This is a genomic window from Streptomyces sp. NPDC014891, assembly GCF_043081085.1.
Taxonomy (GTDB): domain Bacteria; phylum Actinomycetota; class Actinomycetes; order Streptomycetales; family Streptomycetaceae; genus Streptomyces.
Map to the genome: position 1 here is coordinate 342,613 of NZ_JBIBWF010000006.1, position 55,149 is coordinate 397,761.

Here is a 55,149-nt window from a genome sequence, read left to right on the forward strand (position 1 = left end):
TCACCTCGGGGGCGCTGGCCCGCGCCCGCGGGGAGCGGAGCCGCTCCCTCGCGTCGGCGGCGTGAGTCCGGGGCGGGACGACGTGCCGCCGGTGCTCCAGGTCTGCCTCAACGGGACGCGGGGGCCCGGGGACTGTGCCGGGGTGCCGATGTCGCCCGAGTCTCTCGCGGAGTCCGCGGCGCGGGCGGTGGAGGCGGGCGCGGGCGAGGTGCGGGTGCACCCCCGGACGCCGTGCGGGAGTACGTCGCTCTCGCCCCGGGTGCTCGGACCGGTCCTGGAGGCGGTGCGGGCGGCGGTGGGCGGCGGCGTGCGGATCACGACCGCGGTGACCGCCGAGCCCGACACTGGGCGCCGGGTGGAGCGGATCCGGTCCTGGACGGTGCTGCCCGACCTGGTGTCGGTCGACTGGCACGAGCCGGGGGCCGAGGACGCGGCGGAGGCGCTCATGGCGCGCGGGATCGGGGTCGAGGCCGGGCTGTGGGCCGGTACGGACGGAGCGGAGCGCTTCGCCGGCTCGGCGCTCGTGCCCGGGGTGCGGCGGATCCTGGTGAAGGTGCCGCACCCGTCGGCCGGCGGCGACGCCGAACGGGCCGCGCGCTCATTGCTGTCGGAACTGGGCCCGCCGGCCGGGACCCCCGTGCTGCTGCACGGCGAGGGGCCCGGCGCGTGGCCGGTGCTGCGGCTCGCCGGTCGCCTCGGCCTCGGCGCCCGGATCGGCCTGGAGGACACCGTGCTGCTGCCGGACGGCACGGCGGCGCGCTCCAACGCGGAACTCGTCGCCGCGGCGCGGGTCGCGACCGGCTCGCGGCCGCCCCAGCGGCAGGCCTAGGCCTCCTCCTCGGCGGCGGGGCGGCGGACGGGGAGGAGCCGGGAGCCCGCCATGCGCGCGCCGAAGGCGTCGTCGGGGTTGGACAGGACGCAGGTCTCCAGGGAGAGGCAGCCGCAGCCGATGCAGTCCGTCAGGTGGTCGCGGAGCCGGCCGAGCTGCTTGATGCGCTCGTCCAGCTCGGTGCGCCAGGCCGCGGAGAGCCGGGCCCAGTCCTCGTTGGTCGGCGTGCGCTCCTCGGGGAGCTGGGCGAGGGCCTCGCGGATGGTCGCCAGGGGGATCCCGACCCGCTGCGCGGCGCGGACGAACGCGACCCGGCGCAGGGCGTCCCGGCCATAGCGGCGCTGGTTGCCGGTGGTGCGGCGGCTGCTGATGAGCCCCTTCGCCTCGTAGAAGTGGAGGGCGGAGACGGCCGCCCCGCTGCGGGCGGAGAGCTGGCCGACGGTGAGCTCGTGGATCTTCTCTGGAATCTGCGGCACCCCGCGACCCTACTGGTCCGGTCCGTTGACAGCGGACCGCTCACCCCACATGCTGAGCAAGCGCTTAGATACCGACCGTTGGGTATGCCGTACCGGGTGTGGGGCATGCCGGACCAGAAGGGACCAGGAACATGGCCGAGCCGAGGATCTTCACCTCCGCCGAGGAGCTGCGCGCGGGAGTCGGCGAGCAGCTGGGGCACAGCGACTGGGTGGAGATCGACCAGAAGCGGATCGACCTCTTCGCGGACGCGACCGGGGACCACCAGTGGATCCACGTGGACCCGGAGCGCGCGGCCACCGGCCCGTTCGGCACCACCATCGCGCACGGCTATCTGACCCTGTCGCTGCTGCCGCTGTTCGTTCCGCAGGTGCTGCGGGTCGAGGGCATGAAGATGGGCCTCAACTACGGCACGGAGAAGGTGCGCTTCCCCGCGCCCGTGCCGGTCGGTTCGCGGCTGCGCGCCACGGCCGTCCTGACGAAGGTCGAGGAGGCGGGCGGCGGGGTCCAGGTGACGGCGGCCGTGACCGTCGAGCGCGAGGGCTCCGAGAAGCCGGTCTGCGTCGCCGAGTCCGTCTCCCGCTACTACTTCTGAGCGCCGACCATCCTGAGTACGAGGTCGGCGTAGAGCGCGCCGACCTCGTCGGGCGAGCGGCGGCCCTGGACGTTGAACCAGCGCGAGACGTCGATGCAGAGCGACAGGACGGCGACGGTGGTGCCGGCGGCGTCCGGCACGTCGAACTCGCCCGCGGCCACGCCCTCGTCGATGATCCCGCGGACCGCCGCGTCGGAGTGGCGGCGCAGTTCCACGATCTCGGCCCGGTGCTCGGGGCCGAGGGCGTCGAGCTCGTACTGGACGACCCGCGCGGTGGTGTGGCGCTCGGCGTGCCAGCGGACGAAGGAGCGCACGGCGTCGGCGAGACGCTCGGCCGCCGTGCCCTCGCCGGCGGCCGCGGCCCGGAGGATCTCCAGGGCCTTGTCGTGGCCGATGCGGCTGATCCGGTGGAGCAGCTCTTCCTTGGTCTTGTAGTGGATGTAGAGCGCGGCCGGGCTCATGCCGGCGCGGCCCGCGATGTCCCGGGTGGTGGTGGCGTGGTAGCCGCGCTCGGCGAACGCCTCGACGGCGGCCACCAGCAGTCGCCGGGCCGCCTCGGGCGTGACCTCGCCCCAGGGCATGTCCTCGCCCCCGGGCGTCTCCTCCGCCGCGCTCATCCCACACTCCCTCTCGGACCCGTCAGGACGCCCACCATACCAACGAGGGTGAGCAAGCGCTTAGAGACGGAGAACGGCAGCTCAGGACCCGCGGAGCGGTCAGAGCTTCTGGAAGGGGTCGTGCTCGGCGAGCAGCTTCTCCAGCCGGGCCTGGTCGACGCGACTGACGATCTGCCCGGCCTCCTGGCGGTCGCGGACGACCTTGGCGAGGGTGAAGGACGAGGTGGTGAGGTAGAGGACGGCGACGGCGAGGAAGGCGCGGACCCAGGCGCTGGCCTCCAGCTGGTAGATGCCGATGGCCACCGCCGCGAGGGCGAGCGAGAAGGAGGCGACGGCCTGGGCGTAGTAGGCGGCGGTGTTCTGCTGCTTGACCGGTGTGTCACTCATGGGCACAGCATCGGCCGGATGTGGCCGGCACCACATCCGTCCGCGTACTCAGCCGGATACTCAGAAGGGTCCGGGGTCAGAAGGCGGACAACCCCGTCAGCGCCCGGCCGATGATGAGCTTCTGGATCTGGCTGGTGCCCTCGTACAGGGTCATCACGCGGGCGTCCCTGAGGAGCTTCCCGACCGGGTACTCGTCGATGTAGCCGTAACCGCCGAAGACCTGGAGCGCGTTGTTCGCGGCGCGGACGGCGGCCTCGGAGGCGTACAGCTTCGCCTTGGAGGCCGCGGTCGCGAAGTCCCGGCCGCGGTCGATCAGGTCGGCGACCCGCCAGGTGAGCAGCCGGGCGGCGTCCACGTCGACGGCGATGTCGCTGATCAGCTCCTGCACGAGCTGGTACGAGGCGATGGGCTTGCCGAACTGCTCGCGCTCCCCCGCGTACCGGACGGCCGCGTCGAGGGCGGCCTGGGCGATGCCGACGCAGCCGGCGGCGACCGACATGCGGCCCTTGGCCAGGGCGGACATGGCGACGGCGAAGCCCTTGCCCTCGGGGCCGAGCATCGCGGTCGCCGGGACGCGGACGTCCTCCAGGACGAGTTCGGCGGTGGCCTGGCCGCGCAGTCCGAGCTTCCCGTGGACGGCCCGCCGGGTGAGGCCGGGACTGTCGGCCGGGACGAGGAAGGCGGACACCCCGCGGTGGCCCGGGGCGCCTCCGGTGCGCGCGAAGAGCAGCACGACGTCGGCCCAGGTGCCGTTGGTGATGAACATCTTGGTGCCGCTGAGGAGGTAGTCGTCGCCGTCGCGCACGGCCCGGGTGGCGAGGTTCCCGGCGTCGGAGCCGGTGCCGGGCTCGGTGAGGCCGAAGCAGCCGAGCGCGTCGCCGGAGGCGAGCCGGGGCAGCCACTCCCGCTTCTGGTCCTCGTCGCCCCAGGCGGCGACGGTCTTGGCGACCAGGCCGAGGGAGACGGAGACGATGCCGCGCACCGAGGAGTCGCCGCGGCCCAGTTCCTCGGTCACGAGGCAGTACGCGAGGTGGTCGCCGCCCGAACCGCCGTACTCCTCCGGGATCGTGAGCCCGAGGAAGCCGACGGCCCCGAGCTTCTTCACGATCGCCCGGTCCACCTCCTCGGCGCGGTCCCAGGCGGTGGCGTGCGGAGCGACCTCGCGCGCGACGAAGTCCTCGGCGAGCCGCCGTGCGGCCTCCTGCTCCTCGCTCGGTTCCAGATTCACGTGGCGCCCACCTCACCCGACCATTTAATTACCACTGCTAGTTTTCAGCGTGCAGGCCTACTATGTGCGCCATGGCCCGACCGCGCAAGCCCCTGCTCAGCCGAGACCGCATCGTCGAGACGGCGGGCGCGCTCGTGGACGCGGAGGGCCTCGGCGCGCTCTCCACCCGGCGGCTCGCGGCCGAACTCGGAGTGAGCGGACCCTCCCTCTACAACCACTTCCGGACCAAGGACGAGATCCTGGACGCGGTCGCCGACGCGGTGAGCGCCAAGATCGACCTGTCGATGTTCGCGGAGGACGACGGCCGCGACTGGCAGACGGCGCTGCACGACTGGGCCGTCTCCTACCGCGCCGCCCTCGCCGACCACCCGCACATCGTCCCGGTCCTCGCCCAGGGCCCCGGCCGCAGGCCCGCCGGACTGCGCGTCGCGGACGCCGTCTTCGGCGCGATGGTCCGGGCGGGCTGGACACCGGCCCAGGCCACCTCGATCGGCGCGCTGATGCGGTACTTCGTGACCGGCTCCGCCCTCGGCTCCTTCGCGCGGGGCTTCGTCGACGACGAGACGGCCTACGACCCGGCCGACTACCCCCACCTCGGCCAGGCGCACCGGCTCGCCGAGCACCGCCAGAAGGTCGACGAGGGCGCCTTCACCACGGGACTGCGGGCGCTGCTCGACGGGCTGCGCCTGCAGTACGAGGCCCTGGCGCCCGGCGCCGCCGCCCGGCCCGCCGCCGGCTCCCCGGGACGACGGGACGGTTCGGCCGCCGCCGAAGCGTGAGTGCGGGACGCTGGGTGCATGGCAGCCAGTGACCTCGCCGCCCTCGCGGCGCTCTTCGCGGACGAGACCCGCGCCGCCTTCCTCCTTGCCCTGCTGGACGGACGGGCCTGGACCTCCGGGGAACTCGCCCGGCACGCGGGCGTGGCGCCGTCCACCGCCAGCGAGCACCTCGGGAAGCTCGTCGCCGGAGGGATGCTCGCCGAGGAACGGCAGGGGCGCCACCGGTACGTGCGCCTCGCCGACCCCGGCGTCGCGCACCTCGTCGAGGACCTGGCCGCCCGCTCCGAACCGGCGGTCGCACCGCCGCCCCGCTCCCTGGGCGCCGCGAGCGCCGGGCGGGCGATGGCCCGCGGCCGGACCTGCTACGACCATCTCGCCGGACGGCTCGGCATCGCGATCACCGAGGCGATGACGGTCCGCGGACTGCTGCGCCAGGACACCGGGTTCGCGCTCACGGACCGGGGTCTGGCCTGGTTCGACGAGCTGGGCGTGCCCCTCGTGCGCCGCGGACGGCGGCCCCTCGCGCGCGGCTGCCTCGACTGGACCGAGCGCAGGCCCCACCTCGCGGGGCTCTCCGGCGCCGCGCTGTGCCGGCACGCGCTGGAGGCGGGGTGGTGCGAACGGATCGGCTCGGAGCGGGCCGTCAGGGTGACCGCGCGGGGCGAGCGCGAGCTCCACGCGCACCTGGGCATCGCGCCGGAGGAACTCCGGTGAGTCCGCGCCCGGCCCCAGGCGGCCCGGGCGGCTCCGGCGGCCGGCGGCTCCGGCTGCCCCAGCCGCTCCGGCGCACCGGGCTCTCCGGCGGCCCGGGCGATGACGTGGGGAGGCCGCACCAGCTCGCGCCCCGGCGACGGCGACGGCGACGGCGCGGGGAGGCCGTTCCGGCCCGGCGGCCCCGGGATATTGCGGTGAGCGCCGAAGGATCCGCGCCCTACGGTCGAGCCATGCAGAAGCAATCCTCGCGGCTCGCCCTCGCCGCCGCCGGTGTCACGGTCGTCCTGTGGGCCTCCGCCTTCGTCTCCATCCGCAGCGCGGGAGAGGCCTACTCCCCCGGCGCGCTGGCGCTCGGCCGGCTGCTCGCCGGCGGCCTCGTGCTGGGAGCCGTGCTCCTGGTGCGCCGGGAGGGGCTGCCGCCCCGGGCGGCCTGGCCGGGGATCCTGGTCTCCGGACTGCTCTGGTTCGGGGTGTACATGGTGGTGCTCAACTGGGGTGAGCAGGAGGTCGACGCGGGCACCGCGGCGATGGTGGTGAACATCGGACCGGTCCTGATCGCGCTGCTCGGCGCCCGCTTCCTCGAGGAGTCCCTCCCACCCCGGCTGCTGGCCGGCATGGCGGTGTCCTTCGCCGGGGCCGTGGTCGTGGGCCTCTCGATGTCCCGGGACTCCTCCGGCGCGCACGCCTCGCTGCTCGGGGTGCTCCTCTGCCTCCTCGCGGCGATGGCGTACGCCGGCGGGGTCGTGGCGCAGAAGCCGGCGCTCGCCCACGGCAGCGCGCTCCAGGTGACCACGTTCGGATGCCTGGTGGGCGCGGCGGCCTGCCTGCCGTTCGCCGGGCAGCTGGTCGACGAGGCGGCCCGGGCGCCGCTGCCGGCCACCCTGAACATGGTCTACCTGGGGGTGTTCCCGACCGCGCTCGCCTTCACGACGTGGGCCTACGCGCTGGCCCGGACGACCGCGGGACGGATGGGCGCGACGACGTACGCCGTACCGGCCCTCGTGGTGCTGATGGCCTGGCTGCTGCTCGGCGAACTGCCGGGGCTCCTCACCCTCGCGGGCGGCGCGCTGTGCCTCGCCGGGGTGGCCGTATCCCGCTCACGGGCGCGTACCTCCGCCGGCGCCGGAACGGCCGAATCCACCTGACAGGGCATGGCTTCGGTTCCGGACACTTCACCGGCCGCCGGCGCCGGGTGTGCGCCCGCGACCTGGACGGGAGGAGCGCGTCAAGCCCCAGTTTCGGCCCCCGCGGCGAGAGCGTACGTTTCGTGGCCCCTCGGCCGGATAGTTTCGAGTCGGTCACAGGCGCGGGCCGGAACACAACGCTCCGGCACCTTCTCGGAAGCCGACGGGGGAGCTCATGGCGATTCAGCAGAGGGCGGAACGCACAAGACAGGAAATCCTGTCCGCGGCCGCGAAAGTGTTCGACGGGCAGGGGTACGAGCGGGCGTCGCTCGCCAGGATCGCAGGCGAGGCCCGGGTCACCACCGGCGCGCTCGTCTTCCACTTCGCCACCAAGGCGGAGCTGGCGACGGCCGTCCACGGGCGGGCCCGGGCGGTCACCGGAATCACGGTGGAGTCGGCCTGCCTGTCCACGGAGGGAGTCGGCGGGACATCGATCGACAAGCTGGTCATCGCCACGCACGCGCTGATCCGGCTCTTCGAGACCGACCCGACGGCGCGGGCGGGTGAACGTCTGGCGCGGGAGCTCCACTTAGCCGGCCCGGGGTTATCCCGGGACTGCCCCTGGCGGCGCGAGGTGGCGCGCCTGGCTCGTTACGCGGAGGCCGAGAAGGCTCTGCGCCCGGGTGTGGACGCGACCGCGGTCGCGGCGCTGATCGGTTACGTGATCACCGGCGTCGAGCTGGAGATGCGCTGTCCGAACGGCCCGTCGGACGAGTGCTGGCCCACCGAGGACCCGAGAGGCGCGGACAGCGCCGCCCTGCACGGTCCCGCCGAGCAACGGCTGGACCGTATCTGGAAGTTGATCCTCCCCGGCCTGGTCCACCCGGCCGGGCGACGGCCCGGGGCCTAGCGAAGCCTTGCCGATCGGGCCGGCCCGGGGAGCGGCACCGGGCCGCACGAGCCCGGCGTGATCGGCGGGGCGCCGACCCGGGGGTGTCCCGCCGGACCCGCCGCGCCGGCCGGCGGGACGCCCTTGCCGCCCGCGGGACGCCCCTTTCCGCCCGCGGGACGCCCCTCCCCGGGGTGTGCCCGGAGACGAACGCCGCCCGCCTCACTCCCCCGAACGCAGCAGCTGCCGGGCGAAGTCCGCGAGGGAGCGGCCGACGCGTTCGGCCGACAGGCCGAGTTCGTGCCGCTGGAACTGGAAGAGCTCGGGTGACAGCGGGCTGAGCGCGATGTCGATCAGCGGGTCCGGGTCCTGGATCCCGTGGTCGACGAGCAGCGTGCGGACGTGCACGCGCCAGAAGCCGTAGGCACCCGTGCGGAAGCGCGCGGGCCCGGTCTCCGCGCCGAGGGCCAGCGGCAGGTGCCGCTCCAGGAGGTCGAGCATCGCGAGGTAGAACGCCGCGAGCCGCTCCCCCGCCGGAGCGCCCGGGCCGAGCGGCGGCGGCCCGTAGATGAGCTGGCCCTGGAGCCTGCGCTCGTGCTCGTCGAGCAGCGCGACGGCGACCGACGAGGGGTCGGGGAAGCTCCGGTAGAGCGTGGCCCGGCCCACTCCGGCGGCCTTGGCGATCCGATCCATGGTGACCGTCCGCGGATCCTGCTGGGCGAAGAGCTGCTCGGCCGCGGCCAGGATCTGGGCGCGGTTGCGTTCGGCGTCCGCGCGTCTGCGCGGGGCGACCGGCTGTTCGTCCGCGGCCTGGAGATCACCGAGGAGCCCGCCGACCCGGTGGACGGAGGCTGCTCCACGACCCCGCTGCTCGTCGTCGCTCATGGGTCAGACCTTACTTCCCCCGCAGCTAAGTGGACACCTTGTCCGTTTGACGTGTCGCGTGGCATGCTAAACGGACTCAGTGTCCACTTACCCGCTCGCCATCCCCGCCCCAGGGAGATCCAGATGCACACCGCGCTCCTCGCCGCGGCCCTGCTGGTCGGCTGCCTCCTGGCCGTCCAGGCCTCGGTGAACCTCCAGCTCAACTCGGCCGTCGGCACCCCGTACGGCGCCTCGACCATCCAGCTCGGCGTCGCGACCGGTCTGCTGACCGTGCTCGCGGTGGCGGCCGGAGCGCTCGGCGCGCTCGGCAAGCTGCCCGACGTCGAGCCCTGGCAGCTGCTCGGCGGACTCGCCAGTCCGCTCTACATCACCAGCGGCATCCTGCTCTTCCCCCGGCTCGGCGCCCTCGCGGCCGTCGGACTCTTCGTCACCGGGCAGATGTTCGCCTCGCTCGCCCTCGACCTCTTCGGTCTGCTCGGCCTCCAGCAGCAGGACCTGAGTGCCGGGATCGTCATCGGCGCCGTGGCCGTGCTCGCCGGCATCGTCGTGATCATCCGGGGCATGAAGGCCGCGGCGCCTCCCGGCGCCCCCAAGATGTCGAGCGCCGGACGGGTCGGCTGGCTCGCCCTCGGCATCGTCGCCGGAGCCGTGCTGCCCGTGCAGGGCGCGGTCAACGCCCAGCTGCGCGCCCAGCTCCAGCAGCCCGTCACCGTCGCCGTGATCAGCTTCGCCGTGGCGACCTTCACCATCGCCGTCGTCCTGCTCGTGCTGTACGCGACCCGGAAGACCCCGGCGCCCAAGATCGCCCCGCTGAAGAAGATGCCCTGGTGGGGCTGGCTCGGTGGCGCCTGCGCCGCCGCCTACGTCACCGGCACCTTCCTGCTCATCCCCGAGATCGGCGCGGCCGTCACCATCGCCCTCACCGTCACCGGGCAGCAGCTCACCTCGGCCCTGATCGACCACAAGGGCCTCTTCAAGCTCCCCCAGCGCTCCCTCACGAAGCCGCGCGCCGTGGGCCTCGCCCTGCTGATCGCCGGCTCCCTGACCATCCAGCTCGTCTGACCGGGGCCGCGCTCCCCCGGACCCCTTCCCGGGGGAGCGCGGCCCGCCCGGTCGTCATGAAAGGTGTGCCATGAAAGCGTCCTACACCGCCGGGCCGGACCTCCACGTCCTCCCCTCGGCACTGCCCATCCCGGGCCTCGGCGACCAGCCGGTCAACGCCTTCCTCCTCCGCTCCGGCGAGCCGATCCTCGTGGACACCGGCATGCCCGTGGACCGGGAGGGCTTCCTGGACTCCCTCTGGTCGCTGATCGAGCCGGCCGACCTGCGCTGGGTCGTCGTCACCCACGACGACCGCGACCACACCGGCGCCCTCGCCCGCATCCTGGAGGCGGCGCCGAACGCGAAGGTGCTCGCCAACGCGATATCGGTGACGCGAATATCGGAAGAGTTCACCATTCCGCAGGAACGTGTCGTGACCGCGAACCCGGGAAGTCGCGTGAAAGTCGGCGACCGCGAGCTGAGTTTTCACCGGCCGCCCACTTTCGATTCACCCGGCACGCTCGCCGTGTTCGACCATTCCGATGGAACGCTCTACAGCTCCGACAGTTTCGGTACCGTAGTCGAGGAAATCAGCCAGGAGTTCACCGACCTCTCGGAGGCGGAATTCTTCCACGGCTTCGAGGTCCTCAACCGGGCGATAGCCCCGTGGACCGCGCTGGTCGACGAGACGAAGTTCCTGGCGCCGGTGCACGAGCTGGCCGCCCTGCGCCCGGCGAAGCTGCTGAGCGCCCACGGGCCGACCGTCCGCGAGGCCGCCGTGCCGCGGCTCTTCGAGGCGATGGCCCGCATCCCCTCCCTGCCGGCCTGGCTGCCCGGCGCCGACCTCGACCTGGAGGCGGCGCTCGACGCCGTCGAACCGCCGCCCGCCGCCTGAGATCCCCGCACGAACCGAGGAGAACCATGTTCGACCCGACCACCGCCGACCTGACGCCGCCGCGCGGAGTCGTCACCGTCTTCTCCGACATCTGGTGTTCCTTCGCGCACATCGCGATCCACCGTCTGCACGCCACCCGGGCCCGCCTCGGCCTGGAGGAGCAGGTCTCCTTCGACCTGCGCGCCTTCCCCCTCGAACTGCTCAACGACGCCCCCAGCCCGCGCCCCGGCACGGACAGCGAGGTCGCCCGGATGGCCAGCCTGGAGCCGGCCGCCGGCTGGCAGCTGTGGCAGGCCAAGGACTGGCTCTACCCGTCGACGACCCTGCCCGCCCTGGAGGCCGTGCTCGCCGCCAAGGAGCAGGGCCTGCGCGCCTCCGAGCTGCTCGACCTGGGGCTGCGCCGCGCCTTCTGGGCCGAGTCGCGCTGCATCAGCCACCGCAAGGTGATCCTGGACGTGGCCGCCGAGACCGGCGCCGTCGACGTCGGGGCGCTCGCCGAGGCCCTGGACGACGGGCGGGCCCGCCGGACCCTCGCGGACCAGTCGGCGCTCGCCCAGAGCGACCGGGTGAACTGCAGCCCCCACCTGTTCCTGCCCGACGGCTCCGACCACGCCAACCCCGGCATCGAGGTCGACTGGGAGGGCGCCTACGGCATCGGCTGGCCGGTCATCGGCTCGGACGACCCGAAGGTATTCGAGGACATCCTCCTGAAGGCCGCCACTGAATAGTTGAAACACCGCCGAACAGGCGGCGCAGCACCGGAACGACGGGCAGGCATTCCTTTTCGAGGAATGCCTGCCCGTCGTTCCTTTTTTCGGCCCGCAGAACATCGCGGTGATTATTAATTGCGTGACCCGGCCGTTATTCGCAAGGCCGCTCGAAGCTCCTACAGTCATTCACGCCGCCGGAATTCCGGACGGAGATTCGTTTCGACAGCGGGAGTTCTTCATGTCGTTGACCGACAAGGCAGACGTCAGCACGTTCGTCGACCTCACCCAGCACGAGATCGAAGCCCTGAAGACCCGGTTCAACCTTGCCGACGCGCACACCCACCAGCGGCAGTCCACCTCCCAGGAGCGGATCGTCTCGCGGCTCCCCGAGCTCTGGCACGAGTCCGAGTCGAAGCAGCAGGCGCACTTCGAGCGGCAGTTCCTGGACGCCTTCTTCCGGCTGCACCAGCAGCCCACCGCCCGTGCGATGGGCCGCACCCTCCTGTCGTACTCGGCGAGCGTCTCGACGATGGTCGCCGGCATGTTCCTCAAGCAGCGCGACATGTCGGTGCAGCTCGTCGAGCCCTGCTTCGACAACCTGGTCGACCTGCTGCGCAACATGCAGGTGCCGATCGCCCCGTTCGCCGAGTCGGCGCTGCACGACAAGGACTCCATCTACCAGCGGCTCGTCGACGAGATCACCGCGGACGCGATCTACCTCGTCGACCCGAACAACCCGACCGGGTTCACCCTGCTCGCCGAGAAGCTGGAGGGCTTCCGCGAGGTCGTCCGCTTCTGCGTGGACCACGACAAGGTCCTGGTGATGGACTTCTGCTTCGCCTCCTTCGCGCTCTGCGACGAGGGCATCGGCCGGGTGGACATCTACCGGCTCCTGGAGGAGTCCGGCGTGACGTACATGGTCATGGAGGACACCGGCAAGACCTGGCCGATCCAGGACGCCAAGTGCGCCATGATCACGGCCAGTCAGGACATCCAGGAGGAGGTCTACAACCTCCACACCAGCGTCCTCCTGAACGTCTCGCCGTTCGTCCTCAACATGGTCACGCAGTACGTCGAGGACTCCATCACCGACGGCTTCGCCTCCGTCCGCGACATCATCCGCACCAACGGCGAGGCCGCCCGCCAGGCCCTCAGCGGCACGATCCTCGAGTTCCAGGAGCCGGTCGTCGGCACCAGCGTCGCCTGGTTCCGGATCAAGCCCGAGCACCTGACCGCCACCCAGCTGCAGGCCGTCCTCTTCGACGAGGAGGTGTACGTCCTGCCGGGCACCTTCTTCTACTGGAACACCAAGGAGAAGGGCGAGCGCTTCGTGCGCCTGGCCCTGGCCCGCGAGCCGGAGCTGTTCGCCGGCGCGATGGAGCGGATGCGGAAGGTCCTCGAGCGCTATGCCGTCTGACCTCGGACCCGTGTTCATCGACGCCACGACGTTCATGGGCATGCACAGCAAGGACGACGCGGTCCGCACGGCCGCCAAGGCCTTCTTCGCCGGCCGGCTGGCCGCGGGCGAGGCGGGCGGGGTCGTCATGAGCTGGGAGCAGGTCGGCCGCTGCGACGACCTCGTGTGGGGATACGAGCGGGGACTGCAGGACGAGTACTACCCGTTCATGGACGTCCTCCACACGGACCTGGCCGTCGACCGGATCCCCTACACCGAGGACGACGTCCGCCGGGCCTTCGACGAGCCCGCCCTCGACGGACTGCCCGCCCACGAACGCCTGCTGCTCTCCCAGGTCATCGGCCGCGGGGGCGTGCTCCACACGGCGAGCCCCCGGCTCGTCCGCACGGCGGCCGCGCTGCCCGTCGTCCCCCTGGTCCCGCTCGACCCGGCCGACGCTCCCGCCCCCGGCGAGGAGCCCTCGTTCCCGGCGTACCTGGAAGACCTCTACCAGCGGTCGCTGGTCCTGAAGGTCGTCTCCGAAACCCTCTGAACTCGTTCCGAAGGGCACTCCACTCATGCCTGGCACCTACTCCGGGACCGTCGTCCCGCTGATCACCCCCCTCGACGAGCACGGCGTCGTCGACGAGGCGAGCGTCGTCCGCCTCCTGGACCACATCCGCAACGAGGTCAGCGGCTTCATGCCGGCCCTGACCTCCGGCGAGGGCTGGAAGCTCGACCCTCGGCAGTGGCAGGACGTCGTCACGTACACCGTCCGGCACGCGGGCGGCCTGCCCGTCCTGGCCGGCATCCAGCTCCCCGACACCGACGCCGTGATCGAGCGGGCCCGGGCGGCGGCCGCGATCGGCGCCGACGCCGTCGTCGTCACCACGCCGTTCGGCACCGACGTGACGCAGGACGCGATCGTCGAGCACTACAAGGCGATCCGCGCCGCCCTCGACATCCCGATCTTCCTCTACAACGAGGAGGCGCTCTCGGGCAACCGCATCGAGTTCGACACCCTGATCCGGATCTGCAAGGAGATACCGGGGATCGTCGGCATCAAGGAGTCCAGCGGCGACGCCGCCTTCACCCGGAACATGGCCGAGGCCGGCACCGGCATCCCGGTCTTCGAGGGCTGGGAGAACCTCCTCGTCGACGCCCGCGGCATCGACGGGTTCATCGGCCCGCTGGCCAACCTCGAACCCTCCCTCTGCAACGCGATGCTGGTCGACCCGACCCCCGACCGGCAGGCGGAGATCAACGCCGTCTGCGAGCGGTACGGCGTCTTCAAGGACGACTGGTACCGCTGGGTCAAGAAGGAACTCCACCAGCGCGGCGTGATCGCCTCCCCCACCGTGCACGAGGAGGCGAAGGCGGCATGAGCACCACCCCCGCCGCTCCCTCCCCGGCCGACGTCCCGGTGGCCGCCCACTCGATCACGGCCCCGGCCGCGACCGCGCAGCGCGAGCTGCACGGTCTCTACCGCCGGGTCCCCAACCTCGGCGACTACGGCTCGATGACCGCGATCGAGGAACGCTGGATCCTGCCCAAGGCGCGGGCGTACGAGGCCTCCGCGCCCCGCTTCTCCTCGCCCGGCGAACTCCTCCAGGCGCTCAAGGAGTTCCTCGCCGAGGAGGAGGCCGCGCTCCCGGAGAGCGCCACCTTCCTGGCCGAGCACGCGACGCTCGACCAGTTCAAGACCGTGGTCCGGCAGTTCGCGCTCGACGGCCTCACCGAGTCGGAGTCGCTGCTCCCGGTCGTGCCCCGGCTGCCGTACCGCTCGGCGATGGCGGTCTTCCGCGTCCTCATCGACGAACTCGGCTGCGGCAACGAGGAGAAGGCCCACTCCCAGCTCTACCGGGACCTGCTCACCGAGCTCGGACTGAGCCTCCGGCTCGACGACTACCTCGACGAGACGGTTCCGGAGTGCTTCGCCTACGTCAACATGTTCCACTGGCTGGCGAGCCGGGCCCCCTCGCCCCAGTACTTCCTGGGCGCGTACGCCTACTTCGAGACCAGCGTGCTGTACGCCTTCCAGAGCTTCGCCCGGGCGGCCCGGCGGCTGGGCATCACCCACGACGCCTACTACACCGAGCACCTGTACATCGACTCGTACCACAGCAACCACATGCGGACGGCGATCCGCTCGCTCGACGAGCCGGACCTGGCGAAGATCTGGGCCGGCGTGCGCCTGGCCTCCGACATCGTCGGCACGGCCACGGAGGCGGCGGTGGCGCGAGCCCGGGAGACGGCCGCATGACGGCCGTGCCCGCGGGGCGCCGGCGGGACTCCGACGAGCCCGCCGTCCGCCAGGTGACCGAGGACCTGGTCCTCGTCGAGGTCGGCGGCCGCAAGGTCCTCGCGGCCGCCCTCTGCCCCCACCGCGGGGGCCGGCTCAAGTACGGCAGGGTCGACGGGGACAGGCTGCGCATCACCTGCCCCCTGCACCACACCACCTTCGACCTGAGCAGCGGGGAGCGCCTGTCGGGAGCGGCGTGCGCCTCCCTCCGCGTCGTGGACGTGCTGCCGGGCGACCTGTCGGTCCCCGAGCAGCGCGACCCCGCGCACGACACGGCCCGGGCCGCCTCCGCCGAGGCGGCCGCGGCTCCCGGCGCGGCACCGTCCGGGGGCGCCTCATGACCACCACACCGACGGGGACGGCGTCCACCGCGACGCCGCCCCGCGCGGCGGCCGACCACGACGGCATCGCGCCGGTCCCCGAAGCCGAACGGACGTCGACCCCGGGCGACTTCGGCTGGATCTGGCCCTCCGCGCAGTTCTCCTTCGGCACGGTCGTCCTCGGCGCGCTGCCCGTCGTGTTCGGCCTCGGCTGGTGGGCCTCGGCGAGCGCCATCGCCGTCGGCGCCGCCGTCGGCACGGCGCTGCTGGCGCCGCTCGCCCGCTTCGGCGTCCGCACCGGCACCAACGACCCCGTGTCGAGCGGCGCCCACTTCGGTGTCCGGGGCCGGGTCGTCGGCAACGTCCTCACGGTGGTGACGGCGCTCGGCTTCTTCGCCATCGCCGTCTGGACGGGCGGCACCGCCGTCATGGTCGCGGGCCACCGCCTGCTCTCCACCCCCACCGGCCCCGGCGCGCTGACCGTCGCGATGTTCGTGACGGCGGCGGCGGTCGCCCTGGTCGCCGTGCGCGGCCACGGGACCCTCGTCCGCACGTACAAGATCACCGCGGTCACCGGCGGCGCGGTCCTCCTCGGCACCGCCCTGGTCCTCGCCCCGGACTTCGACCCGGGCTACGCCGGCGGGACACTGGCGCTCGACAGCACCCTGCACACCTGGCTGCTCGCGGCGACCGCCTCCGCGACCGTGCCCCTGTCCTACGCCACCTTCCAGGGCGACTACACCCGCTACATGCCCGCCTCCACGCCCACCGGCCGGGTCGTGCGGGCCAGCGGGACCTCCATGTTCCTCAGCAGTCTGGCCGCGCTGCTCACCGGCGCGTACGTGACGACGCTCTTCCCCGTCCCCGACGAGCCCTGGCTCCAGGGCCTGACGGACGCGGTGCCCGGCTGGTTCGCGGTCGCCGTCGTGGTGTTCGGCTTCGCCGGCACCCTGCCGCAGGCCGGACTCTGCCTGTACGCGGCCGGACTCTCCGCGAACTCCGTGTTCTGGCGCTCCTCGCGGGCCGCCGTGACCACGGTGGTCGCGGTCCTGGCGGCGGCCGTCCTGTACCTGGGGGCGGTGGTGTACGACGCCATGGACGCGATGTCGGCGTTCGTGACGCTGCTGCTCACCGTCGTCGCCCCCTGGGCGGCGGTGCTCTCCGTCGGCTACGTGCTCCACCGCGGCCGGTACGACGCGGAGGCGCTGCGCACCTTCACCACGGGCGGGGGCGGCCGGTACTGGTACACCCGCGGGGTGAACCCGAGGGCCGCCGCGGCCTTCGTGCTGGGTTCGGCCGTCGGCGTGCTCTGGGTCAACAACCCGCTGTACACCGGCCCGCTGACCGATCTCACGGGTGGCGTCGACCTGAGCCTGCCGGCCTCCTTCGCGGTCGCCGCCGTGGTCTACGGGGTGCTGTGCCGGGTGTGGCCCGAGCCGCTGCTGCCGCCGACACGAGTCCCGAGGTGACGATGTCCGCCACAGTCCCGACCACCGCCCGGCTCACGGTCCGGTCGGTCGTCCCCGAGGCCGAGGGCGTGCTGGGCCTGGTCCTCGCCGACCCCTCGGGGGCAGATCTGGCCCCCTGGGAGCCGGGCGCCCACCTGGAGGTGACGCTGCCGTCCGGGGCCGTCCGGCACTACTCGCTCTGCGGGGACCCGGCGGACCGGAGCACGTACCGGCTCGGGGTGCTGCGGGAGGCCGGCGGGCGCGGCGGGTCGGAGGAGGTCCACACGGCCGTCGGCGCGGGCACGGTCCTCGGGGTGCGGGGCCCGTTCAACCGCTTCCCGCTGGTCCCGGCGGAGCGGTACCTGTTCGTCGCGGGCGGCATCGGGATCACCCCGCTGCTGCCGATGGTGCGCTCGCTCCCGGCGGGGTCGTGGTCCCTGCTGTACGGCGGACGGAACCTGGCGTCCATGGCGTACCGCGAGGAGCTGGCCGCGCTTCCCGGGGTCACGCTCGTCCCGCAGGACACGGCGGGACTGCCCGACCTGGAAGGGGTCCTCGCGGGGCTGCCCGCGGGGACGGCCGTGTACTGCTGCGGGCCGGAAGGGCTGCTGCGGGCCGTGCGGGACCGCTGGCCCGGCCCCCTGCACACGGAGCGCTTCACGGCGGCCCCGGCCGCCGGCCTCGCGGCGGACCCCGGCACCGGCGACGGCTTCGAGGTGGAGCTGCGGCGGAGCGGTCGGACCGTGCGCGTCCCGCCCGGGCGCACCCTGCTCGACGCCGTCCGCGACGTCGTCCCCGGGGTCGCGTACTCCTGCGAGGAGGGGTTCTGCGGGACCTGCGAGACCAAGGTGATCGCCGGGACGCCCGAGCACCACGACTCCGTCCTCGGTGAGGACGAGAAGGCCTCGGGCACGACGATGATGATCTGCGTGGGCCGCTCGCGCGGCGCCCGCCTCGTGCTCGACCTGTGACCCGTCGCGCGCGGACACCCCCCGTACCGCGCCGACGCGCGGAGGCCCGTACCGGCCGTCGGGCCGGTACGGGCCTCCGCGCGTGCCGGTCGTGTCAGGGGAAGACCACCAGGGCCCGGCCGCCCTTGCCCGCGAGCATGTTCTCGAAGGCGCCCGGGATGCCGTCCAGGGTGATCCGCTCGGTGACGAGCGCGCCCAGGTCGAACCGGCCGGCGCGGATGTGCCCGGCGAGGACGGGCAGGTCGGCGGCCGGGTTCGAGTTGCCGTAGACGCAGCCCGCGAGGGTGCGGCCCCAGTGGAAGATCTCCAGGGCGTTGAAGGCGACCTGCTGGTCCTTGCCGCCGATGCCCACGACCGTGGTGCGGCCGCCGCGCCGGGTGGAGTCCCAGGCGGTGCGGATGGTGACGGCCCGACCGACGCACTCGACGGCCACGTCGACGCCCCGGCCCCCCGTCAGCCCGCGGATGTCCTTCGCCGTGGTCGCGGAGGCGACGACGTACTCGGTCGCGCCGGCCGCCCGGGCGAGTGCCTCCTTCTCCGGCGAGACGTCCACGGCCACGATCGTCGAGGCGCCCGCGATCCGGGCGGCCTGGAGGGTGGCGAGGCCGACCCCGCCGACGCCGAACACCGCGACGGTCTCCCCCGCGCGGACCCGGGCCGAGTGGTGGACCGCGCCCCAGCCGGTGAGGACGGCGCAGCCCAGGAGGGCGGCGTCGGTCAGCGGCACGCCCTCGGGCGCGGGGAGGACGCAGTTCCCCGCGACGACGGTCTCCTCGGCGAACGCGGCGACGTTCAGACCCGGGTGGAGCTCCCGCCCGTCCTCCGTGCGGGCGTGGAGGTTCCCGGTGCCGGTGAGCGCCTCGGCGCAGAGCCACACCTCGCCGAGGGAGCAGGGGTGGCAGCTGCCGCAGGAGGGCGCCCAGTTGAGGACGACGTCGTCGCCGGGGGCGACATGGGCGACGCCCTCGCCGACGGACACGACGGTCCCCGCGCCCTCGTGGCCGAGGACGGCCGGCACCGGAACCCGCATGGTGCCGTTGGAGAGCGACAGGTCCGAGTGGCAGACCCCGGCGGCCGCGAGCCGGACCCGGACCTGGCCGGGGCCCGGCTCGGGGAGTTCGATGCCGGTGATCTCCAGCGGGGAGCCCACGGCGGGCAGGACGGCGGCGCGGATCAGGCTCACGTGCGGTGCTCCTCGGGAGTGGCGTGGACGGGTCGGGGCGTCGGGCGGGCGGGTCCGGGGCCGATCGGGGCGTGGGGCGGGGCCGAGCCCCGGGCCGGGGCGGGCGTCGGGCGCGGCCGTCTGCCGGGCGGGGGCGTCGGGGCCGGCCGTGTGTCGGGCCGGGGCGTCGGGGCCGGCCGCCCCCTCAGAACTGGAGGGACTTGGTCTGGAGGTACTCGGTGAGACCGTGCGTGCCGAGTTCCCGGCCCACGCCGGACTGCTTGTACCCGCCGAACGGGGCCAGCGGGTTGAACCGGCCGCCGTTGATGTCGACCTGGCCGGCCTCCATGCGGCGGGCGAAGGCGACGGCCTGCCCGGGCTCGCCCCAGACCGCACCGGCGAGGCCGTACACGGTGCCGTTGGCGATGGCGAGGGCCTCCTCCTCGTCCTCGTAGCGCAGGAGCGAGACGACCGGCCCGAAGATCTCCTCCTGCGCGATGGTCATCTCCGGGGTGACGTCGGCGAAGACGGTCGGGGCGACGTAGTAGCCGGTCTCCAGCGGGGCCTCGGCCCCGCCGGCGACGAGCCGGGCGCCCTCCTCGACGCCCTTCTCGATGTAGCCGCGGACGCGCTCCAGCTGCTTGGCGTTGACCAGCGGGCCGAGGCGCTCGCCCGGGACGTACTTGGCGACTGCCTCGGCGGCCAGCGCCACCGCCTCCTCGTACCGGTCCGCGGGGATGAGAATGCGGGTCCAGGCGCTGCACTTCTGACCGGAGTTGGACATCACGTTGGCGACGCCGACGGAGACCGCCTTGGCGAGGTCGGCGCTGGGCAGGACGACGTTGGCGGACTTGCCGCCGAGTTCGAGGGCGACCCGCTTGACGGCGCCGCCCGCGAGGGCGCCGATGCGGCGGCCGACGGCGGTGGAGCCGGTGAACGAGACGAGGTCGACGTCCGGGTGCTCCGCGAGGGCCTGCCCCGCGACCGGCCCGAGGCCGGTGACCAGGTTGAACACTCCGGCCGGGAGGCCCGCCTCGTGCACGGCCTCGGCGAAGAGCTGGGCGGTCAGCGGGGTGTCCTCGGCGGGCTTGAGGACGGTCGTGCAGCCGGCGGCGAGGGCCGGGGCGACCTTGGCCACGACCTGGTGCAGCGGGAAGTTCCAGGGGGTGATCGCGGCGACGACGCCGACGGGCTCGGCGTAGACGGTGGAGTTGCCCACCTTCTCCTCGAAGGGGTGGGTGGCGGCGAGTTCCGCGTACGTCCCCGCCACGGCGATCGGCAGGCCGGCGTGCACGGCCGCGGCCAGTTGCGCCGGGGCGCCGAGCTCGGCGGTGACGGTGGCGGCGATCTCCTCGGCGCGGGCGGCCAGCGCGTCGCGCAGGGCGGCGATCCGGGCTCCGCGCTCGGCGGGCGGGGTGGCGGCCCAGCCGGGCAGCGCGGCACGGGCGGCGCGCACCGCCGCGTCGACGTCCTCGGCGGTGCCGGCCGGGACGTGGGCGATGACCTGCTCGTCCGCCGGGTTGAGGACGGCGATCGTGTCGGGGCCGGCGGCGGGGCGCCACTCCCCGTCGATGTACATCGCGTCGTGCGCCTTCATCCGATGTCTCCTCACACTGCCGACCGGTTCGACACCCAAACTAGCGCTGATAGTTTTTGGGCGCCAGGGTCTCCGCACGTGCCCCCGGTCTCACCCGGGACACCGCACGGCGGTCGCCGGACCGCGACCCCCTCCCCACCGATCGTGCCGCCCCCGGCCCGGCCCTGTCCACGGACGGCGCGGCGCGGTGGCGTGGACACGACCCCGCCCCGGTGGGCGCGCGCCGGGTCGGCGCGGCCCGCCGGGGCGGGGTCGGCCGCGGACGCCGTGGCACGGACGGCGGCTCCGCGGGACGGAACGACGGACGCGGCTGGGGCCCGTCGTTCAGATCTTCTGGGCGATGTCGGTGAGGTGGGCGAAGACGACGATGTTCGCGTCGTAGCCCTTCCCCCGCTCGAAGGCCCCGCCGCAGGTGAGCAGCCGCAGTTCGGGCCGCCCGGTGGAGCCGTACACCTCCTTGTCGGGGAAGTCGGCCTTGGAGTACGTGGCGACCCGGTCGATCGTGAAGACGGCGACCTTGCCGTCGGCGCGGGCGACCCGGACGGTGTTGCCGGGGCTGAGCGAGTCGAGGCTGACGAAGATGGCGGGGCCGGTCCGGGTGTCCCGGTGGCCGACGACGACGGCGGTCCCCCGCTCGCCCGGGCTGACTCCCTTCGCGTACCAGCCGACGATGTCGGGGTTGTCGACGGGCGGCGTGGCGAGCCGCCCCCCGGCGTCGAGACCGAGGTCCATCACGGGGGCCTCGATGGTGATCGCCGGAACGGCGACGGTGGTCGGGCGCGAACGCGCCAGCGGTGCGGGCGGGCGGGGCGCGGGAGCCGCCTTCGGCCGTGCGCCGTGGGCGGCCCGGGGCTTCGCCCCCGCCTTCCCCGCGGCACCCGCCCCGGACGTCGTCCCCTGCCCGGCGGCCGCCTTCGACTCGGACTTCCGCTCGGGCTTCTCGGGGTGCTGCTCGGGTTTCTCGGGGTGCTGCTCGGGTTTCGCCTTGTGGTCGAGGGCCGCCGGATCGCCGTCCGCTCCGCCCGCTCCGTGCGCCCGGCCGGCCACGGCGGGGGCGGCGGCGAGCACCGGGTCGACGGGCTCCTCGTCACCCGTCCACCAGTAGCCTCCGGCGACCAGGACCCCGGCGACCGTCACGGTCCTGGCGAGCCGGAACAGTCGCCGCCGGCGGCGCGTGAGGCGCGAGGACCTGCGGTGGGGCGGAGCCGTCATGGTGGAGGTCCTCGGATCGCAAGAGAACAGAACGAACAGATGATTCGATAATCCGACTATCTGTCACGATCGGGACCCAGCCGGTGAAGACGCGACCCGCCTCCGCCGCCTCCACCCGTACGGCCCACTCCCCCGGGCCGCAGGACGGCGACGGACTCCCGTTCGCGTTCGCGTTCGCGTTCGCGTTCGCGCTCAGATGATCCCGAAGAGGATCCCCGCCCCGAGCACCACCAGGGAGGTCAGGGCGGCCCACTTCACGGTGAACCTCGTGTGGTCGCCGAACTCCACCTTCGCCATGCCGACGAGGACGTACACGGCGGGGACCAGCGGGCTCGACATGTGCAGCGCCTGACCCACCAGGGAGGCCCGTGCGATCTCCACGGGCGACACCCCGTGCGCGGCGCCCGCCTCCGCGAGGACCGGGACGACGCCGAAGTAGAAGCCGTCGTTCGACATGAAGTAGGTGAGCGGGATGCTCAGCACACCGGTGACCAGCCCCATGTGCGGTCCCATGCCCTCGGGGATGGCGCCCACCAGCCAGTCGGCCATGTGCTTGACCATGCCCGTACCGGTGAGGACACCGGTGAAGACCGCTGCGGCGAAGACCATGCCGGAGACGTTGAGGACGTTGTCGGCGTGGGCCGCGATACGGGCCTTCTGCTCGGCCGGCCGCGGGTAGTTCACGGTGAGCGCGAGCGCGGCGCCGAGCAGGAACAGCACCGGGATCGGCATCAGTTCGAGGATCATCGCGGCGAGCAGCGCGACGGTCAGGCCGGCGTTGAACCAGTACAGCCGGGGGCGCAGGGTCGCGCGGTTCGGGTCGAGCCCCTGAAACCCCTCGTCCCCGCCGGGGGCCTCGCCCGGGCCCCGCGCATCCTCCGGTCCGGCGCCCGGCGCGTCGCCGGAGCCGCCCGCGGGCCTCTTGGTCAGGTCCACGGTCCCGCCGCCCCCGCCGCCCGTCGTGACGAGCACCGGGTCGGCCCCGGAGACGAGGACATCGTCCAGCGTGAGGTAGCCGATGCGCTTCCGCTCCCGGCGCCCGAGGACGTACGCGAGGACGAACACGAAGAGCAGGCCCGCGCCGAGCGCCGGGATCATCGGGACGAACACGTCGCTCGCGTCCAGCTTCAGCGCGGTCGCGGCGCGGGCCGTGGGGCCGCCCCAGGGCAGGGTGTTCATGACGCCGTTCGCGGTGGCGGCGACGCCCGTCATGACCACCAGGCTCATGCCGAGCCGCTTGTACAGCGGATACATCGCCGAGACGGTGATCATGAAGGTGGTCGAGCCGTCGCCGTCCAGCGACACGATCGCGGCGAGCACCGCCGTGCCCACGACGATCCGTACGGGGTCGGCCTTGCAGAAGCGCAGGATGCCCCGGACGATCGGGTCGAAGAGACCGACGTCGATCATCACCCCGAAGTAGACGATGGCGAACATCAGCATCGCCGCCGTCGGCGCCAGCGTGCCGACGCCTTCGATGACGTAGTCGCCGAGCCGGGCACCCTGCCCGACCACCACGCAGAACAGCGCGGGGATCAGGACGAGTGCCGCGATCGGCGACATCTTCTTCATCATGATCAGGACCAGGAAGGTCGCGATCATGGCGAAGCCGAGGACGGTCAGCATGGAGGACACCTCACGTTCACCCTTGAACTCCCGCCGAGCGGCGGCGGCCCGGACGACGCTAAGTGCCCCCTTCCGCCGTCAGCAAGGTGTTGACGCGTGAGCAATACGAGCAAAACCCCAGGTCAAAACGGGGTCACGGTAGGGGCGACACCTCGACGGGGAAGCCGTTCAGCACCGCCGTGCCCGACAGCGGGTCGAGCCGGGAGCCGTCCAGGAGCTGGTTGACGTTGACTCCGGGGCGCGCGGACGCGACGGCCAGCCGGGTGCCCGACCGGTCGTGCCCCCAGCCGTGCGGCAGGCTGACGACCCCGGGACGCACCCCGTCGGTCACCTCGACCGGGACCTCCAGCTCACCGCCCTCGCCCTTGATGCGGGCGAGGCCGCCGTCGGCGAGCCGCAGCCGGGCCGCGTCGTCCGGGTGCACCTGGAGGGTGCACCGGTTCGTGCCGCCGTTCAGCACGGGGGTGTTGTGCAGCCAGCTGTTGTTCGAGCGGAGGTGGCGGCGGCCGACGAGCCGTACGGTGCCGGCGTCCGGCACCTCGTCGAGCGCGGCGCGCAGCCGGGGCAGGTCGGCGGCGAGCGGCGCGGCGAACAGCTCGATCCGCCCGCTGCGGGTCTTGAGGACCTGCGGGAGACGCGGCTTGAGCGGGCCGAGGTCGATGCCGTGCGGGTGGGCCCGCAGTGCGTCGAGGGTGAGCCCGTACGGACCGAGGCGCAGCATCAGGTCGAGCCGGCGCTCGGGCCCGGTCTCCCCGCTGAGCCCCGCCGCGAACTCCGCCGGGTCCGCGCCGTGGGCCGGCGAGTGCTCCTGGGTCACCGCCTTGGCGAGGGTGGTGTCGATGGCGAGCTGGTCGACCGCGGACGGCGGTGCCCCGTGCATCCCGGAGACGGCGAGGATGAGCCGGGCGTGGATCTCGCACTCGTCCATCCGGTCCGCCTCCAGGGGGACGGCGGGCGGGGTGTAGCGGACCTGGTCGCGGACGGCGAGGGCGTTGAAGGCGAAGTCGAAGTGGGCGCTGCGCGAGGGCGGCGGCGGGGGCAGGAGGACGTCGGCATGGCGGGTGGTCTCGTTGAGGTACGGGTCGACGGCGACCATCAGGTCGAGGGAGCCGAGCGCCGCGTCGAGGCGGTCCCCGTCGGGCGCGGACAGGACGGGGTTGGAGGCGACGGTGAGGAGCGCCCGGATGCGCCCCTCCCCCGGGGTCTCGATCTCCTCGGCGAGCGCGACCATCGGCAACTCCCCCTTGACCTCGGGGTGGTGCGAGACCCGGCTGTGCCGGCGGCCGAGGTCGAAGCCCCTGCCGGGTCCCGCGGGGCGCGGGGCGGGCGCGGTGGCGGAGAGCGGGAAGAGGGCGCCGCCGACCCGGTCGAGGTTGCCGGTGAGGATGTTGAGGACGTCGACGAGCCAGTTGCCGAGGGTGCCGTACGCGACGGTGGAGCTGCCCATCCGACCGTAGACGGCGGCGGTGGGCGCGGCGGCGAGTTCCCGGGCGAGGGCGCGGAGGGTGTCCGCGTCCACGTCGCAGGCCTCGGCGACCGCCTCGGGGCGGAAGTCCCGCACGGCCTCCCGTACCTCCTCGACCCCCTCCACCCGGGCGGCGAGCGGGCCGAGGTCGGTGAGGTCCTCCTCGAAGAGGGTGTGGACGAGGGCCGCGAGGAGGAGCGCGTCGGTGCCGGGGCGGATCGCGACGTGCCGGTCGGCGAGGCGCGCGGTGCGGGTGCGCCGGGGGTCGACGACGGTGAGGGTGCCGCCGCGTCGGCGCAGTGCCTTGAGCCTGCCGGGGAAGTCGGGGGCGGTGCAGAGGCTTCCGTTGGAGTCCAGGGGGTTGGCTCCGAGGATCAGCAGGTGGTCGGTGCGGTCCAGGTCGGGGACGGGGATCGCGAAGGGGTCTCCGAACAGGAGGCCGCTGGAGACGTGCTTGGGCATCTGGTCGATCGTCGACGCCGTGAAGAGGTTCCGCGTGCGCAGGGCGCCGATCAGCAGGGGCGGGTAGAGGGCGCCGGCCATCGTGTGCACGTTGGGGTTGCCCAGGACGATACCCACGGCATCCGGCCCGTACTCCTCGATCAGCGGACGGATTCTCGCCGCGATCGTGTCGAACGCCTCCTCCCAGGTCGCCTCCTGGAGTCGGCCGTCCTTCCGGACCAGCGGCGTGCGGAGCCGGTCGGGGTCGGCGTCGACCTCGGGCAGCGCGGCCCCCTTGGGGCAGATGAAGCCCTGGCTGAAGACGTCCTCGCGGTCGCCGCGCGCCCCGGTGACCCGGGAGCCCTCGACGGTCAGGGTCAGTCCGCAGGTCGCTTCGCAGAGCGGGCAGATGCGCAGGGCGGTGGGCATGGCGTCTCCCTGGGGCGGCGGTCGGGGCCGGGGCGTCGGCCCGCCGCGAGCATACCGACCGGTAGGCACGCCGGGGAGGGTTACGACAGGGAGGGCGCGAGATAGGCGTGAAGGAGCTGCCGGGTCTCGTCGATGACGGCGGGGTCGCCCTCGGGGGCGGCGCGGAAGGCCAGCCGGACGAGGGTGTCGGCGGTCTCGACGCCCACCCGGACCTTCCGCCGCAGGGCCTCGTCGGCCGGGCGGCCGAGGTGGTCGGCGAGCAGGTCGCAGATCCGCTCGGCGACCAGGGCGTTGGGGTCCTCGCCGGCCTCCTCGGCGGCGGGCACGCCGAAGTCGACGAGGGCGAAGCCGGGGACGGTCCGCTTCATGGCGATGAACTCGTCGAGGACGCCGTCGATGGCCGCGTGCGGGTCGGGGTCGGCGGCGGCGTCGAGGTGGGCGGCGATCCGCTCGGCGTACCGGTCGAGGTTCCGGTGGGCGAGTGCGGAGACCATCGCCCGCTTGTTGTCGAAGAAGCGGTAGACGGAGCCGATGGGGACGCCGGCGCGGGCGGCCACCGCCCGGGTGCTCAGCTGCTCGTAGCCGGTCTCGTCGAGGAGTTCGGCACAGGTGTCGAGGATTCGGGCGAGCCGCTCGGCGCTCCGCTGCTGCACGGGTGTGCGGCGGAGCGTGGACGGGGCGGGGGCGTGGGACTGGGGCACGGGTCCATGATGCCGGTCCCGGCCGGGAGGCGGGCGGGTCAGGCGATCAGCAGGCCGATGCCGCCGAGGGTGTACGCGATCATCAGCGCGAACAGCGGGAGTTGCCCGGCGACCGCGCGGTCGGCCGGGAAGAGGCGCACGGACCGGTCATGGGCGGCGACCACGCCGAGGACGTGACCGGTGACGATCGCGGCGACCTGGAGCGTCGCGAGGCCGCCGGGAGCCAGGAACGGGGCGGGTGCGGGGGCGTTGTCAGTGCCCCCTGCCATCATGACGGTGCGTGGTACTTCGGTGACGAAGAGCGAGAAGTAGTGGGCGACGAGATAGCCGAGGGCGATGGGCAGGAGCGAGTGGGCGAAGGAGGTGAGCGGCGTGGTGAGGGTGCGGTTCATCAGGCGGAGGGCGCCGGCGCAGAATCCGTAGCAGGCGGCGACGAGGGCGACGGAGGCGAGCAGGCCGAGGGTGGCCGTGGGGACGGGGCCGAGGGGTGAGGTCTGGAGGGCGGTGATCCAGCGGGGGTTGTCGGAGAGGCCGTCGTAGGCGGTGGAGCCGAGGAGGACGCAGACGGCGGCGACGAGGCCGGGTGTCTGCGGGGTGGCGTCGAGGCCGTGGAAGGGGGAGCGGAGGACGAGTCGGCCGTCGGCGCGGCGGCCCAGGGGGGACAGCCGGGCGAGGAGGGAGGAGTACACCTCGAAGGGGTCGGCGTGGGCGAACCACCGGTCGCCGTGGCGGGCGGCGCCCAGGAGCAGGACACCCGTGTGGACGGCGAGGGCGGCCAGGAGGGTGGCGGAGGAGGTGTTGTCGGGGGCGACGAGTTCGAGCCAGGTGAAGAGGAGGAGACCGAGGGCGGCCGGGCGGATGCCGAGGCCGGCGGGCAGGGGGCGGGGGTTCCGCGGCGGACGGAGTGAGTGGAGCGCGCGCAGGGGGTTGAGGAGGCGCCAGACGGGGCCGAGGAGGAGGGAGGCGGGGACGAGTCCGACCCAGAGCAGGACGTAGACGGCGCCGGGCGCGGGGTTCCGGTCGGGGTCGTCGGGGCCGAGGAGGAGGTGGAGGAGGACGAGGAGGGCGGCGGCCGCGCCGAGGAGCCGGAGCGCCGCGCGGGTGGCGGGGGCGTCCGCGACCCGCTGGAGGGCGGCGGGGAGCGGACGTCCCGACAGGTCGCCGCGGAAGCGGGAGGAGGACCAGAGCAGCCCGAGGGCGAGGAAGGAGACGAGCAGCGCGGCGAAGGCGCCCGCGTAGGCGTAGAAGGGCGAGAGGGGGAGGTCGTGTTGCGCGCCCACGCCGTGGGCGAGCGGAAGTCCCGGGCCGGGGCCGGTCGGGAGGGCGTGGACGGGGGCGAGCGCGGTGGTCGGCGGGGTGAGGGTCGGGGAGAGGAGGCCGGTCATCGGACGACGAGTTGGGTCAGGAGCAGCCCGGAGCCGTGGGTCTCGACCTCGAAGAGGCCGGTGCGGTCGACGGTGAGGGTGAGGGTGGCCGGGGTGCCGGGTGCGAGGGGGAGTTCGCGGTCGTAGCCGTGCACGTGGAGGGTGTCGGCGCGGTCGGAGGTGACCCGGAGGGTGAGGCGCTCGCCCTTCTTCAGCTCGATGCGGGAGGGGGGTGGTGCGACGGTCGATCCGGAGACGGCGATGTCGACGGTGCGTCCGGTGGGGGTCGGTGCGGGCTGAGGAGCCGGAGGCGTGGTCGGGGGCGACGCGCCGTCCAGGCGCACGGTGGCCTGGACGGGGACGCCGGCGACGGCCCAGGCGGTGTGGTCGTCGGCGTGGAGGCGGACGGTGACGGTGCGGGTGCCGGCCGGCACGTATCCCCACGGGCCGTAGAGGCGGCCGGCCTCCCGGCCGTCGACGAGGAGGCGTGCGTGGCCGCGGCCCGGGAGGGCCGCGCCGCCGGTGCTGTCGGGGGTGAAGCGGAACCTCTCCACGGTGAGGTGGATGTTCCACCCGCCCTCGGTGTCGGGGCGGGTCTCGACCCGGACGGCGGGCGCCTGCGACGTGGGGAGTTCACGCAGCCGGTGTCCGCCCTCGTCCCGAGCGGAGAGCAGGGTGCCGGCGCCGCCGGTGGCCTCCTCGTGACGAGTGCCGGGCTTGTGGTGGGTGGTGGCCCGGCCGCCGCATCCGGCGAGCAGCAGGACGGCGACGAGGACCGCGACCAGGGCATGCGGCCGGCGGGACGCGCCGGTCAGGGGCCGCCTCACGCCGAGGCCTCGCCGTGCGGCCGGGTCTCCCCTGTGCGCCCGGGCGGTCGGGCCTCCCCGGTGCGCCCGGGCGGTCGGGTCTCCCCCGGTGCGCCCGCGCCGCCGGGGGCGCCCGCGCCCGCGCCGGCCGCGGGGCCACTCGGAGTGTCCGCCCCGAGGCCGCCCGGGGTGTCCGCGTCGGGGTTCCGCAGGGTGTCCTGCTCGGGGTTCCGCGGGGTGTCCGCGTCGGGGTTCCGCGGGGTATCGGGCTGCGGTGGGGCGGCCGGGGTCGGGGACGGGCCGCGGGCTCCCGCTGCCACGACCGCCCACAGCACCCAGACGACGCCCAGCAGGAGGCGGAGCCAGGCGGGGCTCACGGGGATGCCGGGGACCATCAGGATCGCCTTGTCGAAGGCGTCGAGGAGGGTCAGGGCGCCGAGGAGCACGGTGGCGGCGGCGAGGACCGGGCGGACGGGACGGAGGGCGAGTCCGAGGAGGGTCCACCAGACGCCGGTGAGGAGCAGGGCGAGGGCCGGGACCGCGGTCGGGGTGAGGGCGAGGGTGGAGCCCGCGACGTCGAGGGCGAGGCCCGCGAGGCCGATGAGCATGGCGACGCCCGCGAGGCGGTGGCCGCGCAGCCGGCGCCGCCAGAGGGCGAGGCCCGCCAGGGCGAGGACGAGGGAACTGCCGAGGGCGAGTTGGGTCTCGACCCGCTGGAGGCCGCGGGCGCCGTACCAGTCGCAGCCCGCCGGGAGGCGGCGTGCCTGGACGCTGTAGTCGGCGCAGACGAGGAGTTGGGCGAGTTTGACGGGTTCGCCGACGAGCCGGTCGGTGCCGCCGGAGACGTCGCCCCGGCGCGCCCCGCAGTCGGGCAGGGCGCCGGGGCTGGCGGCGCCGGCGTCGGACTGCCAGCAGTTGCCGCTGCCCTGGCCGTCCCACCACACGTCGGTGCGGTTGGGGCGGGCGGTGCCGGCCCTGTCGACGCCGAGGCGGTTGCCGGCGTAGCGGTTGTGGTGGGAGGTGTCGGTCTGCTTGCCCCAGGCGGACTCGCCGCGGATGAAGGCGGGGACGGCGCTGAGGTAGAAGGCGGCGCGCTGGTGGCCGTAGACCCAGTTGTCCTCGTAGAGGTTCCAGTTGCCGCCGGCGGTGATGATGCCGGTGCCGGGGGGCATCGAGATCTGGGGGCAGACGACGCCCTGTTCGTAGCCGCGGTCGACGGGCGGCCGGGCGCAGGTGCCGTCGGCGACGTACCGGTAGTAGTTCTGGTTGTTGTCGTGGATGAGGTTGCGTTCGAAGCGGGCGTGGTTCTGGGGCAGGCCGGGGTGGCCGGGGAAGGCGGAGTCCATGGAGGCGCCGCCCATGTTGTGGTCGAACTCGTTGTCGTGGACCCAGACGGAGTCGCCGGCGGTTCCGGAGTAGCCGACCATGTTGTGGTGGCTCCGGCAGCCGGTGATCTCGATGGAGTAGCGGGGGACGTCGTACCCGCGGCCGTCGTTGATGTCGGAGGCCGAGCCGGGGTAGATGCCGGAGTCGCCGTTGCCGTAGGACTCGCAGTTCTTGTAGAGGCCGTGGTCGGAGGCGAAGGTGAGGAAGCCGTACTCGTCGTTCCAGCGGGTGAGGACGTCGTCGATGACGAAGCCGTCGGCGGCGAGGACGTACAGCGAGTTGAACGTGGTGCGCTGGGCGGTGAAGTTGCGGAAGTAGACGCCGTCGCTGCCGTCCGCCCGCAGGGCGTTGAGCTTGCGGTACCCGGCGTCGATGACCACGTCCAGGCGCGAGGCCCCGGTGCCCTCGATCTGGAGGTTCTTCTTGCCGAGGACGGCGACGAGGTTCTGGTTGTGCGGGCACTGGCGCTGCTGCTCGTAGCTGAGGATCTGGTAGCCGAGCGAGGAGGTGCGCGCCTCCAGGGCGGCGCAGGCTCCGGTGGGCGGGGGCTGCGAGGGCTCCTCCTCGTACAGGCCGGGGAGGATCGCGATGGTGAGGCCGGGCCGGTCGACGGCGTCGACGGCCTGCTGGAGGTGGCGGTAGCCGTCGCGGGCGCAGCGCTCGTAGAGGGTGAGGTTGCGGGCCTTGAGGGGGGCCGGGAAGCCGGCGATCCGGCGTTCGAAGGCGGCGCGGTCGGTCTTGCAGACGAGGAGGTCGGGTTCCCCGGTGCGGAGTTCCGGCACGCTGCCGGAGCCGTCGGGGAAGGTGACGGGCCGCTCCTCGTGGGCCTGGGCCCCGGGGGCGGTGAGCAGGCTCGCGGCGAGCGCCGCGAGCACGACCGAGAGCGCGAGGACGAACCTTCGGGTCCAGGACATGCGCGTGAGAGTAGAGCAATGCTCATCTTTTGGGACCCCCTCGCGCAGGCCCGTTTTCCGGGCACCCCGCCGCCACCGCGCGCGCCGGCGGGAGCCCTTTCCCGCCACCCGCCGGCCGGCACCCCGTTGACGTGGGACGCGCGGAATCCTACGGTCATGCATAGGATTCCCTTGTGGGCTTCCCTTGTGGGCTCAGGACAGGAGCGGGCGATGACCACGGAGCAGGCCGAGAGGCGCGAGCGGGCCAGGAAGACGGCCGAGGCGCTGGGCTACAGCACCGGATTCGGCAACGAGCACAGCTCGGAGGCGATCCCCGGCGCACTGCCGCACGGCCGCAACTCGCCGCAGCGGGCACCCCTCGGCCTCTACGCCGAGCAGCTCAGCGGCAGTGCCTTCACCGAGCCGCGGGCGCACAACCGGCGCTCGTGGCTCTACCGGATCCGTCCCTCGGCGGCGCACCCGCCGTTCACCCGGATCGACAACGGCGCCGTCCGTTCGGCGCCCTTCGACGAGACCGTGCCCGACCCCAACCGGCTCCGCTGGAACCCGCTGCCCGACCCCGCCCCCGGCACCGACTGGCTGGCCGGCCTGTGGACCCTCGGCGGCAACGGCGACGCGACGCAGCGGGCCGGGATGGCCGTGCACCTGTACCACGCGAACGCCTCGATGGACCGGGTCTTCGGCAACGCGGACGGCGAGCTGCTGATCGTGCCGGAGCGCGGCGGGCTCCTCCTCCGCACCGAGCTCGGCCTGCTCGCCGTCCACCCCGGCGAGGTCGCGCTGATCCCGCGCGGGGTCCGCTTCCGGGTGGACGTCCTGGAGGAGAGCGCCCGCGGCTACGTCTGCGAGAACTACGGAACCCCGTTCCATCTCCCGGACCTGGGCCCGATCGGCGCCAACGGCCTGGCCAACGCCCGCGACTTCCGGGCCCCGGTGGCCGCGTACGAGGACGTCGAGGGTCCGGTCGAGGTCGTCAACAAGTACTGCGGCAACCTCTGGTCGGCGACGTACGGCCACTCTCCGCTCGACGTCGTCGCCTGGCACGGCAACCACACCCCGTACGTGTACGACCTGCACCGCTTCAACGTCATCGGGACGATCTCGTACGACCACCCGGACCCGTCGATCTTCACGGTGCTCACCTCGCCCTCCGACACCCCGGGGCTCGCGAGCGTGGACTTCGTGGTGTTCGCCCCGCGCTGGCTGGTCGGCGAGGACACCTTCCGGCCGCCGTACTTCCACCGCAACGTGATGAGCGAGTACATGGGCCTCATCGAGGGCGCGTACGACGCGAAGGCGGAGGGCTTCGTCCCCGGCGGCGGCTCGCTGCACAACATGATGTCCGCGCACGGCCCCGACCGGGAGACCTTCGACCGGGCGAGCGCCGCCGAGCTCAAGCCGCAGAGGATCGACGACGGCCTGGCCTTCATGTTCGAGACCCGCTGGCCGGTGACCGCGACCCCGCAGGCCGCGGAGGCCGACCACCTGCAGAGCGGATACGACGACGTATGGCAGGGTCTTGAGCGCCACTTCCGGCCGTAGTGTCTCGGCCGTAAGCCCGTAGCCTTCGTACGGAGAACCCGTGACCGCCTTCGCTCCCGACTCGCTGGTCCTGAACCGCAAGCTGCCGCTCTGGTACCAGGTCTCGCAGTCGCTGCGCGCCTCGATACTGGGGCGCACGCCCGACGCCTCGCTGCGGCTGCCCACCGAGGAGCAGCTCGCGGCGCACTACGGCGTCAGCGTGCTCACGATGCGCCAGGCCCTCAAGGAACTGGAGGAGGAGGGCCTGATCAGCAGGCACCGGCGGCGCGGGACCTTCATCGAGCCGGGCGCGCGGCGGTCCACCCCGCGCCGGCTGCTCGGCTCGATCGACGCGATCGTGGCCCAGCAGTCCGGCGAGCGGACGACGGTCCTCGGACACGGCGCCGCGCCGGTGCCGGGCGAGCTCGCCGAGCACTTCCCGGACCTGGCGGAGATCGTGGCGTACCGGCGGCTGCGCCGCGACGGCGAGAGCGGCGAGCCGACCAACTGGGCGGAGAACGCGGTGCGTCCCGAGCTGGCCGCCGCGGTCGATCCGGCCGATCTGGAGCGCTGGCCGATGACGAAGGTGCTGCGGGACGTCGTGGGGGTGCGGATCAGCCGCATCACGGACACGGTCGAGGCCCGGCTCGCCGACCCGGAGACGGCGTCGCTCCTGGAGGTCCCGCTCCTGTCGCCGATCCTCCACTACACCGGCGTGACGTACGACGAGGAGGGCCGGGTCGTCGACGTGGCCCGCATCCGCTACCGCGGCGACCGCTTCTCCTTCACGGTCACGGTCGAAGCCCAGTAGAACCGTCGAGCCGTCGCCCCGCCGAGCCGGGACCTCCCGCCCGCCACCACCCGAGCCCGCACCGCCGCACGGCCCGCACCCCCGGCGAACCGCATCGCCGCACCCCCTCACCCGGCCGCACCCCGCCGCACCACCTGCACCGCACCCCCCGCACCCCCGCACTCCGCACTCCGCACCCCGCACCGGCGGGATCCCGCCGACGGTGGAGTCCCGCGGCCGGTCGTCGTTAGCATGCGGGGCGTGACGGAAGCCCCCGGAGCGAACGACGCCGATCCGCCCCGCCCCGTCGGCGCGCCGCCGGTCGACGACCTGCCCCTCCTCGACGACCTCATGCCGTGGTCCGTCGCGCCGCTGCGCTTCGGCCGCTCGTGGATCGTGGCGCCGGACGCGCGGACGCTGCGGTCCCGCTGGGACCGCCTGGTCGCCGCCGAGGGGGCCGAGCGGGAGGCCCTGTTCCGCCCCAGCCGGGCGCGCACCCCGGCGAGCGCGGTCGCCGCGCTGCCGGGCCAGCGGACCGGGACCGTGCGCTGGTCCCGCGAGTCGGGGCCGTGCCCGGAGCCCGTGCGGGTCGCACGGGGGCCCTTCGACGAGCAGCTGCTGCTGCCCGACCACCGGCTGATCGACACCGCGCGCCCGGAGCTGTGGCGGGTCGCCGGGAAGCCTCAGCTCTTCGCGGTCGAGCAGGGGTACGTGCCGGGGGCGGCCGGCCCCGCGGTCCTGGTGACGTCCGCGCTGCCCGAGGGCCGCTCCCCCGCGGGCCGTCCGGGCCGGATCCGCCCGCTGTTCCGGCGTCCCGGCGGGGTGGAGCCCAATCTCGCCCCGGGCCTCCTGGCCTTTCTCGGCGAGCGGTACGGGCGCCGGGTCGACGCCCTGGAGTGGCTCGCGTGGACGGTGGCGGCGGCCCGGCCCTCGCCGGCCGGCTGTCGGGTGCCGCTCCCCGCGGACCCCGAGGTCTGGACGGCGGGCGTGGCCCTGGGCCGGGAACTCGTCGACGTCCAGGCGCGGGGCGCGCTCAGCGGGACGAAGCCGCGACTGCCGGGCGGGCGCCGCCCGTACGTGCGGGCGGCCGTGCCGCCCCGCCCGCGGACGCTGACCTACGAGGCGGGCGACGAGGCCCTGTGCCTCGACGCGGGCCGCGTCTCCCCCGTGCCCGTGGAGGCCTGGGAGTACAGCGTCGGCGGGACGCGGGTCCTGGAGCAGTGGTTCGCGCACCGGACCGCACCGGTGGAGCCCGGGACGCTCGACGCGATCGGTCCGGCGGCCTGGCCGCAGGAGTGGACCTCTGAGCTGCTCGACCTGGTCACGGTGCTGGCGCTGCTCGGCGCGCGGGAGGCGGAGCGGGCCGCTCTCGCCCCGGAGGCGGCGGCCTCCGCGGACCGCGAGGAGCTGCGGGGCGCGGGTGTGCTGCCGCCGCCGGCCGGGTCCCGGCGGCCCGCCTCCGTGCTCGACCACCAGGAGGAGGGCCCGGAGGGCCAGTTCATGCTGCTCTGACGGCCCCTCCGGCGGTGCCGGCAGCCCGGGCCGGGGTCCGCGGGTGACATGTCCCCTGGTGACAGGGACCGGCCCCGCGGGGTAGGCAGGGTTCTCATGAGCACTCAGCCACTCCCCCTCGACGGCATCACGGTCGTCGCCGTCGAGCAGGCCGTCGCCGCTCCCTTCGCCACGCGGCAGCTCGCCGACCTCGGCGCGCGCGTCATCAAGGTCGAGCGCCCCGACGGCGGGGACTTCGCCCGGGGGTACGACACGGCGGCGCGCGGACTCGCCTCCCACTTCGTGTGGTGCAACCGGGGCAAGGAGTCCGTGGCGGTCGACCTCAAGGACCCGCGCGGTCTGGCCCTCGTCCGCCGGCTGGTGGCGGGCGCGGACGTCTTCGTGCAGAACCTCGCCCAGGGCGCGGCCGCCCGGCTCGGCCTGGACGCCGCCGCCCTGTGCGCGGCCCACCCGCGGCTGATCGCGGTGGACGTCTCCGGGTACGGGGCGACGGGACCGTACGCGCACCGGCGGGCGTACGACATGCTCGTCCAGTGCGAGGCGGGTCTGGTCTCGGTGACGGGCACGCCGGAGCAGCCGGTCAAGTCGGGGATCCCCGCGGCCGACATCGCCGCCGGGATGTACGCCTTCTCCGGTGTCCTCGCCGCGCTCGTGCGGCGCGGCACCACCGGCCGGGGCGGTCCGGTGGAGGTGTCCCTGCTGGACTCGCTCGCGGAGTGGATGGGGCACCCGTTGCATCACGGCATGCACGGGGGCACGCCCCCGGCGCGAACGGGGCTCGCGCACGCGGTGATCGCGCCGTACGACGCCTACCCGACCGCGGACGGGGGCCTGGTGCTGCTCTCCGTGCAGAACGACCGGGAGTGGCGGCGGCTCGCGGAACAGGTGATCGGCCGGCCCGAGCTGGCGGAGGACCCGGACTTCGCGACGAACACGGCCCGGGTGGCCGGGCGGGCGGCCACGGACGCGGTCGTCGCCGCGGCGCTGGCCCCGCTGACGGCGCCCGAGGCGCTGGCCCGGCTCGACGCGGCGGGGATCGCCTGCGCCCGGCTCAACTCGGTCGCGGAGCTCGCCGACCACCCCCAGCTGACCGGCCGGGACCGCTGGCGGGAGGTGGAGTCGCAGGTGGGGCCGCTGCGTTCGCTGCTGCCGCCCCTCGTGTTCCCGGACGCCCCCGAGCCGCGCATGGGCCGGATCCCGGCCCTCGGGCAGGACACGGACGGGATCCTCGGGGAACTCGGGGTGCCGGAGGCCGAGGTGAGGGAGCTGAGGGGGGCGGGGGTGGTCGCCTGAGGACCGCGGACCGCCCGGCCCCGTACGGGGAGGGGTCGGGCCCGTGGCCGGACACGACGGAACGCCGGACGGGCGGGGACACGTCCGGCGATCTCGTGGTCGTTCGGTCGGAGTCGTACGGGCGACCGGGCGGGAGCGGGCGGGAACCTCGGGGTCGCTCGACCCGGCGCACCCGGCGGCTAGCGGCGCGTTCCGAAGAGGGAGCGGCGCAGGCGGCGGAGCGGGGCGAAGAGCGAGACCCGCGCGCTGCGGCTGCGGTGACCGTGCACCGGGACCTCGGGCGCACGCGAGGTGAGCTCGCGCATCAGCAGGGTCGCCTCGGCCACCTCCCGCTGCGGTATGGCGGGACCGCCGAGCACCGCGAGGTGGCGGTCGAGGCGCGAACTCGTCGCGCTGCTCCCGCAGGTGATGGCAGGCACTCGCGGCCTGCTGCGCATTGCTATCTGTTCCATGTCACTCCCCACCCGTACAAGGGCACCCGACCCAGGGCAGGTTAACCCTATCGCCCCGCGGTGACACCCGTGCATCCCGGCGACGGGATTCACGGCACTCGTACGGGGGTTGACGGTCACCGTCCGAATCCGTCTGATTCCAGGGCGAGTTGGACAGGGCTCGAACACCTGCCGAACCGTCACGAACCATCCTGCCCTCCTGACCCTCCCCACCGCCTACCCGGATCCGTGTGATCTCCACCACCAAGATCGCCACCGCGGCGCCGCGCGCGGCCGGCCAGGACACCGGCGCAGGACCGGGGACGGGAGGACCCCCCTCGGCTACCGTGGATCCATGACGGTGATCGCGGGTCGTTACCGGCTGCTGGACGTCCTCGCCGAGGGGGCGACGGGCACCGTCTGGCGCGCCCTGGACGAGACGGACCGCCGCGAGGTGGCCCTCAAGGAACTCCGGGCCCCGGAAGACCTCCCGGCGGACGAGGCGCTCCTCCTCTACGCGCGGCGCGAGCGCGAGGCCCGGGCCGCCGCCCGGATCTCCCACCCCGCCGTCGTGCGGGTCCTCGGCGTCGCCACGGAGGACGGCCGGCCCTGGGTCGCCATGGAACTGGTACGGGGCCTCACCCTCGCCGAGACGCTGGAGGCCGACGGGCCGCTGCCGGCACGGGAGGCCGCGCGGGTGGGGGCCGAGGTGCTGGCCGGGCTGCGGGCGGAGCGGGAGGCGGGCGTCCCGCACCGGGAGGTGGATCCCGAGCACGTCCTCCTCGCCAACGACGGACGGATCGTCGTCACCGGCTTCGGCACCGCCCCGGGGGACGATCCGGGGCCGGCGGCCGAGCGGCGCGCCCTCGGACGGCTCCTCGCGGCGGCGCTGCCGCCGCCGTCGGCCGCGGAGGACGAGGGGGTCCGGGAGCTGCGCGCCCTCGCCGAGGAGTCGGCGGGCGAGGACCGGGACCACCCCGCGGACCCGGATCGGGTCGAGCGGGAGCTGCGGCGGCTGGCGGCGGGCGGGACGCGGCCCGCGCCGACCGGCTCGGCCGGAACCGCCGGACCCTCCGTAGCCCCGTCCGGCGCGTCCGCCGGTCGCGCCGGAGCGGGGCGGGGCCGGCGGGACGAGGGCGACGGCGAGGGCCGCGGGGGGAGCGTCTCCGCGGCGGGCGTCGGTGCGGCGCCGGACCCGGCCGGTCCGCCCGTCCGGGCGCGATCGCCCCGGCGGTCCCATGTCGTGCTCGCGGGAGTGGTCGGCGCGCTGCTCATCGCGGGGGCGCTGGCGTACCACCTGGTCCGCGACGACGAGAGCGGCACCGGGCCCGGGCCGGGCGGTGTCACGAGCACCGCTCCGGCCGACCCCGGCGCCTCGGACGGCGGTTCCGCCACACCGCGCCCCTGAGGGTTCGCGCTACACCGCGTTCCTGAAGGTGGGCAGGTAGCCGCCGGACTGGCCCGAGGCCGTCGGGTGGTAGGACTCCCCGATGTTCAGCCAGTTGACGCTGTGCAGCCAGGCGGAGCCGGAGCAGATCTCATGTCCGGTGAACGCCGGGACGACACTGGCGAAGCTGTAGCCGTGGTCGGCCGCGCGCTTGGCGACGGCCGCGTTGAGGTAGTCGGAGGCTCCGTTGATGGCGCGGCGCTCGTTCTCGCTCAGCCCCGCGATGCAGCTGCCGCTCAGCTGGTAGAAGCGCGGGTAGCCGAGGACGACGACGTGGGCGGCGGGGGCCTTGTTCCTGATCGCCGTGTAGACGGAGTCGAGCTTGCCGGGGAGCGTCGTGTCGACATAGCTCTTGGCCTGATTCACACGGCTGATGCAGGTGGCTTCGGACTGCAGCACACAGGTGGTCATGACGTCGGCGAAACCGGCGTCATTTCCCCCGATCGTGACGGAGACCAGGTCGGTGGCGGCGGAGAGAGGGCCGAGCTGATTGGCGGTCACATCACCCGTTCGGGCGCCGGAGCAGGCGGTGAACGCGAACGAGGAGGGGGCGTTCGCGTTCTTCCACAGCACCGGGTACGCCTTCGTGGAGCGCTTGCAGTCGCCGCTGGCGCTGTCGTAGCTCCCGGCGCCCACGCCGGAGGAGTACGAGTCTCCGAGGGCCACGTAGTCGAGCGCGGCGGTCTCGGCGGCCTGGGCGGCGCCCGCCCCGGTGAGGGCGAGGACGGCACCGAGGAGGAGCGAGGACGAAACGGCGGCAAAACGGGACAGTCTCATGGAACCTCCCTTTAGCAGGATCTCTGCGCTACCAGGTAGTAGCATCGGATCCGCCGCGCCGGAAGTGTTCATGTCAAAAGTGAGGGTGAACATCATCCGACCCTCCGTCATGGACCGTCGGGTTTCGGCCAGGAGCGGGCGGCGTCACCGATCGACAGGGAGTGGTCGGATCAAGACAGGAAGCGGAAGCTCCGGTCCCGCGTAACGATCACATGTGAACGCGACACATTCGCACAACAAAGCACAGAAGACTGACTTCACCTCAGTGTTCTCTGCACGCAAACGGATTGACCGAATCCGATCGGGATGGTTGCACATCTGACCGTCGAAGCTTCGCCAAACTACGGAAAAGCGGGCCACAGATCAGGGACTTGCCATACAGTCCCATTCATCAATACCGTCGTACATCTCACCCGCACCGATCCATCACGCAAGCGGCTCAGGGGAGGGCTCTCGCGTCGCCGATGGCCTCGGTGCGGGGCGCGGTAGGGGGGTGCCGTGCTCGGTGTTCGAATGTGCGCCGGGTCGCGGGTACCGCGCGGCCAGACATGCCAACTCGCCGATTCCGCAAGGAGATCGTGCATCCGCGCGGGCGTGGCGAGAACCCCCCTTTCGAACCGGACACACCATCGGACCGCCCAAGGGGTGGGCGGTCCCACCGGACGAGAGGGAAGACCAGACCTATGAGCTCGTTCCTGCGCCCATCCGTCTCGGGCGAAGAAATAACCGAGCCGAGTCGAATAGCCGCCCAGTACCGGGCCATCACCTCTCATCTGGCGATCACTCCGCCGGTGAGTGTCGTCATTCCCGCGATGAACGAAGCCGAAAATCTTCCGTACGTCTTCAAGACGCTGCCGGAATGGATTCACGAAGTCGTCCTCGTCGACGGAAATTCCACGGACAACACGGTGGACGTCGCCCGTGAGCTCTGGCCCGACGTCAAGGTGGTCAAGCAGGTCGGCAAGGGCAAGGGCGACGCGCTGATCAGCGGCTTCGCGGCCTGCACCGGCGACATCATCGTGATGGTCGACGCGGACGGTTCGGCGGACGGCCAGGAGATCGTCTCGTACGTCTCCGCACTCGTCGGCGGCGCCGATTTCGCCAAGGGCTCCCGCTTCGCCAACGGCGGCGGCACCGACGACATGACGACGATCCGCAGACTGGGCAACTGGGCCCTCTGCACCCTCGTCAACCGCAAGTTCGGCGCCCGGTACACCGATCTCTGCTACGGCTACAACGCCTTCTGGCGGCACTGCCTCGACAAGATCACCCTCGACTGCACCGGATTCGAGATCGAGACCCTCATCAACATCCGCGTCGTCACGGCCGGCCTCAAGGTGCAGGAGGTGCCGAGCCACGAATACAACCGCATCCACGGCGTCAGCAACCTCAACGCCGTACGCGACGGAATCCGGGTCCTGAAGGTCATCCTCAAGGAGAAGGCGGTCAGCAGGGCCGCCCGCCGCAGGCCCGCCCCGTTCTCGGTCAGCGTCCCCCGGGGAGAGGCGTCTTGAACGACCGCACGTCCCCGCACGGCTTCTCGGTGGTGATCTGCGTCTACACGGAGGACCGGTGGGAGGACATCCTCACCGCCGTCGACTCCGTCCAGAACCAGTCCCTGCCCGCCCTGGAGACCCTGCTCGTGGTCGACCACAACGAGCGGCTCCTGTCCCGGCTGACCGAGGAGTACGCGGAACCGCGGCCCACCGAGGAGGTCCGGGTGCTCGCCAACGCGGGCCCCCGCGGCCTCTCCGCCGGCCGCAACACCGGAATCGCCGCCGCCCGCGGCGAGTTCGTGGCCTTCCTCGACGACGACGCCGTCGCCGAACGGGACTGGCTCCACCACTTCTCCGCGGCCTACGACGACCCGCGCGTCATGGCCGTCGGCGGCCGGACCCTGCCCTCCTGGGCCTCCGGCCGCAGACCGGCCTGGTTCCCCGAGGAGTTCGACTGGGTCGTCGGCTGCACGTACCTGGGCCTGCCCGGCGGCCGCGTCCCGGTGCGCAACGTACTCGGCGGCAACGCCTCCTTCCGCCGCACCGCCTTCGACGCGGCCGGCGGGTTCGCCACCGGCATCGGACGCGACGGCGACCGGCGGCCGCTGGGCGGCGAGGAGACCGAGCTGTGCATCCGGCTCGCCAAGGCCGTGCCCGAGGCGGTGCTCCTCATCGACGACCGGGCGGTCATCCACCACAAGGTGCCCGCCGTCCGGGAACGCTTCGCCTACTTCCGCACCCGGGTCTACGCCGAGGGTCTCTCGAAGGCGCTCGTCGCCCGCAGCGTCGGCGCACAGAAGGGCCTGGAGTCCGAACGGCGCTACACGACACGGGTGTTGCCCGCCGGTGTCCTGCGCGGGATGCGCGACGCGCTGCGCGGCCGCTCCGGCGGCGCGGGCCGGGCCGGGGCGATCGTCACCGGCGTGACGGTCGCCGCCGGCGGCTACGCCCTGGGCACCCTGCGGGCCCGGCGGCACGGCACGACCTTCTCCTGGGGGCCGATCGAACGGGCCGGGACCGCGGCGGAGGGGACCGCGCTGACCAGGGCGCTGACCGGCTCCGCGGGCACGGAGGCCGCCACCAGCGCGCCCGCGCCGGGCGACGAACCCGCCACCGCGGGCACGCAGGCGCGGCCGGCGGAGGCCGTGGGCTCCGAAGGAGGGGCCCGGTGACCGGCACCGGCCCGGCCGAGGGCTCCACCGCCCCCGTCCCCATCCTCATGTACCACGCGGTCGACCCCGACCCCGCGCCCGCGACCCTGGGACTCTCCGTGACCCCCGAGGCCTTCGCGGCACAGATGGGCGTGGTCGCCGAGCGGGGGTTCACCCCGCTGACCACCGCCGCGCTCGCCGCGGCCTGGCGCACCGGCGGCGAGCTGCCGGCGCGACCGCTGCTCGTCACCTTCGACGACGGCTACGAGGGCGTCCACCGGTACGCCCTGCCGGTGCTCGGCAAGCACTCCTTCGCCAGCACCGTCTTCGTCTCGACCGGCTGGCTGCGCGGCCGGCACGAGACGGGCGGCGCCCTCGACACCATGCTCGACTGGGCTCAGGTGCGCGAACTCGCCGACGCGGGAACGGAGATCGGCGGCCACAGCCACACCCACCCCCAGCTGGACCAGCTGGACGCACGCACGCTCCGCTTCGAGACGCTGCGCTGCCGGGAGATCGTCGGCGAGGAACTCGGAACGGCGCCGGTCTCCTTCGCGTACCCGTACGGCTACTCCAGCCGCCGGGTCCGCCGGACGGTCCGGGAGGCCGGCTTCACACAGGCCCTCGCCGTCGGCAACGCGCTGGCCAGGCGGCGCCAGGGACCGTACGCCCTGGAGCGGGTCACGGTGCGCCGGTCCACCGGCGTCGAGGAGTTCACCCGGCTCGTGGAGGGGCGGGCGATCGCCCGGACGTTCGCCGCGGACCGGGCCCTGACGAAGGGGTACGCGCTCGCGCGGCGCGCCCGGGGCGCGGCGCGGGGTCACTGGATCTGAGCCCCAGGTCCGGCTCGGGGAGGCGGACCCTCGGGGAATCGCCCCGTTCAAAACCCGGTGCACGGAATGCCCGGTTGCCCGATCATGGGGCCCATGGCTGACACCCCACCGGTACCGTCCGAGCCGCAGCGGTCGCTGCCGATCCGGCTCACCCTCGACGACAGCGACTCGCCCGCGGACGTCGTGGACGCGCTGTTCCTCGGCCGCTTCGCGACCGGGGAGCAGCCCCACTCGCACAGCACCACCGTGGACCGGGTCCGGCCCGAGGCGACCCTGCTGCCCGCCGGCGCCACCGTGCTGCGCGCCGCGAAGGACGACGACCGGAGTGCCCTGCTCGCCGAGGGCGAGGGGTGGACGCTGCTGGTCTCCCGCTGGAACCGGGGCGCCGACGTCACCGTGACCGCCTCCGACCCCGAGCTCGCCGACCGGATCCTGAAGGAGGCCACCGACGGGGCCAAGGACGAGCCGGAGCCCCAGCCGGAGAACGTGACGATGGGGTTCTGGTACGTCTCCCCGCGGCGCGGCCCGCACCGGACGACCCGGCAGATCAGCGCCGGGACCTGGGAGGAGGTCCGGCCCAACTACTCGGCGCCGGTCGCGGAGTCGATGGACCGGCTGATGCGGGTGACGCCCGACTCGATCTCCGGTCGTCTCCTGCTGCTGCACGGACCGCCCGGCACGGGCAAGACGTCCGCGCTGCGCACCCTGGCGCGGTCCTGGCGTGACTGGTGCCAGGTGGACTGCGTCCTCGACCCGGAGCGGCTGTTCAACGACGTCGGCTATCTGATGGACATCGCCATCGGGGAGGACGAGGGCACGGCGAAGGGGCGCTGGCGGCTGCTGCTCCTGGAGGACTGCGACGAGCTGATCCGGGGCGAGGCCAAGCACACGGCGGGGCAGGCCCTCTCCCGGCTGCTGAACCTGACGGACGGTCTGCTCGGGCAGGGACGCAACGTCCTCGTCGGGGTCACCACCAACGAGGACCTGGAGCGGCTCCATCCCGCGGTGGTCCGGCCGGGCCGCTGCCTGGCCCGGATCGAGGTGGGCCCGCTGACCCGGGCCGAGTCCGTGGAGTGGCTCGGGCGCGCGGACGACGTGCCGCGCGAGGGCGCGACGCTGGCCGAGCTGTTCGCCCTGCGCCGCGGCACGCCCCCGGCGGACCTCCCGGAACCCCGCACGGCGGGGGCGGGCCTGTATCTGTAGGACGGCCGGGGCCCCGCCGGGTCCCCGGCCCGGTGGATCAGCTGTCGTAGGCCGCGCGCAGGGCCTCGTTCATCGCCGCCTCCGCCGCCTCGCGGCTGAGTCCGAGGCGGCGGGCCTCCTCGGCGTACTGGGCGGCGGCGGTGGCGGCCCGGCGGGTGGCCGCGTCCCCGGCGGCGGCGACGAACGTGCCGTGCCTCCCGCGCGTCTCGATCACCCCGTCCGCCTCCAGCGCCTTGTACGCCTTGGCGACCGTGTTCGCGGCGAGGCCCAGCTGCTCCGCGAGTCCTCGTACCGTCGGCAGCTTGTATCCGACCGGCAGCCTGCCCGACCGGGCCCGCTCCGAGATCTGGGCCCTCAGTTGTTCGTACGGAGCGGTGGTGGATTCGTGGTCCACGGCGATGGTGAGTGTCACCCCGCCGATTCTGCCCCCACCCCACCGGAAAATGGGAGGCGGCGGCACGCCCCCGGCCCGTAGCGTGCGACCACATGACTGTGATCGTCCGTGATGTACGGGCCGAGGACGCCGAGGGCTTCGCCCGCGTCCGGCGGGCCGCGCTCCCCTTCATGCTCGCGACCGCCGAGCAGCTCCGCTTCGACTGGACGCACGCCCACCCCGACGGCCACGAGCGTCCCCTGGTCGCGGTGGCCGAGGACGGCGGGATCATCGGGACCGCGCAGGTGCGGATCGCCCATGACGCCCCCGAGCCCGGCATCGGCTCCGTCAACGTGTACATGGACCCCGCGCACGCCGGGCGGGGCGGCGGATCGCTCCTGCTGCGCGCCGCCGAGGAGCATCTCGCCGAGCACGGCGCGCGGACCCTGTACAGCTGGGTCGTGGACGCGCCGGAGAACCTGGCCTGGGCCGAGCGGCGCGGATACGCCCCCAGCCGGTCCGCCTACTTCCTGCGGCTCGACCTCACCGCCGCCGAACTGCCGCCGCTCCAGGCTCCCCCGGCCGGCGTCGAGTTGCTGACCGCGGAGGACTTCTCGGCGGACCCGCGGCCGCTCTTCGAGCTGGACGCGCTGACGACGGCCGACGAGCCGGGCGACGTGGGCGCGGAGCTCGACGACTACGCGCACTGGCTGGCGACCACCTGGGAGCACCCGCTGTTCGACCGGGCCCTGACGACGGTCGCGGTGGTGGACGACGTGCCGGCGGCGTTCACCGCGGCGCAGACCGACGGCCTGGGCCGCTACAACACCGGGATGACGGGCACCGCGCCGGCGTACCGGGGGCGCGGGCTCGCGAAGCTGGTCAAGAACACCTCGCTGCACCGGGCCCGCGCGGCGGGCCGCACGGAGGCCCTGACCGGGAACGACACCGGGAACGCGCCGATGCTGGCGATCAACGAGTGGTTCGGCTACCAGGTCGCCGCACGGGAGGTACGGCATGTCCGGAAGATCGGTTGAGGTCACCCTGACGAAGGCGGGCCGGACGAAGATCCGCTACCCGGCGGAGGTGCTCGCGGAGGACGCGGCCCGGCTCTCGGTGCGCGCGCCGTGGGCGGCGGAGGGCGTGCGGGACTTCGGCTTCGTGCGGTTCGAGCCGGGCGACGTGTTCGTGGAGCACTTCTGGCGCGACCGCTGGTTCACGGTCAAGGAGGTGTGGTCCGCCGACGGCTCCCTGAAGGGCTGGTACTGCGACATCACCCGGCCGGCGGTGATCGACGGCTCCGGGGTGGTCGTCGAGGACCTGGACCTGGACCTGTGGGTGTCGGCGGACGGCAGCGAGGTGCTGCGGCTCGACGAGGACGAGTTCGCGGCGAGCGGCCTCGCCGCCTCCGACCCGGAGGCGGCGGCGTGTGCCGTGGTGGCCCTGGACGAGCTGGAGGTGCTGGGCCGCGAGGGGCTGATCGCCCTGCTGCGGTAGGCGCCGTGAGCCCGGTCGGGCCGGTTCCGCGGCACCGGACCGGCCCCGCGCGCCCCGGTCTCGGACCGTGCTGCCGGGCCGGTCCCCGCGCCGCCCCGCCGCGGACGGCGTCAGCGGAGTTCGACGGACGCGTCCTCCGTGGCGAGGTAGCCGGGCTCCGGGAGGCCCGCCTCGCCGGTCGTCAGCTGCATTAGGGCGGCGCGGACCGTGGCCGCGCCCGGCCGGTACGCGGGGTCCTTCACGACGGCGGTGTTGACCCACTCGTGGAGGTGTCCGTCGCAGACGGCGCGGGTGCCGCCGATTCCGGCGGAACGGACCCCCTGGACGAGGGTGGAACCCACGAAGACGGGGCCGGCGCTGTCGTCGAGGCAGCGGTACATGCCGGAGAGCGTCACCGTGCTGTCCTCGCCGACGGTCCCGTAGCCGTAGACGGAGAGGTCGTCGAGGGCACGGCTGTCGCCGGTCGCGGCGGGGCCGTCCGGGACGGGTCCTCCGGTGCGGCCTCCGGCACCCTCCGCGTGGGCGAGAGGGGCGACGGCGGCGGAGGCGAGCAGAACGCCTGCGGCGAGGACGAGTCGGACGCGCATGAGCGGGATCCCTTCGGGGTGGGGGGATGGTACTGCCCGCCAGGGATACCGGATCCGGTCGCCGACTGTCCGAACTCACCCGATCGGGGGCGAGTTGAGAACCTTTCGGTAGTGAATACGGTCGTACCGTCCGTCCGTACGCCGCTCGACGGCCTCGTACCCGTACCGCTCGTAGAGCTTCTGGTTCTCCCACATCATCGCGTTGGTCAGCAGCCGGACCTCGGGGCGTCCCAGCTCGCGCGCCCGGGACTCGACGAATCCGAGGAGCCGGCGGCCCAGGCCGGTGCCCTGGGCGTCGGGGTGGACGGCGATGTTGTCGAGGTAGAGGTGGTCGGCCTCGGTCCGGAGGACCACCAGGCCGACCACCGGGTCCCCCGCGACGAACACCCGCCCGGCGGCCACGTCCGCCGCGTGGTCCGCCTCCATCGGGGCCGGCACGACCCCGATCCGTTCGATGTAGTGGTGGTAGGCCGCGTCGGTCACGGCCTTCACCCCCGGTACGTCGGTGCTCGTGGCGCGGCGGATGTCGTGTGTCATGCCGACACGTTACGGCGCCGGACGATCACCCTCCTCAGCAGCGGCCGGCCGAGCAGCAGGACGACGGCCGTGTACACGGCGATCGAGAACGGGGTGTTCACCAGACCGGACACCGAGCCGTCGCTGATCTGCAGGGCGCGGCGGAGCTGTTGCTCGGCGGCCGGGCCGAGGATGACCCCGGCCCTGCGGGCGGGGGCGCTGCACTATCTGATCAAGCCGTTCAGCCAGGCGGCGCTGCACGAGCAGCTGCGTCACGTGGCGTCGCTGCGCAGCCGCCTCGACGACCTCGACGAGGCCCGCCAGGAGGACGTCGACCAGATCTTCGGCACCCGCCCGCGCGGCTCCCGCGAACTCCCCGAGGGCCTGGCCGCCCACACGGCCGACCTGGTGGACTCCGTCCTCCGCGCCCACCCGGAGGGTCTCTCGGCCACGGAATGCGCGGAAGCCGGCTCCCTGTCCCGGGTGAGCGCCCGCCGCTACCTGGAGTACTTCACGGAGACGGGCCGCGCGGAGGTCACCCTCCGCTACGGGGGCACGGGCCGGCCGGAACGGCGGTACCGGCGGTTGGGGTGAGGCGGTCGACGGGTGGAAGGGGCTTCCTCAGCCGCTGCTTAGTGGTTCCTTAAAGCGGTCCTAAGGATCGGCCTCCGTGGCTTTCCAGCAGGGATTTCGTGGATTCGGGCGGCTAGCTTTCTCGGCGTCCCCCCACCTCACCCTCGTGAAGGAGCTGTCCCCCCATGACCTCTCGTCGCACTGCATCCGCCGTCGCCGCCACCACGGTGCTGGCCCTGTCCGGGGTCGGGATCGGGTCCGGGGTCGCTGTCGCGCACGGGTCGATGACCGATCCGGTGAGCCGGGTGTCGGCCTGTTACGCGGAGGGGCCCGAGTCGCCCAAGTCGGCGGCCTGCAAGGCGGCCGTGGCGGCGAGTGGGGCGCAGGCGTTCTACGACTGGAACGCGGTGAACATCGCCAACGCCGCCGGGAAGCACCGTGACCTGATCCCGGACGGCAAGCTGTGCAGCGCCGGGAACGACAAGTACCGGGGGCTCGACCTCGCGCGGGCCGACTGGCCGGCCAGCACGCTGGCCTCGGGGGCGCACACCTTCCGTTACAAGGGGACCGCGCCGCACCGGGGTTCCTTCGAGCTGTACGTGACGAAGGACGGGTACGACCCGTCGAAGCCGCTGAAGTGGTCGGACCTGGAGGACAAGCCGTTCGCCACGGTGACCGACCCGCGGATGGAGAGCGGCGACTACGTCTTCCAGGGCACCGTGCCGAAGAAGTCGGGCCGTCACCTGATCTACTCGATCTGGCAGCGCTCCGACTCCCCCGAGGCCTTCTACACCTGCTCGGACGTGGTGTTCGGGAAGGACAGCGGCGGCGGTACGGCCCCGGCTCCGACCGCCTCCGCGCCGAGCGACGAGCAGATCGAGGACGGTCAGGACGAGTCCTCGGTGGAGCACGGCGGGCACGGGGACGGTGACGCCTCCACGGGCGCGGAGGCGACCGCGCCCGCCCCGGGCCACGAGACGGGTCACGAGACGGGCCAGGGGGCGGGCCACGAGACGCAGCCCGCCCCGTCCGCCGAGGCCTCCTCCGCCGCGCCCAACGCGCCCGCTCCCGCCGGTGCTTCGGACGCCGGCTCCGGTGAGGTGCTCGCCGAGACCGGTGGCGACTCCACCACCCCGTACCTCGCGGTCGGTGGCGCCGCCGTGCTCGCGATCGGCGCGGCCGTGCTCTTCGGGTCGACGCGCCGGCGCCGTACCCAGGGCTAGGCCGTCTAGCCGACGACCGAGAGGCAGGTGGTCGGGGTCGCGCGGGCCGGGTCGAGGGCGTTCGCGACCTCGTGGAACGCGACCCGGTCCACCGTGCCGATCGCCACGTGCTCGGACAGGTCGAGCGCGCACTTGTCCTGGATGAGGACGTTGGTGACGTTCGGGCCGCTCAGGAACTGCGAGCGGTACGGGGTGACCACCTCGTCGTACTGGGTCGCGATGACGTGGTAGCGGACCCCCGGCACGGTGTCGCCGCCCGCGTTGAGCTTGGTGATGAAGGGCGAGCCGGCGATCTGGTCGGCGAGCCCGGGGGTGTTGGCCTTGATCAGGCCCTCGGCTCCGGGGAAGTACGGCAGGAGCCTGGTGAGGCCGAGCAGGGTGGTGCCGTGGTTGTCGGGGGCGATCCCGACCAGGGCGTTCACCTTCTCGGCCCCGCCGAGGAACTTGAGGTACCAGCGCGGCATCATGCCGCCCTGGGAGTGCCCGACGATGTCGACCTCGGGGGCGCCGGTGGCGGCGAGGACCCGGTCCACGTAGGCGTCGAGCTGTCCGGCGGAGGCCTCGATGGGGCCGAGGCCGTGGAAGAACGGGACGTTCGGCAGTTGGCCGTAGTCGAGCGAGAAGACGCAGTATCCGCGGTTGACCAGGTACGGCGCGAGGACGAGCCAGTTGTCGATGGAGTTGCCGAGGGTTCCGTGGACCAGGACGACGGGCCGCGGGTGGGCGGCGGAGGGCTTGCATGAGTAGTCGTTCCAGCCACGGCTGGTGGTGGCGGTCTCGGCCCGGGCCGAGGCGGCGGTGGTCGGGGCGAGGACGGCGGCGACGGCCAGCAGCAGGACGGACAGCGCTCTGACGGCGTGTTTCCAGGGCAGCATCGGGCGATCTCCTTGCGGCTCAAGGGGATGGTGGGGGTGCTACGCCCTGCGGTCCGGACCACAAGTGGGGATGCGCGGTGGGGATGCGCTTCAGCCAAGCTACGCACGGGTAGCCTTGGCTGGGAAGTTACGCGTCGGTAAAAACTGATGTGTCGTCACCGAGGCCCGGCGGAAGGGCCCTCAGGCCGCCAGCGATCCCGGCAGGACCGCCCGCGGGCCGAACTTCGCCCGCGCCCTGTCCGCCACCGCCTCGATCCGCCGGGCCTTCTCGTCCGACGGGTCGAGGGACAGCTGGTGCGCCGCCCCCTCCGCACCCGCGAGGCCCTCGGCGCGCAGGGCAACGCCCCGCACCCGGGCCCGCTGGAGGCCGAAGGAGTCGTGGACCGCGTACGCGAGGGCGGTGAGCGCGGCCGAGTGGGCGGTGGGTTCGGGCAGGGCGCGGCTCCGGGTGGTCGTGGTCCGGTCCGCGTACCGCACGGTGACGGCGAGGGAGCGGCACACCTGCCCCTCCGTGCGCAGCCGGGTGCCCAGTTCCTCGGCGAGCGAGAGCAGGGCCCGGCGCTGGCGCGTCCGGTCGGTCTCGTCGTGCGGGAAGGAGCGCTCGGCCGCGACCGAGCGGGAGACCGCGTGCGGGACGACGGGAGTGCGGTCGATGCCCCGGGCCCGCTCCCACAGGTCGCGGCCGGTCTTCGCTCCGACGAGCCGCTGGAGCACGGCGAGGGGGGCGTCCGCGACGCGGCCGACGGAGTCGAGTCCGTAGCCGCAGAGGGTGCGGGCGGTGGCACGGCCGACGCCGTCGAGTGCGACGACCGGCCGGTCGCGCAGGAAAGCCGCGGGGTCGTCGACGACCAGGGTGGCGCCGGGCCGGGCCTCGCTCGCGGCCATCCGGGCCAGCATCGGGTTGGGCCCGGCGCCGATCACGCAGTCGACGCCGTACAGGGCGAGCGCCCTGACCCGGATCACCGAGGCGAGCTCGGCGGGGCCGCGGTCGAAGTAGCGCAGGGCGCCCCGCACGTCGGCGAGCGCCTCGCGGGGCGGGGCCGCCTCGACGACGGGGGTGAACTCGGCGAGCAGGTCGATCAGCGGGGGGAGCAGGGCCTCGGCCCCACCGCTCGCGAAGGCGGGCCCGTCGAGGCGGAACCGTACGCAGAGGATCATGTCGCCGCCCTCCGCTCCTCGTCCCGCCGACTGTCCCTGTTTGCCCATGAACGCCCCTTCCCGTCCTTCCACACTAGAGCATGTTCGAATGTTTGTGCGAGTCCGAACAGCCGTCAACCTGGGTTGACGGCTGGCGGGCTGTCAACGTAAGTTGACGTCATGACCGATGCGACCGATCTCGCCGCACGGGCGGGCGACCGCGACCCACGGGTCGGGCTACGGGCCGTCTCCGCCCTCCGGCGACTCCTCGAACAGCTGGAAGCCGTCCAGGTGCGCGGTGCGCGCGACCAGGGCTGGTCGTGGCAGGAGATCGCCACCGAGCTGGGTGTCAGCCGGCAGGCCGTCCACAAGAAGTACGGGAGGCAGTGATGTTCGAACGGTTCACGAAGGCCGCGCGCACCGTGGTGAAGGGCGCGGTCGAGCACGCGGAGCGGGGCGGCGCGACGGCCGTCACCCCGGAGCACCTGCTCCTCGCCCTCCTCGACGGGGAGGGCACCCGCGCGGCGGACGCCCTGCGCACGCTGTGCCCGCCGGACCGCCGCCCCGCCCTGGCGGCCGCCCTGGCCGACGCGCGGCGCCGGGCGGGCCTCTCCCGCGCGGACCAGGAGGCCCTGGCGGAACTCGGTATCGACGTCGGCGCGATCGTGGCCCGGGTGGAGGAGACCCACGGTGCGGGCGCGCTGGCCGGCGACCGCGGGGACCCGGGGCGGCGGTCGGGCCGCCGGTCCTTCTCGCGGGAGGCCAAGACGGTTCTGGAGAAGTCCCTCCGGGTGGCGCTGGCCCGCAAGGACCGGGAGATCGGCGACGAGCACATCCTGCTCGCGCTCACCACGACCGGTGGGGTCGTCGCGGAGGTCCTCGCCGACCACGGGGTGACGTACGCCTCCGTCGACACGGCGGTCTCCGGGGCAGCGACCGCCTGAGCCGGGGCGGGCCCCCGCGCCGGGACAGGGCCGCGCGCCGAAGCAGGGCCGGACGCCGGGGCGGGACCCCACGCCGAAGCAGGGCCGCGCACCCGGGCAGGGCCGCCCACCCGCGCGGCCCGGGCCGGTCATCCCGCCGAGCCCGGGCTGCTGTGCCACAGCTTCCGTCCGCTCGGGGTCCCCTCGCCCGCCGGCTTGAGGTCGGCCCAGGGGTTCATCTCGTACCCCGTGGACATCGTGATGCGCCGCCCGGAGTCGCCGCGTCCGCCGGCGGCCGCGGTGTCGTCGGCCGGGTCCGCCGGGTCGGGCTCGGCGAGCCGTTCGCCCACCGCGTCCAGGCCCCCGGACGCGCGGAGTTCGACGAGTTCGGCGAGGTTCCAGGCCGCGGCGCCGACCACGCTGACGCTGCGCGGACCGCGCCGCTGCACCACGCCCCGGACCAGCAGCAGCCAGGAGTGGAAGACGGTGTGGGCGCAGCGCTCGTGGGCGTCGTCGAAGAAGGCGAGGTCGACCAGGCCGGTGCCGTCGTCGAGGGTGGTGAAGATGACCCGCTTGCCGGAGCGGATCGGCGGGGTCTGGGTGGCGGCCTTGGCGCCCGCGACGAGGACGGTCCTGCCGTGCGGGGTCTCGCGCAGGCGCTGGGCGGAGACGACGCCGAGCTCGCGGAGGAAGGCGTGGTGGTCGCCCATGAGGTGCCGGGAGGCGTCCATGCCGAGGATGCCGAGCTCGGCGCTGAGCCGTTCCGTCTCGTCCAGGTCGGGCAGGCCCACGGGGGCCGTCTTCCCGCCCTGGGCGAGCGGGAGTTGGCCGCCGTGCGAGGCCGCGCCCCGCTGGATGCGCCGGAGTTCGGTGAGGTGCAGGAGGAGGTCGCGGCGGTTGGCGCCGAAGGCGTCCAACGCGCCGACCTGGGCGAGGCGTTCGGCCACGGGGGTGCGGGGGCGGGCCCGTTCCCAGAAGTCGAGGAGGGAGGCGTACGGCTGCCCGGCCTCGATCCGCGCACCCTCGGCCTCGCTGATGCCGTGGACGTCGGTGAGGCCCAGCCGGAGCCCCCACCGCACCGTGGATTCAGACACCAGTTCGATACGGTGGGCGACCGCCGACCGGTTCACGTCCAGCGGCAGCACCGGCACGCCCCGCCGCCGCGCGTCCGCGAGCAGCAGCCGCTTGGGGTACATGCCGGGGTCGTGGGTGAGCAGTCCGGCGTAGAAGGCGGCCGGGTGGTGCGCCTTGAGCCAGGCGGACTGGTACGTCGGCACGGCGAAGGCCACCGCGTGCGCCTTGCAGAAGCCGTACGAGCCGAAGGCGGCCACGATCTCCCAGGTGCGGGCGACGACCTCGTCCGCGTATCCGCGCCCCGAGGCCTCCCGGGCGAACCAGAGTTTGATCCGGCCCTGCGACTCCGGGTCGGAGAGCCCGCGCCGCACCTGGTCGGCCTCGTCCCGGCCGCAGCCGGTCATGATCCGTACGATCTCGATGATCTGCTCGTGGAAGACGACCACGCCGTACGTCTCCCGGAGCGTCTCCTCCAGGTCGGGGTGCGGGTAGCGGACGGGCGCGCGGCCGTGCCGGGACTCGATGAAGGGGCGGACCATGTCGGCGGCGACCGGGCCCGGCCGGAAGAGCGAGATGTCGACGACGAGGTCGTGGAAGGAGGCGGGCTGGAGCCGGCCGACCAGGTCGCGCTGGCCCGGCGACTCGATCTGGAAGCAGCCGAGGGTCTCGGTGGAGCGGATGAGCCGGTACGTCTCGGGGTCCCCCTCCGGAATCGCGTCGATGTCCGGGCGGGTCCCGGTGGCCCGCTCGACCTCGGCGACGGCGTGGGCCATCGCGGACTGCATCCGCACCCCGAGGACGTCGAGTTTGAGCAGCCCGAGGTCCTCCACGTCCTCCTTGTCGAACTGGGACATGGGGAACCCCTCGCCGCTGGTGGGCACCACGGGGGTGCGGGCGAGCAGCGAGGCGTCGGAGAGCAGGACCCCGCAGGGGTGCATGGCGGTCCCGCGCGGCAGGGCGTCGAGGGCCTCGACGAGTTCCCAGAGCCTGCCGTACTTCTCCCGCTCCCCCGCGAGTTCCCTGAGTTCGGGCAGTTCGTCGAGGGCGGCGAGGGCGTCCCGGGCGCGGATGTGCGGGAAGGCCTTGGCGATCCGGTCGGTCTCGGCCGGGTCCAGGGAGAGGGCCGCGCCCACGTCCCGGACGGCGTGCCGGACCCGGTAGGTCTCGGGCATGGAGACGGTGGCGACGCGTGCGGTGCCGAAGCGGTCGATGATCGCCCGGTAGACCTCCAGTCGGCGGGCGGACTCCACGTCGACGTCGATGTCGGGCAGGACGGTACGGCGCTTGGAGAGGAAGCGCTCCATCAGGAGGCCGTGCTCGACCGGGTCGGCGTGGGCGATGCCGAGGAGGTGGTTGACGAGGGAGCCGGCGCCGGAGCCGCGGGCCGCGACCCGGATGCCCATGCCCCGTACGTCGTCGACGACCTGGGCGACCGTCAGGAAGTAGGGGGCGAAGCGGTGGTGGGCGATGACGTCCAGCTCGCGGTGCATCCGGTCCCAGTAGGCGCCCCGTCCCTCGTACCCCTTGAGGACCATGCCGGCGGCGGCGCGGGAGGCGAGGACGCGCTGCGCGGTGCGGTGCTCGGCGCCGACGAGGTGCGGTTCGGGGAAGTGGGCGGAGCCGATGCCGAGGTCGTCCTCGGGGTCGACCAGGCAGGCGGCGGCGACCGACGCGGTCCGGTCAAGGAGCCGGTGGGCGGTGTCCCGGCGGAATCCGGCGGCCTCGACGATCCGCTCGGCGGCGGGCAGCATGCCGTCGGCCCCCTTGAGCCAGGCGGCACCGCTGTCGAGCTCCTTGCGGGGGTCGACGGGGACGAGGCGGCGGGCCGAGTCGAGGACGTCGGCCACCGGGCCCTGGCCGGGGTCGGCGTACCGGACGGCGTTGCTGAGGACCGGCCGGACGCCCTGCTCGGCGGCGAAGCCGACGGTCCGGGCGGCGAGCCGCAGGGAGCCGTGTCCGGTGCCGGAGCGCCCGTGGTCGACGGCCGCGAGGCGGAGTGCGTCGCCGTACCGCTCACGCCAGGGCGCGAGCAGCCGGGCCGCCCGGTCGGGGCGTCCGGCGGCGAGGGCGCGTCCGACGTCGGAGTCGGGCCCGAGGAGGACGAAGACCCCGTCGTCGCACAGGGCGGACCAGGGCAGCAGGGGCCGCTCCCCTCCCCCGGCGTGGGCGGCGGTGATCATCGCGCAGAGCGAGGCCCAGCCGACGCGGGAACGGGCGAGGAAGACGGCGCGGGGCGCGGACTCGTCGACGAAGGCGCCGCCGCGGACGGGCACCCGCCGGATCTCCCGCGGGCCGCGGCCGGGCGTCCGCGCGGCGCCGAGCGGGCCGCCGCCGGACGCGGACGCACCCGGTCCGGAGGGTCCCGGCGCCGTCGCCTCGTACGCGAGGTCCACGCCGAACAGGGGGCGGACCCCCTCCTTCGCGCACGCCTTGGCGAAGCGGATCGTGCCCGCGAGGGTGTCGCGGTCGGTCAGGGCGAGCGCGTCCATGCCGCGCTCGGCGGCCCGCCCGGCGAGCCGCTCGGGATGGGAGGCCCCGTACCGGAGGGAGTAGCCCGAGGCGGTGTGCAGATGCGTGAACCCCGGCATGGCGCGCCTCCCGGCTCCCGCATCGAAATCGTACGTACGTTCCCACCCCCTCGTTCCTCACTCTAACCCATATCGAACGCACGTACGATAAGCACGCCGGGGCGTCCTCCACTCAGCCATTCAGGTGCGTCCCACCTGCGCGAACACACCCCGCCCCGGAGCGTGGGGGCATGAGCCTCGTCGACGAACTGAAAAGCGCCGTCACCCCCCGAGCCGCCCTCCTGGTCGTCGGCGTCTTCGCCCTCCAGCTGCTGTTCATCACCTCGTATGTCGGGGCCCTGCACCACCCCCAGCCGCGGGACGTCCCCTTCGGCGTCGTCGCGCCGCAGCGGGTCTCCGCGCAGCTCGTCGGAGAGCTGGACCGGCTCCCCGGCTCCCCGCTCGACGCCCGCGCGGTCGCCGACGCGGCCACGGCGCGGAACCAGATCCTGAACCGGGACATCGACGGCGCTCTGGTGGTCGACCCCGCCGGCCGCACCGACACCCTGCTCGTGGCCTCCGGCGGCGGCACCGTGCTCTCCTCGACGCTGCAGGCGATGCTCACCCGCGTGGAGGCGAGCCAGGACCGCGCCGTGCGGACCGTCGACGTGGCCCCCGCGTCCCCCGAGGACTTCGACGGCCT

Annotated in this window: 55 protein-coding genes (2 of these 55 cut by a window edge); 33 read left to right on the forward strand and 22 right to left on the reverse strand. The window is 73.7% G+C overall.

The window, feature by feature from the left end; genetic code table 11:
* Positions 1-65, forward strand: partial view of a hypothetical protein gene (locus ACF09E_RS19975; protein WP_361858796.1) — the final stretch only. 547 nt of this gene lie to the left of the window's left edge; 65 of the gene's 612 nt are visible here — the last part of the coding sequence; the start codon falls outside the window, past its left edge; its stop codon occupies positions 63-65.
* A 26-nt stretch (positions 66-91) separates the two neighbouring features.
* On the forward strand, positions 92-829 hold the full coding sequence (locus ACF09E_RS19980; protein ID WP_392206419.1) for a 3-keto-5-aminohexanoate cleavage protein: 738 nt from the start codon (positions 92-94) through the stop codon (positions 827-829).
* On the opposite strand, the gene soxR is transcribed toward ACF09E_RS19980, so the two are convergent.
* On the reverse strand, positions 826-1,305 hold the full coding sequence (gene soxR, locus ACF09E_RS19985; RefSeq protein WP_392206329.1) for a redox-sensitive transcriptional activator SoxR: 480 nt from the start codon (positions 1,303-1,305) through the stop codon (positions 826-828). The genes ACF09E_RS19980 and soxR overlap by 4 nt on opposite strands.
* A 131-nt stretch (positions 1,306-1,436) precedes the next feature.
* Here soxR and ACF09E_RS19990 point away from each other — a divergent pair, with 131 nt between their 5' ends.
* Positions 1,437-1,898 carry a MaoC family dehydratase gene (locus ACF09E_RS19990; protein ID WP_148004796.1) on the forward strand — a complete coding sequence of 154 codons (462 nt, stop codon included), beginning with the start codon at positions 1,437-1,439 and terminating at the stop codon, positions 1,896-1,898.
* Here the strand turns inward: ACF09E_RS19990 and ACF09E_RS19995 are convergent.
* The 3 genes from ACF09E_RS19995 to ACF09E_RS20005 form a co-directional block, all read right to left on the reverse strand.
* A complete protein-coding gene (locus ACF09E_RS19995; protein WP_392206330.1) occupies positions 1,889-2,515 on the reverse strand; it encodes a TetR/AcrR family transcriptional regulator in 627 nt (208 codons plus the stop codon). The two genes, ACF09E_RS19990 and ACF09E_RS19995, sit on opposite strands and share 10 nt — an antisense overlap.
* A 99-nt stretch (positions 2,516-2,614) precedes the next feature.
* Positions 2,615-2,902 carry a YiaA/YiaB family inner membrane protein gene (locus ACF09E_RS20000; protein WP_361858808.1) on the reverse strand — a complete coding sequence of 96 codons (288 nt, stop codon included), beginning with the start codon at positions 2,900-2,902 and terminating at the stop codon, positions 2,615-2,617.
* A 76-nt stretch (positions 2,903-2,978) separates the two neighbouring features.
* The gene (locus tag ACF09E_RS20005) at positions 2,979-4,130 is read right to left on the reverse strand and encodes an acyl-CoA dehydrogenase family protein (protein WP_392206331.1); all 1,152 of its coding nucleotides are present in this window, start codon (positions 4,128-4,130) and stop codon (positions 2,979-2,981) included.
* Positions 4,131-4,201: 71 nt separating this feature from the next.
* Here ACF09E_RS20005 and ACF09E_RS20010 point away from each other — a divergent pair, with 71 nt between their 5' ends.
* From ACF09E_RS20010 to ACF09E_RS20025, 4 genes are all read left to right on the forward strand, one after another.
* On the forward strand, positions 4,202-4,909 hold the full coding sequence (locus ACF09E_RS20010; protein WP_392206332.1) for a TetR/AcrR family transcriptional regulator: 708 nt from the start codon (positions 4,202-4,204) through the stop codon (positions 4,907-4,909).
* 18 nt (positions 4,910-4,927) lie between these two features.
* Positions 4,928-5,623, forward strand: coding sequence for an ArsR/SmtB family transcription factor (locus ACF09E_RS20015; protein WP_392206333.1), 696 nt, complete (start codon positions 4,928-4,930; stop codon positions 5,621-5,623).
* Between the two features lie 230 nt (positions 5,624-5,853).
* Complete coding sequence (locus ACF09E_RS20020; protein WP_392206334.1) at positions 5,854-6,768, forward strand: DMT family transporter; 915 nt, start codon at positions 5,854-5,856, stop codon at positions 6,766-6,768.
* Between the two features lie 214 nt (positions 6,769-6,982).
* Entirely contained in the window at positions 6,983-7,657 is a 675-nt protein-coding gene (locus tag ACF09E_RS20025) for a TetR family transcriptional regulator (protein WP_392206335.1), read from the forward strand.
* A gap of 201 nt (positions 7,658-7,858) precedes the next feature.
* Here the strand turns inward: ACF09E_RS20025 and ACF09E_RS20030 are convergent, their stop codons facing one another.
* Positions 7,859-8,521: a helix-turn-helix domain-containing protein gene (locus tag ACF09E_RS20030; protein WP_361859646.1), complete on the reverse strand. Its 663-nt coding sequence runs from the start codon at positions 8,519-8,521 to the stop codon at positions 7,859-7,861.
* Positions 8,522-8,644: 123 nt separating this feature from the next.
* Here ACF09E_RS20030 and ACF09E_RS20035 point away from each other — a divergent pair, with 123 nt between their 5' ends.
* The 10 genes from ACF09E_RS20035 (at position 8,645) to ACF09E_RS20080 (ending at position 17,604) form a co-directional block, all read left to right on the forward strand.
* A complete protein-coding gene (locus ACF09E_RS20035; protein ID WP_361859643.1) occupies positions 8,645-9,583 on the forward strand; it encodes a DMT family transporter in 939 nt (312 codons plus the stop codon).
* 70 nt (positions 9,584-9,653) lie between these two features.
* Positions 9,654-10,457, forward strand: a complete 804-nt coding sequence (locus tag ACF09E_RS20040) for an MBL fold metallo-hydrolase (RefSeq protein WP_388804418.1) — start codon at positions 9,654-9,656, stop codon at positions 10,455-10,457.
* A gap of 26 nt (positions 10,458-10,483) precedes the next feature.
* The gene (locus tag ACF09E_RS20045; RefSeq protein ID WP_392206336.1) at positions 10,484-11,185 is read left to right on the forward strand and encodes a DsbA family protein; all 702 of its coding nucleotides are present in this window, start codon (positions 10,484-10,486) and stop codon (positions 11,183-11,185) included.
* A gap of 220 nt (positions 11,186-11,405) precedes the next feature.
* Positions 11,406-12,584: an aminotransferase class I/II-fold pyridoxal phosphate-dependent enzyme gene (locus ACF09E_RS20050; protein WP_392206337.1), complete on the forward strand. Its 1,179-nt coding sequence runs from the start codon at positions 11,406-11,408 to the stop codon at positions 12,582-12,584.
* Entirely contained in the window at positions 12,574-13,116 is a 543-nt protein-coding gene (locus ACF09E_RS20055; protein WP_392206338.1) for a DUF6190 family protein, read from the forward strand. The genes ACF09E_RS20050 and ACF09E_RS20055 overlap by 11 nt, the downstream gene beginning before the upstream one ends.
* Positions 13,117-13,141: 25 nt before the next feature.
* Positions 13,142-13,948, forward strand: coding sequence for a dihydrodipicolinate synthase family protein (locus ACF09E_RS20060; RefSeq protein ID WP_392206339.1), 807 nt, complete (start codon positions 13,142-13,144; stop codon positions 13,946-13,948).
* Entirely contained in the window at positions 13,945-14,826 is an 882-nt protein-coding gene (locus ACF09E_RS20065; RefSeq protein ID WP_388804407.1) for an iron-containing redox enzyme family protein, read from the forward strand. Before ACF09E_RS20060 ends, ACF09E_RS20065 begins: the two co-directional genes overlap by 4 nt.
* A complete protein-coding gene (locus tag ACF09E_RS20070) occupies positions 14,823-15,206 on the forward strand; it encodes a Rieske (2Fe-2S) protein (RefSeq protein WP_392206340.1) in 384 nt (127 codons plus the stop codon). Before ACF09E_RS20065 ends, ACF09E_RS20070 begins: the two co-directional genes overlap by 4 nt.
* The gene (locus ACF09E_RS20075) at positions 15,203-16,654 is read left to right on the forward strand and encodes a purine-cytosine permease family protein (protein ID WP_392206341.1); all 1,452 of its coding nucleotides are present in this window, start codon (positions 15,203-15,205) and stop codon (positions 16,652-16,654) included. Before ACF09E_RS20070 ends, ACF09E_RS20075 begins: the two co-directional genes overlap by 4 nt.
* A gap of 2 nt (positions 16,655-16,656) precedes the next feature.
* Positions 16,657-17,604: a PDR/VanB family oxidoreductase gene (locus ACF09E_RS20080; RefSeq protein WP_392206342.1), complete on the forward strand. Its 948-nt coding sequence runs from the start codon at positions 16,657-16,659 to the stop codon at positions 17,602-17,604.
* Between the two features lie 94 nt (positions 17,605-17,698).
* On the opposite strand, the gene ACF09E_RS20085 is transcribed toward ACF09E_RS20080, so the two are convergent.
* From ACF09E_RS20085 to ACF09E_RS20125, 9 genes are all read right to left on the reverse strand, one after another.
* On the reverse strand, positions 17,699-18,781 hold the full coding sequence (locus ACF09E_RS20085) for a Zn-dependent alcohol dehydrogenase (protein ID WP_392206420.1): 1,083 nt from the start codon (positions 18,779-18,781) through the stop codon (positions 17,699-17,701).
* Between the two features lie 190 nt (positions 18,782-18,971).
* Positions 18,972-20,363, reverse strand: coding sequence for an aldehyde dehydrogenase family protein (locus tag ACF09E_RS20090; RefSeq protein ID WP_392206343.1), 1,392 nt, complete (start codon positions 20,361-20,363; stop codon positions 18,972-18,974).
* A gap of 324 nt (positions 20,364-20,687) precedes the next feature.
* The gene (locus ACF09E_RS20095; RefSeq protein WP_392206344.1) at positions 20,688-21,575 is read right to left on the reverse strand and encodes a class F sortase; all 888 of its coding nucleotides are present in this window, start codon (positions 21,573-21,575) and stop codon (positions 20,688-20,690) included.
* 192 nt (positions 21,576-21,767) lie between these two features.
* Positions 21,768-23,201 carry a CitMHS family transporter gene (locus ACF09E_RS20100; RefSeq protein ID WP_392206345.1) on the reverse strand — a complete coding sequence of 478 codons (1,434 nt, stop codon included), beginning with the start codon at positions 23,199-23,201 and terminating at the stop codon, positions 21,768-21,770.
* 133 nt (positions 23,202-23,334) lie between these two features.
* Positions 23,335-25,536, reverse strand: coding sequence for a molybdopterin oxidoreductase family protein (locus ACF09E_RS20105; RefSeq protein ID WP_392206346.1), 2,202 nt, complete (start codon positions 25,534-25,536; stop codon positions 23,335-23,337).
* Between the two features lie 80 nt (positions 25,537-25,616).
* A complete protein-coding gene (locus ACF09E_RS20110) occupies positions 25,617-26,237 on the reverse strand; it encodes a TetR family transcriptional regulator (protein ID WP_392206347.1) in 621 nt (206 codons plus the stop codon).
* A 38-nt stretch (positions 26,238-26,275) separates the two neighbouring features.
* A complete protein-coding gene (locus tag ACF09E_RS20115) occupies positions 26,276-27,622 on the reverse strand; it encodes a hypothetical protein (RefSeq protein ID WP_392206348.1) in 1,347 nt (448 codons plus the stop codon).
* On the reverse strand, positions 27,619-28,428 hold the full coding sequence (locus ACF09E_RS20120) for a hypothetical protein (protein ID WP_392206349.1): 810 nt from the start codon (positions 28,426-28,428) through the stop codon (positions 27,619-27,621). Before ACF09E_RS20120 ends, ACF09E_RS20115 begins: the two co-directional genes overlap by 4 nt.
* Positions 28,425-30,707: a right-handed parallel beta-helix repeat-containing protein gene (locus ACF09E_RS20125; RefSeq protein ID WP_392206350.1), complete on the reverse strand. Its 2,283-nt coding sequence runs from the start codon at positions 30,705-30,707 to the stop codon at positions 28,425-28,427. Before ACF09E_RS20125 ends, ACF09E_RS20120 begins: the two co-directional genes overlap by 4 nt.
* Positions 30,708-30,917: 210 nt before the next feature.
* Here ACF09E_RS20125 and hmgA point away from each other — a divergent pair, with 210 nt between their 5' ends.
* From hmgA to ACF09E_RS20145, 4 genes are all read left to right on the forward strand, one after another.
* Positions 30,918-32,249: a homogentisate 1,2-dioxygenase gene (gene hmgA, locus ACF09E_RS20130; protein ID WP_392206351.1), complete on the forward strand. Its 1,332-nt coding sequence runs from the start codon at positions 30,918-30,920 to the stop codon at positions 32,247-32,249.
* A 40-nt stretch (positions 32,250-32,289) separates the two neighbouring features.
* Positions 32,290-33,039, forward strand: a complete 750-nt coding sequence (locus ACF09E_RS20135; RefSeq protein ID WP_392206352.1) for a GntR family transcriptional regulator — start codon at positions 32,290-32,292, stop codon at positions 33,037-33,039.
* A 231-nt stretch (positions 33,040-33,270) separates the two neighbouring features.
* Positions 33,271-34,530, forward strand: a complete 1,260-nt coding sequence (locus ACF09E_RS20140) for a type ISP restriction/modification enzyme (protein ID WP_392206353.1) — start codon at positions 33,271-33,273, stop codon at positions 34,528-34,530.
* Between the two features lie 96 nt (positions 34,531-34,626).
* Complete coding sequence (locus ACF09E_RS20145; RefSeq protein ID WP_392206354.1) at positions 34,627-35,823, forward strand: CaiB/BaiF CoA transferase family protein; 1,197 nt, start codon at positions 34,627-34,629, stop codon at positions 35,821-35,823.
* Positions 35,824-36,002: 179 nt separating this feature from the next.
* Here ACF09E_RS20145 and ACF09E_RS20150 read toward each other — a convergent pair whose 3' ends face one another.
* Entirely contained in the window at positions 36,003-36,275 is a 273-nt protein-coding gene (locus ACF09E_RS20150; RefSeq protein ID WP_392206355.1) for a hypothetical protein, read from the reverse strand.
* Positions 36,276-36,609: 334 nt separating this feature from the next.
* On the opposite strand from ACF09E_RS20150, the gene ACF09E_RS20155 reads away from it, so the two are divergent.
* Positions 36,610-37,662 carry a protein kinase gene (locus ACF09E_RS20155; RefSeq protein WP_392206356.1) on the forward strand — a complete coding sequence of 351 codons (1,053 nt, stop codon included), beginning with the start codon at positions 36,610-36,612 and terminating at the stop codon, positions 37,660-37,662.
* Between the two features lie 9 nt (positions 37,663-37,671).
* Here the strand turns inward: ACF09E_RS20155 and ACF09E_RS20160 are convergent, their stop codons facing one another.
* Complete coding sequence (locus ACF09E_RS20160; RefSeq protein ID WP_392206357.1) at positions 37,672-38,478, reverse strand: SGNH/GDSL hydrolase family protein; 807 nt, start codon at positions 38,476-38,478, stop codon at positions 37,672-37,674.
* 683 nt (positions 38,479-39,161) lie between these two features.
* Between ACF09E_RS20160 and ACF09E_RS20165 the strand changes: the two genes are divergently transcribed.
* From ACF09E_RS20165 to ACF09E_RS20180, 4 genes are all read left to right on the forward strand, one after another.
* Positions 39,162-39,992: a glycosyltransferase family 2 protein gene (locus ACF09E_RS20165; protein ID WP_392206358.1), complete on the forward strand. Its 831-nt coding sequence runs from the start codon at positions 39,162-39,164 to the stop codon at positions 39,990-39,992.
* A complete protein-coding gene (locus ACF09E_RS20170; protein WP_392206359.1) occupies positions 39,989-41,146 on the forward strand; it encodes a glycosyltransferase family 2 protein in 1,158 nt (385 codons plus the stop codon). The genes ACF09E_RS20165 and ACF09E_RS20170 overlap by 4 nt, the downstream gene beginning before the upstream one ends.
* 47 nt (positions 41,147-41,193) lie before the next feature.
* Entirely contained in the window at positions 41,194-41,958 is a 765-nt protein-coding gene (locus tag ACF09E_RS20175; protein WP_392206421.1) for a polysaccharide deacetylase family protein, read from the forward strand.
* An 84-nt stretch (positions 41,959-42,042) separates the two neighbouring features.
* On the forward strand, positions 42,043-43,161 hold the full coding sequence (locus ACF09E_RS20180) for a DUF5925 domain-containing protein (RefSeq protein WP_392206360.1): 1,119 nt from the start codon (positions 42,043-42,045) through the stop codon (positions 43,159-43,161).
* Positions 43,162-43,198: 37 nt separating this feature from the next.
* On the opposite strand, the gene ACF09E_RS20185 is transcribed toward ACF09E_RS20180, so the two are convergent.
* Positions 43,199-43,573, reverse strand: a complete 375-nt coding sequence (locus ACF09E_RS20185) for a GntR family transcriptional regulator (RefSeq protein WP_055599231.1) — start codon at positions 43,571-43,573, stop codon at positions 43,199-43,201.
* 74 nt (positions 43,574-43,647) lie between these two features.
* On the opposite strand from ACF09E_RS20185, the gene ACF09E_RS20190 reads away from it, so the two are divergent.
* A complete protein-coding gene (locus tag ACF09E_RS20190) occupies positions 43,648-44,571 on the forward strand; it encodes a GNAT family N-acetyltransferase (RefSeq protein WP_392206361.1) in 924 nt (307 codons plus the stop codon).
* Positions 44,552-45,031, forward strand: coding sequence for a DUF402 domain-containing protein (locus tag ACF09E_RS20195; RefSeq protein WP_392206362.1), 480 nt, complete (start codon positions 44,552-44,554; stop codon positions 45,029-45,031). The genes ACF09E_RS20190 and ACF09E_RS20195 overlap by 20 nt, the downstream gene beginning before the upstream one ends.
* 110 nt (positions 45,032-45,141) lie before the next feature.
* Here ACF09E_RS20195 and ACF09E_RS20200 read toward each other — a convergent pair whose 3' ends face one another.
* Both ACF09E_RS20200 and ACF09E_RS20205 read right to left on the reverse strand, forming a co-directional pair.
* Entirely contained in the window at positions 45,142-45,618 is a 477-nt protein-coding gene (locus ACF09E_RS20200; RefSeq protein WP_392206363.1) for a DUF6299 family protein, read from the reverse strand.
* A 75-nt stretch (positions 45,619-45,693) separates the two neighbouring features.
* Positions 45,694-46,155, reverse strand: a complete 462-nt coding sequence (locus tag ACF09E_RS20205) for a GNAT family N-acetyltransferase (RefSeq protein WP_392206364.1) — start codon at positions 46,153-46,155, stop codon at positions 45,694-45,696.
* Here ACF09E_RS20205 and ACF09E_RS20210 point away from each other — a divergent pair.
* Together ACF09E_RS20210 and ACF09E_RS20215 are read left to right on the forward strand one after the other, a co-directional pair.
* On the forward strand, positions 46,078-46,728 hold the full coding sequence (locus ACF09E_RS20210) for a two-component system response regulator (RefSeq protein ID WP_392206365.1): 651 nt from the start codon (positions 46,078-46,080) through the stop codon (positions 46,726-46,728). The genes ACF09E_RS20205 and ACF09E_RS20210 overlap by 78 nt on opposite strands.
* 164 nt (positions 46,729-46,892) lie before the next feature.
* A complete protein-coding gene (locus ACF09E_RS20215) occupies positions 46,893-47,930 on the forward strand; it encodes a lytic polysaccharide monooxygenase (protein ID WP_392206366.1) in 1,038 nt (345 codons plus the stop codon).
* Positions 47,931-47,935: 5 nt separating this feature from the next.
* Here the strand turns inward: ACF09E_RS20215 and ACF09E_RS20220 are convergent, their stop codons facing one another.
* Together ACF09E_RS20220 and ACF09E_RS20225 are read right to left on the reverse strand one after the other, a co-directional pair.
* Positions 47,936-48,805, reverse strand: a complete 870-nt coding sequence (locus ACF09E_RS20220) for an esterase/lipase family protein (protein WP_392206367.1) — start codon at positions 48,803-48,805, stop codon at positions 47,936-47,938.
* Between the two features lie 180 nt (positions 48,806-48,985).
* Positions 48,986-49,963 carry a hypothetical protein gene (locus ACF09E_RS20225; RefSeq protein WP_392206422.1) on the reverse strand — a complete coding sequence of 326 codons (978 nt, stop codon included), beginning with the start codon at positions 49,961-49,963 and terminating at the stop codon, positions 48,986-48,988.
* Between the two features lie 159 nt (positions 49,964-50,122).
* Here ACF09E_RS20225 and ACF09E_RS20230 point away from each other — a divergent pair, with 159 nt between their 5' ends.
* Together ACF09E_RS20230 and ACF09E_RS20235 are read left to right on the forward strand one after the other, a co-directional pair.
* Complete coding sequence (locus ACF09E_RS20230) at positions 50,123-50,332, forward strand: helix-turn-helix domain-containing protein (RefSeq protein WP_360609349.1); 210 nt, start codon at positions 50,123-50,125, stop codon at positions 50,330-50,332.
* A complete protein-coding gene (locus ACF09E_RS20235) occupies positions 50,332-50,886 on the forward strand; it encodes a Clp protease N-terminal domain-containing protein (protein WP_392206368.1) in 555 nt (184 codons plus the stop codon). Before ACF09E_RS20230 ends, ACF09E_RS20235 begins: the two co-directional genes overlap by 1 nt.
* Positions 50,887-51,014: 128 nt before the next feature.
* Here the strand turns inward: ACF09E_RS20235 and ACF09E_RS20240 are convergent, their stop codons facing one another.
* Entirely contained in the window at positions 51,015-54,527 is a 3,513-nt protein-coding gene (locus ACF09E_RS20240) for a DNA polymerase III subunit alpha (RefSeq protein WP_392206369.1), read from the reverse strand.
* Positions 54,528-54,697: 170 nt separating this feature from the next.
* Between ACF09E_RS20240 and ACF09E_RS20245 the strand changes: the two genes are divergently transcribed.
* Positions 54,698-55,149, forward strand: partial view of a DUF3533 domain-containing protein gene (locus ACF09E_RS20245; protein ID WP_392206370.1) — the 5' end (the start) only. It continues 598 nt past the right edge of the window; only the first 452 of its 1,050 coding nucleotides appear in the window; its start codon is at positions 54,698-54,700; its stop codon lies beyond the right edge, outside the window.

Bases quoted from the DNA above. Each gene is read 5' to 3' on its own strand.
- ACF09E_RS19990 (WP_148004796.1), top strand. From the start codon at position 1,437: ATGGCCGAGCCGAGGATCTTCACCTCCGCCGAGGAGCTGCGCGCGGGA.
- ACF09E_RS19995 (WP_392206330.1), bottom strand. From the start codon at position 2,515: ATGAGCGCGGCGGAGGAGACGCCCGGGGGCGAGGACATGCCCTGGGGC.
- ACF09E_RS20000 (WP_361858808.1), bottom strand. From the start codon at position 2,902: ATGAGTGACACACCGGTCAAGCAGCAGAACACCGCCGCCTACTACGCC.
- ACF09E_RS20010 (WP_392206332.1), top strand. From the start codon at position 4,202: ATGGCCCGACCGCGCAAGCCCCTGCTCAGCCGAGACCGCATCGTCGAG.
- ACF09E_RS20015 (WP_392206333.1), top strand. From the start codon at position 4,928: ATGGCAGCCAGTGACCTCGCCGCCCTCGCGGCGCTCTTCGCGGACGAG.
- ACF09E_RS20020 (WP_392206334.1), top strand. From the start codon at position 5,854: ATGCAGAAGCAATCCTCGCGGCTCGCCCTCGCCGCCGCCGGTGTCACG.
- ACF09E_RS20025 (WP_392206335.1), top strand. From the start codon at position 6,983: ATGGCGATTCAGCAGAGGGCGGAACGCACAAGACAGGAAATCCTGTCC.
- ACF09E_RS20030 (WP_361859646.1), bottom strand. From the start codon at position 8,521: ATGAGCGACGACGAGCAGCGGGGTCGTGGAGCAGCCTCCGTCCACCGG.
- ACF09E_RS20035 (WP_361859643.1), top strand. From the start codon at position 8,645: ATGCACACCGCGCTCCTCGCCGCGGCCCTGCTGGTCGGCTGCCTCCTG.
- ACF09E_RS20040 (WP_388804418.1), top strand. From the start codon at position 9,654: ATGAAAGCGTCCTACACCGCCGGGCCGGACCTCCACGTCCTCCCCTCG.
- ACF09E_RS20045 (WP_392206336.1), top strand. From the start codon at position 10,484: ATGTTCGACCCGACCACCGCCGACCTGACGCCGCCGCGCGGAGTCGTC.
- ACF09E_RS20050 (WP_392206337.1), top strand. From the start codon at position 11,406: ATGTCGTTGACCGACAAGGCAGACGTCAGCACGTTCGTCGACCTCACC.
- ACF09E_RS20055 (WP_392206338.1), top strand. From the start codon at position 12,574: ATGCCGTCTGACCTCGGACCCGTGTTCATCGACGCCACGACGTTCATG.
- ACF09E_RS20060 (WP_392206339.1), top strand. From the start codon at position 13,142: ATGCCTGGCACCTACTCCGGGACCGTCGTCCCGCTGATCACCCCCCTC.
- ACF09E_RS20065 (WP_388804407.1), top strand. From the start codon at position 13,945: ATGAGCACCACCCCCGCCGCTCCCTCCCCGGCCGACGTCCCGGTGGCC.
- ACF09E_RS20070 (WP_392206340.1), top strand. From the start codon at position 14,823: ATGACGGCCGTGCCCGCGGGGCGCCGGCGGGACTCCGACGAGCCCGCC.
- ACF09E_RS20075 (WP_392206341.1), top strand. From the start codon at position 15,203: ATGACCACCACACCGACGGGGACGGCGTCCACCGCGACGCCGCCCCGC.
- ACF09E_RS20080 (WP_392206342.1), top strand. From the start codon at position 16,657: ATGTCCGCCACAGTCCCGACCACCGCCCGGCTCACGGTCCGGTCGGTC.
- ACF09E_RS20090 (WP_392206343.1), bottom strand. From the start codon at position 20,363: ATGAAGGCGCACGACGCGATGTACATCGACGGGGAGTGGCGCCCCGCC.
- ACF09E_RS20095 (WP_392206344.1), bottom strand. From the start codon at position 21,575: ATGACGGCTCCGCCCCACCGCAGGTCCTCGCGCCTCACGCGCCGCCGG.
- ACF09E_RS20100 (WP_392206345.1), bottom strand. From the start codon at position 23,201: ATGCTGACCGTCCTCGGCTTCGCCATGATCGCGACCTTCCTGGTCCTG.
- ACF09E_RS20105 (WP_392206346.1), bottom strand. From the start codon at position 25,536: ATGCCCACCGCCCTGCGCATCTGCCCGCTCTGCGAAGCGACCTGCGGA.
- ACF09E_RS20115 (WP_392206348.1), bottom strand. From the start codon at position 27,622: ATGACCGGCCTCCTCTCCCCGACCCTCACCCCGCCGACCACCGCGCTC.
- ACF09E_RS20125 (WP_392206350.1), bottom strand. From the start codon at position 30,707: ATGTCCTGGACCCGAAGGTTCGTCCTCGCGCTCTCGGTCGTGCTCGCG.
- hmgA (WP_392206351.1), top strand. From the start codon at position 30,918: ATGACCACGGAGCAGGCCGAGAGGCGCGAGCGGGCCAGGAAGACGGCC.
- ACF09E_RS20140 (WP_392206353.1), top strand. From the start codon at position 33,271: ATGCGGGGCGTGACGGAAGCCCCCGGAGCGAACGACGCCGATCCGCCC.
- ACF09E_RS20145 (WP_392206354.1), top strand. From the start codon at position 34,627: ATGAGCACTCAGCCACTCCCCCTCGACGGCATCACGGTCGTCGCCGTC.
- ACF09E_RS20150 (WP_392206355.1), bottom strand. From the start codon at position 36,275: ATGGAACAGATAGCAATGCGCAGCAGGCCGCGAGTGCCTGCCATCACC.
- ACF09E_RS20155 (WP_392206356.1), top strand. From the start codon at position 36,610: ATGACGGTGATCGCGGGTCGTTACCGGCTGCTGGACGTCCTCGCCGAG.
- ACF09E_RS20160 (WP_392206357.1), bottom strand. From the start codon at position 38,478: ATGAGACTGTCCCGTTTTGCCGCCGTTTCGTCCTCGCTCCTCCTCGGT.
- ACF09E_RS20165 (WP_392206358.1), top strand. From the start codon at position 39,162: ATGAGCTCGTTCCTGCGCCCATCCGTCTCGGGCGAAGAAATAACCGAG.
- ACF09E_RS20175 (WP_392206421.1), top strand. From the start codon at position 41,194: ATGTACCACGCGGTCGACCCCGACCCCGCGCCCGCGACCCTGGGACTC.
- ACF09E_RS20180 (WP_392206360.1), top strand. From the start codon at position 42,043: ATGGGGCCCATGGCTGACACCCCACCGGTACCGTCCGAGCCGCAGCGG.
- ACF09E_RS20190 (WP_392206361.1), top strand. From the start codon at position 43,648: ATGACTGTGATCGTCCGTGATGTACGGGCCGAGGACGCCGAGGGCTTC.
- ACF09E_RS20195 (WP_392206362.1), top strand. From the start codon at position 44,552: ATGTCCGGAAGATCGGTTGAGGTCACCCTGACGAAGGCGGGCCGGACG.
- ACF09E_RS20200 (WP_392206363.1), bottom strand. From the start codon at position 45,618: ATGCGCGTCCGACTCGTCCTCGCCGCAGGCGTTCTGCTCGCCTCCGCC.
- ACF09E_RS20205 (WP_392206364.1), bottom strand. From the start codon at position 46,155: ATGACACACGACATCCGCCGCGCCACGAGCACCGACGTACCGGGGGTG.
- ACF09E_RS20215 (WP_392206366.1), top strand. From the start codon at position 46,893: ATGACCTCTCGTCGCACTGCATCCGCCGTCGCCGCCACCACGGTGCTG.
- ACF09E_RS20220 (WP_392206367.1), bottom strand. From the start codon at position 48,805: ATGCTGCCCTGGAAACACGCCGTCAGAGCGCTGTCCGTCCTGCTGCTG.
- ACF09E_RS20225 (WP_392206422.1), bottom strand. From the start codon at position 49,963: ATGATCCTCTGCGTACGGTTCCGCCTCGACGGGCCCGCCTTCGCGAGC.
- ACF09E_RS20230 (WP_360609349.1), top strand. From the start codon at position 50,123: ATGACCGATGCGACCGATCTCGCCGCACGGGCGGGCGACCGCGACCCA.
- ACF09E_RS20235 (WP_392206368.1), top strand. From the start codon at position 50,332: ATGTTCGAACGGTTCACGAAGGCCGCGCGCACCGTGGTGAAGGGCGCG.
- ACF09E_RS20240 (WP_392206369.1), bottom strand. From the start codon at position 54,527: ATGCCGGGGTTCACGCATCTGCACACCGCCTCGGGCTACTCCCTCCGG.